Annotated in this window: 46 protein-coding genes (1 of these 46 cut by a window edge); 30 read left to right on the plus strand and 16 right to left on the minus strand. The window is 61.2% G+C overall.

Annotated features, from left to right (window positions below; all coding sequences use genetic code 11):
* The 5 genes from N688_RS14890 to N688_RS14910 form a co-directional block, all read left to right on the plus strand.
* Positions 1–191, plus strand: partial view of a hypothetical protein gene (locus N688_RS14890; RefSeq protein WP_052890017.1) — the final stretch only. The gene continues 2155 nt to the left of window position 1, outside the view; only the last 191 of its 2346 coding nucleotides appear in the window; the start codon falls outside the window, past its left edge; its stop codon occupies positions 189–191.
* A gap of 301 nt (positions 192–492) precedes the next feature.
* Positions 493–1080 (plus strand): hypothetical protein, encoded by a 588-nt coding sequence (locus N688_RS14895; RefSeq protein ID WP_052890018.1) that lies wholly within the window; start codon positions 493–495, stop codon positions 1078–1080.
* A gap of 263 nt (positions 1081–1343) precedes the next feature.
* Positions 1344–1652, plus strand: coding sequence for an ATP-dependent Clp protease adaptor ClpS (locus N688_RS14900; RefSeq protein ID WP_081838886.1), 309 nt, complete (start codon positions 1344–1346; stop codon positions 1650–1652).
* A gap of 352 nt (positions 1653–2004) precedes the next feature.
* On the plus strand, positions 2005–2565 hold the full coding sequence (locus N688_RS14905; RefSeq protein WP_052890019.1) for a universal stress protein: 561 nt from the start codon (positions 2005–2007) through the stop codon (positions 2563–2565).
* Between the two features lie 461 nt (positions 2566–3026).
* On the plus strand, positions 3027–3632 hold the full coding sequence (locus N688_RS14910; protein ID WP_052890020.1) for a GAF domain-containing protein: 606 nt from the start codon (positions 3027–3029) through the stop codon (positions 3630–3632).
* A gap of 117 nt (positions 3633–3749) precedes the next feature.
* Here the strand turns inward: N688_RS14910 and N688_RS14915 are convergent, their stop codons facing one another.
* A complete protein-coding gene (locus N688_RS14915; protein WP_052890021.1) occupies positions 3750–4925 on the minus strand; it encodes a DUF711 family protein in 1176 nt (391 codons plus the stop codon).
* 159 nt (positions 4926–5084) lie between these two features.
* On the opposite strand from N688_RS14915, the gene N688_RS14920 reads away from it, so the two are divergent.
* The 7 genes from N688_RS14920 to serS all read left to right on the plus strand — a co-directional run bounded on the left by N688_RS14920 (position 5085) and on the right by serS (position 16883).
* On the plus strand, positions 5085–8201 hold the full coding sequence (locus tag N688_RS14920) for an AAA domain-containing protein (RefSeq protein WP_052890022.1): 3117 nt from the start codon (positions 5085–5087) through the stop codon (positions 8199–8201).
* Between the two features lie 14 nt (positions 8202–8215).
* Entirely contained in the window at positions 8216–9235 is a 1020-nt protein-coding gene (locus N688_RS14925) for a ribokinase (RefSeq protein ID WP_052890023.1), read from the plus strand.
* Between the two features lie 170 nt (positions 9236–9405).
* Positions 9406–9717: an iron-sulfur cluster assembly protein gene (locus tag N688_RS14930; RefSeq protein WP_069803982.1), complete on the plus strand. Its 312-nt coding sequence runs from the start codon at positions 9406–9408 to the stop codon at positions 9715–9717.
* Between the two features lie 786 nt (positions 9718–10503).
* The gene (locus N688_RS14935; protein WP_156025435.1) at positions 10504–11415 is read left to right on the plus strand and encodes a LamG-like jellyroll fold domain-containing protein; all 912 of its coding nucleotides are present in this window, start codon (positions 10504–10506) and stop codon (positions 11413–11415) included.
* A 233-nt stretch (positions 11416–11648) separates the two neighbouring features.
* Positions 11649–13382: a zinc ribbon domain-containing protein gene (locus N688_RS14940; protein ID WP_052890026.1), complete on the plus strand. Its 1734-nt coding sequence runs from the start codon at positions 11649–11651 to the stop codon at positions 13380–13382.
* 280 nt (positions 13383–13662) lie between these two features.
* A complete protein-coding gene (locus N688_RS14945; RefSeq protein ID WP_156025436.1) occupies positions 13663–14754 on the plus strand; it encodes a hypothetical protein in 1092 nt (363 codons plus the stop codon).
* 848 nt (positions 14755–15602) lie between these two features.
* Positions 15603–16883, plus strand: a complete 1281-nt coding sequence (gene serS, locus N688_RS14950) for a serine--tRNA ligase (protein WP_052890028.1) — start codon at positions 15603–15605, stop codon at positions 16881–16883.
* Positions 16884–16956: 73 nt separating this feature from the next.
* Here serS and N688_RS14955 read toward each other — a convergent pair whose 3' ends face one another.
* On the minus strand, positions 16957–17487 hold the full coding sequence (locus tag N688_RS14955) for a metallophosphoesterase family protein (RefSeq protein WP_052890029.1): 531 nt from the start codon (positions 17485–17487) through the stop codon (positions 16957–16959).
* Positions 17488–17623: 136 nt separating this feature from the next.
* Here N688_RS14955 and N688_RS14960 point away from each other — a divergent pair, with 136 nt between their 5' ends.
* Positions 17624–18334, plus strand: coding sequence for a metallophosphoesterase family protein (locus N688_RS14960; RefSeq protein WP_052890030.1), 711 nt, complete (start codon positions 17624–17626; stop codon positions 18332–18334).
* Positions 18335–18472: 138 nt separating this feature from the next.
* Here the strand turns inward: N688_RS14960 and N688_RS14965 are convergent, their stop codons facing one another.
* From N688_RS14965 to N688_RS14990, 6 genes are all read right to left on the minus strand, one after another.
* The gene (locus N688_RS14965; RefSeq protein ID WP_052890031.1) at positions 18473–18676 is read right to left on the minus strand and encodes a hypothetical protein; all 204 of its coding nucleotides are present in this window, start codon (positions 18674–18676) and stop codon (positions 18473–18475) included.
* Positions 18677–19326: 650 nt separating this feature from the next.
* Positions 19327–20589 (minus strand): ABC transporter substrate-binding protein, encoded by a 1263-nt coding sequence (locus N688_RS14970; protein WP_052890032.1) that lies wholly within the window; start codon positions 20587–20589, stop codon positions 19327–19329.
* Positions 20590–20797: 208 nt separating this feature from the next.
* Positions 20798–22060: a branched-chain amino acid ABC transporter permease gene (locus N688_RS14975; RefSeq protein WP_052890033.1), complete on the minus strand. Its 1263-nt coding sequence runs from the start codon at positions 22058–22060 to the stop codon at positions 20798–20800.
* Entirely contained in the window at positions 22057–22956 is a 900-nt protein-coding gene (locus N688_RS14980; protein ID WP_052890034.1) for a branched-chain amino acid ABC transporter permease, read from the minus strand. Before N688_RS14980 ends, N688_RS14975 begins: the two co-directional genes overlap by 4 nt.
* A 178-nt stretch (positions 22957–23134) precedes the next feature.
* Positions 23135–24007 carry an ABC transporter ATP-binding protein gene (locus N688_RS14985; RefSeq protein WP_052890035.1) on the minus strand — a complete coding sequence of 291 codons (873 nt, stop codon included), beginning with the start codon at positions 24005–24007 and terminating at the stop codon, positions 23135–23137.
* Entirely contained in the window at positions 24004–24807 is an 804-nt protein-coding gene (locus N688_RS14990; protein ID WP_052890036.1) for an ABC transporter ATP-binding protein, read from the minus strand. Before N688_RS14990 ends, N688_RS14985 begins: the two co-directional genes overlap by 4 nt.
* Before the next feature lie 334 nt (positions 24808–25141).
* Here N688_RS14990 and N688_RS14995 point away from each other — a divergent pair, with 334 nt between their 5' ends.
* The 11 genes from N688_RS14995 to N688_RS15050 all read left to right on the plus strand — a co-directional run bounded on the left by N688_RS14995 (position 25142) and on the right by N688_RS15050 (position 42018).
* On the plus strand, positions 25142–27283 hold the full coding sequence (locus N688_RS14995; protein WP_052890037.1) for a PucR family transcriptional regulator: 2142 nt from the start codon (positions 25142–25144) through the stop codon (positions 27281–27283).
* 391 nt (positions 27284–27674) lie between these two features.
* Positions 27675–28841 carry an acyl-CoA dehydrogenase family protein gene (locus N688_RS15000; RefSeq protein WP_156025439.1) on the plus strand — a complete coding sequence of 389 codons (1167 nt, stop codon included), beginning with the start codon at positions 27675–27677 and terminating at the stop codon, positions 28839–28841.
* A 210-nt stretch (positions 28842–29051) separates the two neighbouring features.
* Positions 29052–29300 (plus strand): hypothetical protein, encoded by a 249-nt coding sequence (locus N688_RS15010; RefSeq protein ID WP_052890039.1) that lies wholly within the window; start codon positions 29052–29054, stop codon positions 29298–29300.
* Positions 29301–29679: 379 nt separating this feature from the next.
* Positions 29680–31143: an MFS transporter gene (locus tag N688_RS15015; protein WP_052890040.1), complete on the plus strand. Its 1464-nt coding sequence runs from the start codon at positions 29680–29682 to the stop codon at positions 31141–31143.
* 350 nt (positions 31144–31493) lie between these two features.
* Complete coding sequence (locus N688_RS15020) at positions 31494–32615, plus strand: serine/threonine protein kinase (RefSeq protein ID WP_052890041.1); 1122 nt, start codon at positions 31494–31496, stop codon at positions 32613–32615.
* 222 nt (positions 32616–32837) lie between these two features.
* Entirely contained in the window at positions 32838–34274 is a 1437-nt protein-coding gene (lpdA, locus tag N688_RS15025; RefSeq protein WP_052890042.1) for a dihydrolipoyl dehydrogenase, read from the plus strand.
* A 456-nt stretch (positions 34275–34730) separates the two neighbouring features.
* Entirely contained in the window at positions 34731–36101 is a 1371-nt protein-coding gene (locus N688_RS15030; RefSeq protein ID WP_052890043.1) for a hypothetical protein, read from the plus strand.
* Between the two features lie 70 nt (positions 36102–36171).
* The gene (locus tag N688_RS15035) at positions 36172–37476 is read left to right on the plus strand and encodes a gamma-glutamyl-gamma-aminobutyrate hydrolase family protein (protein WP_052890044.1); all 1305 of its coding nucleotides are present in this window, start codon (positions 36172–36174) and stop codon (positions 37474–37476) included.
* Between the two features lie 79 nt (positions 37477–37555).
* Positions 37556–39094, plus strand: a complete 1539-nt coding sequence (locus tag N688_RS15040) for a hypothetical protein (protein ID WP_052890045.1) — start codon at positions 37556–37558, stop codon at positions 39092–39094.
* The gene (locus tag N688_RS15045; protein WP_052890046.1) at positions 39087–40196 is read left to right on the plus strand and encodes a hypothetical protein; all 1110 of its coding nucleotides are present in this window, start codon (positions 39087–39089) and stop codon (positions 40194–40196) included. The genes N688_RS15040 and N688_RS15045 overlap by 8 nt, the downstream gene beginning before the upstream one ends.
* A gap of 253 nt (positions 40197–40449) precedes the next feature.
* Positions 40450–42018, plus strand: a complete 1569-nt coding sequence (locus tag N688_RS15050; RefSeq protein WP_052890047.1) for an APC family permease — start codon at positions 40450–40452, stop codon at positions 42016–42018.
* A 59-nt stretch (positions 42019–42077) separates the two neighbouring features.
* Here the strand turns inward: N688_RS15050 and N688_RS15055 are convergent, their stop codons facing one another.
* The 5 genes from N688_RS15055 to N688_RS23220 all read right to left on the minus strand — a co-directional run bounded on the left by N688_RS15055 (position 42078) and on the right by N688_RS23220 (position 48660).
* Positions 42078–43205: an ABC transporter permease gene (locus N688_RS15055; protein ID WP_202901934.1), complete on the minus strand. Its 1128-nt coding sequence runs from the start codon at positions 43203–43205 to the stop codon at positions 42078–42080.
* A gap of 24 nt (positions 43206–43229) precedes the next feature.
* A complete protein-coding gene (locus N688_RS15060) occupies positions 43230–44189 on the minus strand; it encodes an ABC transporter permease (RefSeq protein ID WP_052890049.1) in 960 nt (319 codons plus the stop codon).
* Between the two features lie 279 nt (positions 44190–44468).
* Entirely contained in the window at positions 44469–46172 is a 1704-nt protein-coding gene (locus tag N688_RS15065; RefSeq protein WP_081838888.1) for a peptide ABC transporter substrate-binding protein, read from the minus strand.
* A 640-nt stretch (positions 46173–46812) separates the two neighbouring features.
* Positions 46813–47964, minus strand: a complete 1152-nt coding sequence (locus N688_RS15075) for a ScyD/ScyE family protein (protein ID WP_052890052.1) — start codon at positions 47962–47964, stop codon at positions 46813–46815.
* Between the two features lie 171 nt (positions 47965–48135).
* On the minus strand, positions 48136–48660 hold the full coding sequence (locus N688_RS23220; RefSeq protein WP_162179569.1) for an NUDIX domain-containing protein: 525 nt from the start codon (positions 48658–48660) through the stop codon (positions 48136–48138).
* 310 nt (positions 48661–48970) lie between these two features.
* Here N688_RS23220 and N688_RS15085 point away from each other — a divergent pair, with 310 nt between their 5' ends.
* Positions 48971–49984: a dipeptide epimerase gene (locus N688_RS15085; RefSeq protein WP_052890054.1), complete on the plus strand. Its 1014-nt coding sequence runs from the start codon at positions 48971–48973 to the stop codon at positions 49982–49984.
* A 321-nt stretch (positions 49985–50305) separates the two neighbouring features.
* On the opposite strand, the gene rpsU is transcribed toward N688_RS15085, so the two are convergent.
* Positions 50306–50494 carry a 30S ribosomal protein S21 gene (gene rpsU / locus N688_RS15090; RefSeq protein WP_052890055.1) on the minus strand — a complete coding sequence of 63 codons (189 nt, stop codon included), beginning with the start codon at positions 50492–50494 and terminating at the stop codon, positions 50306–50308.
* 294 nt (positions 50495–50788) lie between these two features.
* Complete coding sequence (locus N688_RS15095) at positions 50789–51013, minus strand: hypothetical protein (RefSeq protein WP_156025441.1); 225 nt, start codon at positions 51011–51013, stop codon at positions 50789–50791.
* A gap of 245 nt (positions 51014–51258) precedes the next feature.
* On the opposite strand from N688_RS15095, the gene N688_RS15100 reads away from it, so the two are divergent.
* From N688_RS15100 to N688_RS15120, 5 genes are all read left to right on the plus strand, one after another.
* Entirely contained in the window at positions 51259–51900 is a 642-nt protein-coding gene (locus N688_RS15100; protein WP_081838889.1) for an HD domain-containing protein, read from the plus strand.
* A gap of 60 nt (positions 51901–51960) precedes the next feature.
* Entirely contained in the window at positions 51961–52377 is a 417-nt protein-coding gene (locus N688_RS15105) for a hypothetical protein (RefSeq protein WP_052890057.1), read from the plus strand.
* Between the two features lie 121 nt (positions 52378–52498).
* Positions 52499–53062 carry a CRISPR-associated protein Cas4 gene (cas4, locus tag N688_RS15110; protein WP_052890058.1) on the plus strand — a complete coding sequence of 188 codons (564 nt, stop codon included), beginning with the start codon at positions 52499–52501 and terminating at the stop codon, positions 53060–53062.
* A 214-nt stretch (positions 53063–53276) separates the two neighbouring features.
* Positions 53277–54548, plus strand: coding sequence for an ornithine cyclodeaminase, nickel-pincer nucleotide-dependent (locus N688_RS15115; protein ID WP_052890059.1), 1272 nt, complete (start codon positions 53277–53279; stop codon positions 54546–54548).
* Positions 54549–54833: 285 nt separating this feature from the next.
* Positions 54834–55814 (plus strand): DMT family transporter, encoded by a 981-nt coding sequence (locus N688_RS15120; RefSeq protein WP_052890060.1) that lies wholly within the window; start codon positions 54834–54836, stop codon positions 55812–55814.
* Between the two features lie 72 nt (positions 55815–55886).
* On the opposite strand, the gene N688_RS15125 is transcribed toward N688_RS15120, so the two are convergent.
* Positions 55887–57005, minus strand: a complete 1119-nt coding sequence (locus N688_RS15125) for an RpnC/YadD family protein (RefSeq protein ID WP_052890061.1) — start codon at positions 57003–57005, stop codon at positions 55887–55889.
* Positions 57006–57671 lie beyond the last annotated feature (666 nt).

Here is a 57671-nt window from a genome sequence, read left to right on the forward strand (position 1 = left end):
CCGATCAGCTGCTGGCGGCAAGCCTGGTGAGCTATGGCCTGCTCAATACGGCGCAGATCCGCTCGCTGGGCCGCATCCGCCAGGAGCTGCATTCGATGGGTCTGGAATACGATCTAGAGAATTTGCTCATCCTTTTCCGCATTCTGACACCAGAGCAGCTTCGCGAGGTGCGCGCTAGCTGGTCGTCATGAGTGCCTCCTTGCCCCCGACCGGCTCTCTCCAGCAGGCGTGAGATTGATCCCCAACGACCCACATGGGAAAAATGAGGCCTGGCCCGCCCCCGCGGGCCTTCCTTATTTATCTTCAAGCGCCTGGCCTGGTCCCATCAGAACCAGACCCTCTTTGCCCTGGCTGTACGCTCTCCTGACCGGAGCACGGGCAAGGAGAGCAGAGCAGAGCCGGTCGCTCGCCTTGCTACCTCCCGGCACGCAGATTGGCTATAATGTCTGGTGCTAAGAGAGCGCATTTTCATCCTTAGCAGGAGCCATTCTTATGCCACAACAACAGCAACAACAGCAATCGTTTGCCGACTACGATCTCCTCGCAGTTTTTAGCGATGAGGAGAAAGCTAGCGCGGCTGAGGGGAAGCTGCGCCGGGAGGGTTTCAAGGATGAGGAGATTTATCGCTTGAGCGCCGGGGCAGTCAAAGGAGGTGAGTTCCGCGATCATGGCCCACGCCAGGATCGTAGCGCTTTTTTCTTGCAGACGACGCGCAGCGGTCCCGCGCCGGCACTCCTGCTGGTGCTGGCACTAGTAGCCGGCCTGGTCGTGGGCCTGCTGGGCTTTGCATTGGGCTTCGCCTTTCCCGCCTCTGAACACTGGCTGATCACGGTGATCGGGGTGGCAGTGGGCCTGGTCTGCGGCGTGGTGCTGGCCTTTGTCCGCGGGAGCCGGGTACGGGGCGCGATCGGGCAGGACCTGTCACGCCTCCCCCAAACAGCCGCTCCCACGCGCGAGGCGCGGACAGTGATCGCTCTGCGCTTGCTCGACCCCGAGAATATTAGCCGCAAAACCAGGGCACGGGCGATCTTGCTCAATAACGGAGGCCGCCTTGATCGAAGCGTGGGCCGCCGGGAGTGAGGAGCGGCGAGCCGGGCGCAATGGAGCGCTCTGCTCCCGCTTTTTTTCGCTCGCTAGCCATGACGCAGCGCTCGCTGTAGTCTGCCCACTGAAGAACGTCATAGCAATAATGAGGCAGGTGAGGGTCTTACCACTCTGCTGGGCAAACACTGGTAATATCTTGGTTTCTCGATTAGAATTAGAATAGATTTACAGCAAAGTATCGGCAAGCGCCGGCGGCCCTGAGCAGAAGCCCAGGAGCACCCGGGCGGGAGAAAGAGCGTATGAAGGGGAACACTGTGCCACCAGCGAGACTGCAGGTTGATCTGGAGAAGCTCGCGCGCCTGCGCGACGCGCTCTTTCCACCGTATAAGGTCATTCTCTTCAACGACGATGAGAATACCATGGATTATGTGGTTGCTGCCCTACTGCACGCCGTCAATAGCCTGACGTTGCCGGAGGCAGAGCGCATCATGCTGACAGCCCACGTGACGGGAAGCGCCGTGGTCGTGGTCTGTCCCAAAGAGCTGGCCGAGTATTATCAGGAACGCCTGCTTAGCTACGGCCTGACGGCTACGATCGAGCCGGATTAGCTCCCGGCTGGGTCCTCCTCGGGCAAGCCGCCTACTCCGCAGGAAGCTTCCTGATCCAACTCGCTGGCTCACTCGTAGCTGACCGGGTTGGCCAGACCCGAGGTTTCGGCTGCCGATTGATTGCGCTGATCGCCCAAATAGAGTCAGGACTGGCAGCAGGTCTGTTGGACAGCGCTCACTACCATTGACGCTGCCAGTCTCTTCCACTTAGAATCTGTAGAAGGGTCTGCAGGGATGCAGTAAATAGGCTCTTTCAGGCGTATGCAGAGGCGCAACGCGCAGGGCCTGCAAGAGATCCGAACGAAGATGATGCTGTTTTGTCAGATTCGAGATCGAGAAGAGGGGAGACACTATGGTTCACCTATGGCGCTCAAGAACGAAGGAGGAGGCCGAGACCACCAAGGCGCCCGGGGTCGGAGCCACCGGCGATATCGCGGTGATTGTCGAGGGGAAGAAACTGGATACGGAACTGGTCAGGTTGGCTTGCCTGATGGCCAAGCGCGCCAAACGCAAGGTTCACCTGGTCCACATCATCGAAGTTCCTCGTACCCTCCCCCTCAAGGCTGTCCTCACAGAGAAGTCGAATGCCGCTAATAAGCTACTCTCCGAGGCCATTGCCATTGCCGAAGAGGCCGGCTGTGATGCTGTCGCCGAGATTGTTCAGGCCCGCGATGCCGGCCCGGCGATTGTGGACGAGGCCCGCGATCATGGCTGCGCTCTGATTATGCTAGGGTTGGTACGTAGCCACCGCTCCCAGAATAATCTGGGGAAGACGATCCCGTACGTGCTGCTCAATGCCCCCTGCCGGGTCTGGGTGATCCAGGACCCCAATGGCACAGCTGCCGCCGGTACAGCCAGTATGCCCGCGACTAGCGCCACGAGCAATAGCGATGCCAGTGCCTCAAAAGCATGATCATAGATTGATGCCCATCATACCACACGCATTACTCTGGCCGCCTATGACTGCTTCAGAACACGCTGAATACGGGTGAGGCGCACGCCGCAACGCCGCATACGAGACGTCTACGCCAGAACGCTACCGACATAGCTAGACGCCAGACCAGGCTCAGTCTGGCCAGGCCGTGAGAGGCTCTCGTCCCGGCGCGTGAGACTTGCGCCGCCGCCGGGAGCTTTGCTTCTCTCGCACTGCGTCGCGCCGCCCAGCCCTGCGGGTGCCTCCTGTCTCTCTCGCATGGTCAGCGCTTGCGGTCGGTGAGGGTGCCTTTTTCTCTTCTCTTTCGCTCGCTTGCTTCGCTGGCTAACCTTTTCTCATCACTGCCAGCATGCTGATATGCTATAATTAGAGCGAGCGGAATTCTTCTTTTTGTTGACTCAACCGGCTATCACTAGCTCAATCCTGGAAGGAGTCTCGCCATGACGACCAACCCACAGAATGCAGGGCCACCGCCACGCTCCCATAAGGATTACTATACTGCCCTTCATCAGGCTGCGCTGACCTTCTCTTCCAGCCTTGAGCTGGACGAGGTGCTCCACAGTGTAGCCAAAAGCATCGCCGAGGCGATGCAGGTGAAAGCCTGTGTGCTACGCCTGTTCAATAAGCGCACAGGCCAGCTTGAGATCAGTGCCTCCTCCGGGCTGAGCAGCGGCTACCTCGGCAAGGGGCCGGTCGATGTCTCTCACAGCCCTATCGATCATGAAGTGATTCAAAGCGGCAAGCCGGTCTTTATCCCTGATGTGCGCGTCGACTCCCGTTTTCAGTATCAGGAAGCTGCACGGCGCGAGGGTCTGGTCTCGCTGCTCTGCGTTCCGCTGGAGGTGCGTGGCGAGGTCATCGGCGTCTTGCGTGTCTATACTGCCGAGCCGACGACCTTCCACGAGGATGATGTGCAGTTTCTGACTGTTCTCGCCAGTCTGGCCGCGCTCGCCATTGAGAACGCCAGGCTGTACGAGAATCTGAAGAGTTCGTATGATGGTGTGATGGATGCTCTTTGGGGGAGCAGCCTCAGTCATCAGGCGTAAGCTGGTGCGGTGGCCGCCCAGCTCTGCCCCGCCCTCGACCTTGCCCTGCGCCTGCTCATTTCTTGCTCCTTACTTACCTCTGCCTGATCTGGTTTCTGTCGTCTCGATCTTCTCGCTTCAGCGGATGCGCGTGTTGGTGAGATAGGGCGAGGTGAAGGTCGTGCGTTCTCCTGGCCGCTTGCCAGGTACAGGGAAGAGCCGCGCCGCCAGCGGCTTGCGCAGGCGGGTGGCCAGGGTGGCGACGTCGAGGAGGAGGCCGGCAATGCTCTGCTCGGGGCTGTCGCCCGGCAACGGAATGGTGTCCAGTCCTGTGCCGCAGACGGCGGAGTAGAGCAGCAATTGATGAACGTGCAGACGTCCCTCCTCCCAGCGTCGCCCTAACAGGGCGTCCTCCAGTACAGGCAGCATGAGACCACAGTAGCCACAGGTGGGCAGGGCAGTGCTTTGGAGGCCGCGAGTGATGGCCGCGGCGACGGCCAGAGTACCAGCATCACCGATGAGACCATAGCCGCAGGCTTCCAGCGCGGGTACGATGCTCTCTTCTCCAAGTGGGGCAGGAGAGAGGTCGAGGCCATTGTAGTGCAGCTGGTGCTCGTCGCTGAGCGCGCGCGCCAGGTCGGCCAGCGGCCCCAGTTGCTCTTCAAGGGTGCGGCGAACAATGGCGCTGATCGTCTCCAGGGCCAGGGGTTGGCGCGCTTCTGCCGCTGCGGCGCCAAGGGCCTGGCCGAGGAGAGATGCGCTCTGGAGACCAAGGCCAAGGCTGGCCGGACCGCGATGGTAGGCGGCAGGGAAGAAGGGACACCCCGGCTCCACACAGGCCAGCATGGCAAAGCGGAAGTTGCCATCGCCTTCGGGAGTCTCCTGGGCTAGACGGAGCATGAGGCGGGCTACGATTGGAGCTGCGTCGTGACGCAGACCTTGCTCGCTGCTGGCCAGCAGGACGCTGGCGCTGAAGGCCGGACCGGCAATGAGTAGCTCAGGCAGCAGAGCCAGACGCTCCAGTGGCACGATCGGGTCGACGGCGAGTGCAGGACCAAGCGAACAAAAGGCGATCTCAGCCTCTGCGAGCATCTCTTGTAACTCACGCCCGTAGCGCTCGATGTCTTTGGCCGGCCAGGTGGCCAGGTCGCTCAGCAGCGGACGGGTGGCAAGGCGCTGCGTCTGTACCTCATAGCCCGCCTCGTGCAGGCGGGCCGCAATGGCTCGCAGTTGCTGGGCCAGGCGCCGCACAATCGCAGGCGTCAGCGGATGCGGCTCGGCTACGCCCAGAGTGATGGTGCGAATGGGGACCATTGTTGCTGACTCCTTTCCTCCCTCGTTGCTATCCGTATACAATATCTCCAGGATACGCTATTTGGAGGCGGGCCGCCAGCACACCAGCCCGTGCTAGCGCTGCCACGCTCGCTGCCTTCGATGGCAAGCTTGCAGGGAGAGAGGTGACGGCCAGGCGCTATGTCTACGACGTTAGAGACCGCGCAGCAGGCTGGTACCTGCTTTTTGTGCGCGCTTGCCGCCTCGACTCGCCCCTGCGCTGTTCCCCGCCTTGAGGGCTTTCTCCTCGCCGCCTGGGAACAACCGGCCAGATCGGGTGAGCGCCTGCCCTACCTGCTGCTGAAATGCGCCGAGGGGCTGGTCTCTCTCCAGTTGACGCGCGCTGATCGGCGCCTGGTGCAGGAGCTGCGGGCCCGCGGGCGCCGTGTGCGCGGGCTGCGGCTACGCGCCTACCACCTGCCCACTCCGGCCCAGCATACTGAGCAGCATGGGCGCCCTGTGCTGGCCTATCGCGCCGACCCCTGGACGCTGGTCGTGATCGAGCCGGATACGCTGCTCAATATCACGGACCTGCTTTACGCCGAATATTGCCCCCGCCAGTATCTGCTTCAGCGCCTGCTTCCCAGTGAGGCAACGCTGGAAACGCTGCGTGGAACGCTCGTCCATGCCTGCTTTAAGGAGCTGCTGAAGGCCCATGATCGCGGCTCGCTGACTGGGGAAAGTGGCCAGGCTCTGACACTGCTGCAGCAGCAATTGCGTCAGGTTCTGGAACGCAGTCGTTTTGAGTTGGCGCTCTTGAAGCTCGCACCAGAGCAACTGGAAGCGGAGGTGACACCCCACTTGGAGAGCCTGGCGAACTGGTTCGAGCAGCAGCGCAGCACGCTCTGGGATGTCCCTTTGCCGGCAGAGGGTCCTGCAGATTCTGCGGGTCACTCGGGGAAGCACGGCGATCATTTGGTGCGCGCAGAAACGTTTCTGCTGGCGCCCGAGATTGGTCTGAAGGGGCGCCTGGATGTGCTTTGGCAGCAGGGAGCGCGGCGGCGTTTGCTGGAGCTGAAGACGGGCGGCGCCTCGGGACCGCTGCCACGACGCAATCATCGCTGGCAGGTGCACGGCTATCACGCGCTCTTGACTGTTCGCCGCCAGGCTCGTACGCAGAAGGCCCTGGCGACCCTGCTCTATAGCGGTACACCCGGCGAGGCCCAGGCTTTTGGGATTCCTTTCTCGATCCGCGAGCTGCAGCAGGTGAATGAGCAGCGCAATCTGCTGGTGATCAGCCACGTCACTGGCGAGCCTTGCGCTCCACCAGGGCCAGGGCGTTGCTCGAAATGCGCGCTGCGGGAGGAGTGCCGCCTCGTCTCCTGGCTGCTGGATTGGGAGCCGCCTGCGCTGGCAGCAATCTCGGACGCAACGACTGCCCCCGACGCCCCCACGCTGCCACCAGGGGCCGCCGGGCTTACGGAGAGCGATCGCGCTTTCTTCGCCCGCTACTATCGCCTGCTTCAGGCCGAGGGCCGGGCCAGTGAGCAAGAGCAGGCTCTGCTCTGGCAGGCACCGGTCGCTGAACACGTGGCCCGCGGGATGGCAATTGCTGGACTGACTCCGCTGGAGCCACCTCAGCCCACCGCGCAAGGCGAGTGGGTGCAGCGCTTCCGCTGTGAGAACCGGTCGGAGCTGCGCAGTGGCGATGAGATCCTGCTCTGCGATGACCACCCCCTGGATGGCGAGGTGGTCACGGGAACTATCCTGGAAATCGGCGCCCGCGAGGTAACAGTCTGGACCCCCGAGCTGATCGCTCATCCAACCTTGATCGAGCGCCACGCCACGGATGTGGTTCATCTGCGCACGCTACAGAATCTCTGGCGCTGGCTACATGTGGAGCCGCGCCTCCGCGAGCTGGTCTATGGCCTGCGCCGCCCGCGCTTCAGCAATGAGCCGGTGGCGCCGCGAGCGGACTTCAATCGCGAGCAGAATCTGGCGGTGGAGCGCGCGCTGCAGATGCAGGATTATCTGCTGATCCACGGTCCGCCGGGCACGGGAAAGACCGCAGTCATTGCCGAGATTGTCAAACGCCTTTGTCAGCGCGGCGAACGGGTCCTGCTGGCAGCCTTTACAAACCAGGCGGTCGATAACATGCTGCTGCGTCTGGAGAGCGAGGGCTTCCATGACTATCTGCGCCTGGGACATGAGCGCAGCGTGGCTGAGGGCGTTCAAGAACATCTCTTGAAGCACCTGGCCCCGCTCTCGCCGGAGCCAGGAGAGGCAGCCATCGAGGAAGGGCGGCCCGACCTGGCCACCGCCGGGCTACGGGCGACTCTGCGCACGCTGCCCGTGATGGCCTCAACAACAGCTACCTGGTCTTCTGAGCGTTATGCCCCCGCTGAGGCGCAGGGGAATGAGGCTGACTCGCTGCTACGCTTCGATGTAGCTCTGATCGATGAGGCCGGCCAGCTGACGGTTCCCGCGCTGCTCGGGGCCTTGCGCTTTGCGCGACGCTTCATCCTGGTGGGCGACGAAAAACAGTTGCCGCCGCTGGTGCTGAGCCGTGAGGCGGCGGAGGGCGGCCTGCGGGAGTCGCTGTTTAGCCTGCTGAAGCGCCGCGATGAGGAGTATCTGGCCACGCACCCGGGAGCAGAGAGCGCCTGCGTGGCTCTGACAACTCAGTACCGGATGCATGAGCAGATCGCCGCTTTCCCTTCGCGCTGCTTCTATGGGGGAGAGCTGCGCGCCCATCCGTCGGTGGCACGGCGTCAGCTTAGCTTCGGTGGGCCGGCAACGCCGCGTCTGGGCGAGCGCGCGGCGATCCTGCGTGCGTTGCCTCCCAGCCAGCCAGTAGTCTTTCTTGACGTGACCACTCCTGAGAGCGAGGCCCGCGTGAGCCAGGCTGAGGCTCGCCTGGTGCGCGAGCTGGTCACGGCTCTGCTGGCGCGCGGGGTTGGCCCATCGCAGATCGGGATTATCGCGCCCTACCGCGCTCAGGTGGCGAACCTGCGCCGCCATCTGGTCTGGAAACAGTACGGCGCCCCTCATCCAGCTTTGACGATCGATACGGTCGATCGCTTTCAGGGCGGCGAACGCGCGGTGATCATCATTTCGTTCGCCACCACGCAGCCACCGCCGCCGGATAGCCTGCTCTACGAGTTTCTGACCGACGCCCACCGCCTCAATGTGGCCCTGACCCGCTCCCAGCGTAAACTGATCCTTGTCGGGCATGCCACCGCGCTGGAGGGGCTGCCGATCCTGGGCGATCTTCTGAACTACTGCCGCGAGCTGGGGGCCTTTATCTCAACGGAATAGGAGCAAGCCAAACAATGAAGGAGCAGAAGCGCATTTTAGTGGTTGGCAGTCTGAATATGGATCAGGTGGTGCAGGTGCCGCGCCTGCCAGCGCTCGGCGAGACGCTGCTGGGTGCCGGCTCATTGAAGCTGGTGCCCGGAGGGAAAGGCGCCAACCAGGCGGTGGCGATGGCCCGTTTAGGGGGAGCCGTGATGATGGCTGGTCGAGTGGGCCGCGATCCTTTTGGGCAGCAGCTACTGACTGCCCTGCAGGCGGCAGGTGTCTCTACGGAGCTGGTGGCTGTCGATGAGGAGGAGGCTAGCGGCACGGCCTTTATTTTCCTGGTAGAGCAAGACAATGCCATTATCGTAGCGGCAGGTGCCAATGGCCGCCTCGGGCACGACCCCGCGCACATGGCCCGCATCGAAGAGGCTCTGTCACAGGCCTCGGCCCTGGTCCTGCAGCTTGAGATCCCTCTGGCCACGGTTGAGCACTTGATCAAGGCGGCCCACGCTGCGGCTGTCCCGGTCGTACTGAACGCCGCCCCAGCCCAGCCCTTGAGCCCCGAGCTGCTGCGCCAGATCGATCTGCTGATCGTGAACGAGCACGAGGCTCAGGCTCTGGTCACAGCCCTGGGGACAGCCCCAGGTTCCAGCGAGACTACGGCTGCGCCAGAAGAGCCAGAGACGAGGGATGGGCAGGCCCAGGCGCGCACGCTGGCTCTGCGTCTGCATGAGCAGGGAGTAGCCAAGGTGGTGGTTACCCTGGGGGCAGCGGGGGCGCTGCTGGTCACCAGGGAGACCCAGGCAGGCCCTGGTCCGCTCGCTCTCTATGAGCCGGCCCCCCGCGTCCAGGTGACCGATACGACGGCAGCAGGCGATTGCTTCGTGGGTGCCTTGACGGTCGCGCTGCTGGAGGGCCAGCCCCCCGCTCGGGCTTTGCGCTTTGCGGTCTACGCCAGCGCCTTGAAGGTGACGCGCTTCGGCGCGCAGTCTGGCCTGCCGAGCCGGAGCGAGGTGCTGGCTTTCCTGACCGAAGGCTCGTCTCCGGCTTAGTCTCCCGACTGGCTCGGCCTGCCCACCCTTGCCCACTGGTGGCGGAAGGCAGACAAGGCCTCTGCCGGCTTCTTTTGACAAGGTCGAGGCCTTGCGCTATATTTATGTGAAGTAATCCCTACTATGTTACTTGGAATATTGGGCTATCAGCAGAGAAGGAGCAGCAGACTATGCCCCAGATCAATGAGGCCGAGGTGATCGAGGCCCTGCGGGAGTGTTACGATCCAGAGATTCCCGTCAATATCTACGATCTCGGCCTGGTCTATGGGATCGACATTAATCAGGAAACAGGCCACGTGCATATTAAGATGACGCTGACGTCAATGGGGTGCCCATTGGTGGGCGACGTGATGTCTGAGGTCGAGATGCGCGTCAGCCAGGTCGAGCATGTCAAGTCATGCGATGTGGAGATGACCTTTGATCCTCCCTGGACTCCCGACCGCATGAGCGAAGATGCGAAGTGGGAACTGGGCTTGATCTAGCGAGCGCGGGGTCGCTTCCGGCGGCTGCGGGCCGAGCCTTGCCACGATGCCCGCTGGCCGCACAGGGAAGACACCTCGCTCCCCCTTCCCCCACCACAGGGCTTGCCCTGACACGTGACCTTCCCCCGGCGGCACCTTACCGCCTCTGTCCGCTTTCTGTCGCGACACTGGCTCTCTGCCTGCCGGCAGCGGTCTGTCACGTGTTATTTTTTTCTCTTTTTACTCTTCCCTTCGACAAAGCAGTGTGTTATACTGAGTGTCGTCAATCAATACATTTATCTTCATAATATGAAAGGATGAGAAGCACCTTCTTCCGCCCTGGAAGGGACACCTCAAACGTCTTCTCTTCTTCCACTCTCTGTGCTGCATCGCCAGCCCTGGCCTGGAAGGAGGGCACTTGCTTGCAGCGAAAGAATCCCTAGAGGAAATGGAGCGCGTCAAGATCGTGCGAGCAGAGAAACTGGAGTCTTGGGAGCCGGGGCACGGGTGCAAGGAAATGATCAGGGTAAGGATAGCAAGAAAACTGAGAGACCAGGAGGTTTGAGAGGTCTCATGGTCAGGCACTGTGAGTTTTGCTACGCAGCGGTGCCCGCGGATTACACCACGTGTCCTGTCTGCGGAGGGGCGCTAAGGACGAGCGAGGAGCAGGCTGGGACAGGTGGGCAGCAAGCTGGAGCTGGTGGCCCGCCTCCTTTCGCCGCGGAGGCTACGCCAGCCGCGTTTCAGGGCAGCAGAGCGAGCCGCAGCGAGCCAGGTCCTCCCACCCCGCCCGGCGGGCAGTCAGCGATGCCGATGTCAGCAGGGCCACGGCACCCATCCCATCTTCAGCACCGCGAGTTCTCGCAGAAGAGCAGTTTTTCGCTGTCGCGCTCGCTGCGGCTCGGCTTTGCCTTGATGCTCTTCCTGTTCCTGACAGGGCTGAGCCTGCTCATCTATGGCGGCATTTACCACCCGGCCCAGCTGCGGGCGGGGGCCACGGCCACGGTCAGCGCTGCTTTGACAGCTCTTACGCAGAGCACTGCCCAGGCGCATGCCCACGCCACAGCAACAGCCATTGCCCAGGCCCACGCTACGGCTACCGCTGCCACCCAGGCCACTAGCGTTGCTGCTGCTACGGTCACCGCCCAGCAGGCCACCTACACAGCGGCCACCCAAGGAGCACCAACCCTGGTCGATCCTTTGACCGGGCAGAATGGCAACCTGTGGACCCTGGATAGCAACCAGGGTCAGGGCTGCCTCTTCTCCGGCTCTAGCTTGCATTCGGTCGTCTCCAGCGACCATGTCTTCATCCCTTGCCTGGCTCTGGCTACGAGGTTTGCCAACTTCACGCTGCAGGTTCACATGCGCCTGGTGCGAGGCGATGGCGGCGGCCTGGTCTTTCGCGCGAATGGGGCCAGCGGCACTGGCTATCTCTTTTTCGTTGGCAGCGATGGAAACTATAGCCTCATGCTCTCCGATGGTACTCAGGCGAATGCCCTGGTTGGCGGCCCAACGCCAGCAATCCACACGGCGCCTGGCCAGGATAACCTGTTGACGGTGATCGTCCGCGGATCATCGATCATTCTCTATGTCAATAAGCAATACGTGGGCAGCGCCCAGGATACGAGCTTTAGCACGGGGCAGATCGGCGTCTTCGCCATCGATCTGGGTCATGTGACCGATGCAGCTTTTTCTCAGCTCCAGGTCTGGTCGCGCTAACCACTCATGCCCGTTTCTCTGCCTATCGTTTTTCTCTCTGTTTGTGCTCCTTGGCACCTGAACCAAAGCCAGAAATCACGTAGGGCCGGGGCCGGTTTTCGTCCATGCTCCCGCTCTCGGCTCGCTTCTCACAAGCCATGATGAGATCACTTGGCATAGATTGAAAAGCATGTTATGCTGATGATGCCTTCGGGAATCACTACGCCCAGCCCTTGAGGAGGATCTTCTTACCTATGCAATGCCAAATCTGCAAGGCCGAGCTGCCCGCTGAGGCCCGGGTCTGCCCCGCCTGCGGCGCTCCTACTCCTTACAATGTGCTGGAGCCAGAGAAGGAGCAGACCCCGTCGCCTACGTTCGGCAGCCCAGATGATACGCTGATTAAGCATCGCCCCGCGAGCAGCGAACAGTCGATCGGCGTTGAGGATAGCGAGCGCACGTTGCGCGCTCCCTACAGCGAGCCTACGGTGCGGGCGCCTTCGCGCTGGCAGCAACTGCCGCCAGTACCGTCCAGTGCCCAGGGGGAAGCGGCTGCTCAGCAGAGCGAGGCTCAAGCTTCGGGCTCGGGAGGTGAGCACTCTCAAGCCGGTACGGCAACGGAAGCGACCCCAACGGCCTCACCTGCCAGCGGGCCAGCTGCGGCCCCCGCTTCCTCCTCCCAGCCCGGCAGTGTAACGCCGGTCCTACCGCCACGGGATGTGGCCACAAGCTACGGGTGGGTGCCGCCTTCTGCCGGCTCCGGCAGCCCCTCTTACCCTGGCCAGAGCGGCCCCTTTCCGCCCTCGCCCGCTCAATTTCAGGCAGCGGGGGCAGCGCCTCCGACTCCAGCCCCTGGCTCCCCGCCTCAGCCGGCCAGCCAGGTTAGCCAGAGCGGCATCTTTCCGCCCGCCGGCCCCGGCTATCCGCCGGCGGCAGCTTCGTCGCCAGGGTCCCTCGGTTCTGCTGGTCCCTCCTACCCTGGCTATCCACCTTCCTTCTTCCCGCCCGGCCCAATGAGCGCGGCAGGCCCTCACAGGGAGGCGGGCGCCGCTCTCCCTCAACAAAGTCAGCCTGGCTGGCCGTGGTATCCACAACAGCCAACTCCTGGAGCAGCCGCACCAGGTTCAGGCCCAGGCTTTCCCCCCTCTCCTCCCGCGCCGGGCCAGGCCAAAGGAGGCAGGTCTACGCTGCTGCTCATTCTGGCCATCGTGTTGATCTGCGTCATGATCCTGCTGGGGAGCGTCGTCTACCTCGGTGTCATCCGTCCAGGCCAGGAACACGCCGCCGCCACGGCCACGGCTGAAAGTGCTACAGCTCTCGCTCGCAGCCACCAGACGGCGACCGCCGTCGCTCAGGCGAATGCCACGGCAACGGTGACTGCCCTGCAGAACAATCCCCAGGCGTTCTATAGCTATGTCACTGCGCAGACCCCCCAGGTGAATGACTCGCTGGCCAGTCAGAGTGCCAGCAATTGGGATGATATGCGCAATAACGATGGCAGCGGCTGCCAGTTCAACAATGGCGCCCTGCATATCTTGACCACCGCCAACACCCCAGCCTGGGCCTGCGCTGCCAATGCTGCGACGTACCACAACCTGGCCTTCCAGGTCGATATGACAATGGTCAAGGGCGATAAGAGCGGCCTCCAGACGATGGCGGGCCTGGTTTTCCGCCTTGACGAGAATACACGCAGCTTCTATAGCTTCACCATCAGCCCCAGCAGCGCCTACCTGTTGAGTAAAGTCGATAACGGGAATGTCACCTATCTCTCCGAGGGCGTCAGCTCCGCCATTAACGCCAATCTCGGCGAGAGTAATACTTTGACGGTCATCGCCCAGGAGAATACGCTCATTCTGTTCGTGAATCAGCACTACCTTGCTACGGTTCACGACAGCGCTTTGACGAGCGGCATGGTCGGCCTGGTCGCGCTGACCACCGGCAAGATCTCCGCCGACGCCGCCTTTCAGAATGCCAAAATCTGGCAGCTGTAGGCAGGCTTTCGAATGGGAGGGAGAAGATCAGCGGTGATCATGTGACTAGAGGCGAGCCGCTGGCTCAAGCGTAGCGTTGGAACACTGGTCACCACGGGGATGGGGCAGGCCCTACCCGCCCCGAGACTGCCAGCACTCGCGCTCTCTTCTCCCCCGCCGAAGGGTCCTCTGTACCTTCGCCAGGTCCAGGCAGGGCTGGTCTTGTATACAGCGTTCATGCTATAGTAGCAGAGAGGAGCAGAAGGAGAGGAGCCTACTGTCAAGCGAGGGAGCGCCATCTATGCCAGGAAAGCAGCACTCAAGCCGCCCGCCGGTGAGCACGAGCGGCCCCGAGCCGGAGCTACCACCACCTCACAAGTGGACGCCAAGGGCAGCGGAGAGCAGCGAGGTCTCCGCCGCAAGGCCAACAGAAGGAGACGGGTCAGAAGAGCAGGCGGAGACAATGACGCTCGTGAAGGCATCTGCTGCTGAGCCGGCCCCTTTCCGGCTGCGACCTGCCGGACTCTCGCGCCGTCAGTGGTGGCTCTATGGATCGCTTGCCGCCCTGCTGCTGCTGACGAGCACAGCTCTACTCGTCATGCTGACCACGGGCCAGGCTACGGCTATACTCCAGGCCCAGGCCACCGCCCGCGCCCAGGCCACGCGCCATGTTCTGGCTAGCGCCAGCGCCCAGGCCGCAGGCACCGCCCAGGCCCTGGCAACCCAGCAGGCAGCTATTTACGCCACCGCCACGGCCCAGAGCCTGGCAACCGCTCAGAATAGCCAGCTCACAGCAACCGCTACCGCTTACGACGAGCGCCTGAGCCAGATTACACAGGGCCAGCCAGCTTTCAGCGATGATCTGAGCAGCCCCGATGAGAGCCACGGCTGGGACCAGGGCTTCAGCGACGCCGGTACCGGCTGCTTCTTCAACAACGGCGCCTATGAGGCGCGAGCCGGTCACCCCGGACTGCTACAGCCCTGTCTCGCCCACCAGACAAACTTCAGCCAGTTTGTCTACGAGGTCCAGCTGACGATTACCCACGGTCAGGAGGCCGGTCTGCTCTTTCGCGCCAGCAGTGATGGCCAGAGCTACTATCTTTTCCGCGTGAGCATCAACGGCTCGTTCGCTCTCGATCTCTACCAGGGTCAGAGGGGCCAAACCCTGCTGACTGGCTTTAGCCCGGCGATCAGCAGCGGCCTGACGCAGACAAACATTCTGGGCGTGCTGGTCAGTCAGGACACCATCGTGCTCTATGTCAACGAGCAGGCTGTGGGCAGCGTGCAGGACCATACCCTCTCAACGGGGATAATTGGCGTCGCCGCCATCGACGATCAGCTGCCTTGTGTGGCTCAGTTCAGCAATGCCCAGGTCTGGACCCTTCGCCAGTGAGCCGCCAGCGCCGAGGTCTGGGATCAGACAGACTGTGGCCACCAGGCCGGAGCGCTTTGTCCATAAAGGCAGGCCGCCGGGGACTCCTGGATTCATCCAGGGGAGGAAGGCGGCTTCCTGCTCACTCACCCTCACCCTGGGGTTGACTCAGCCGGCTCTCCTATGGTATCCTCCTCACGAGGCTGAAGGCACTGGCCAGCAACGGCTGTGCCTCATCATGCAGAGGGGGCGGGGAGCAGACGGGTCAATTCCGCTAGACTGTCCTGGGGGGCAGTGAGCTGCTGTTAACCAGCCCTGAAGCCTGGGCCAATACGGCTGCGAGTAAGTCCCTGGCTTGAGCCAGGGGCCATTGACTGAGTAAAGGCGAAGAACAGGACAAGTACCTCATGCCTGCGAGGACTAGAGAGCTGCGGGTTGGTGCAACGCAGCGCCGAGGATGAGGGAATCCACCTGGGAGCCCACGCGATGAGCGTTTGCGGTGGCCTCCGTTAACAGGCCAAATGAGGGATGGCTCTATGCAGCCAGCCTCTGGGGTCTCTTGCCCTCTGGCTAGCCGGCAACAGAGCATCCGAACAAAGGTGGCACCACGATCGACGCAGCAACCAGCGTTGTCGTCCTTGCACAGTGGACGATAACGCTTTTTTTATTGCTGTAGGACCGTTATAGGCGGTCAGTTGTCAGGCTCGCAGCCCCCCTGGCCGATGCAGGTCGCTCCTCACGCCTTGCAGCGAGGACGGATCACAACGACCTGACTCCGCCCGGCCAGCGAGCTGGCGCGCGACCGGCTACAGACCAAGGCCCAGGACCCACGTTTGAGGAAGAAAAGAGCAGAAGGAGGAAGGTTTTTCGTGCTGGATCTCGGCTTCATTCGCAATCATCCAGAGCTTGTCAAAGAGGCTGTACGCCTCAAGCAGAGCGATTTTGACGTCGACCAGTTTCTGGCCCTTGACCGCCAGGTCCTCGAACTGCAGCATCAGGTTGAGATGCTGCGAGCGGAGCAGAACCAGCTTTCGAAGCGCGTCGGGCAGGCCGGTAAAGACAAGGAGCTGCGCGAGGCCCTTATTGCCCAGGGCAAGGAGCTGGCGGCGCGCCTCAAGGAACTGGAGCCGCAGCTAGCGGATCTCATCGAGCAGCGCCAGCAGCTCCTCTACCTGGTGCCGCAGATTCCTGATCCCTCGGCCCCCGTCGGCACGAGCGAAGAGGACAACGTCCCGGTGCGCTATTGGGGAGAGACGCCGCAATTCGACTTTCCGCTGTTAGATCACTATACGCTGATGCAGAAGCTGGACCTGGTCGACATAGAGCGTGCAGCCAAAATCGCCGGCTCGCGCAGCTATGTGCTCAAGGGCGATGCCGCTCGCCTTGAGCTGGCCCTCCTGCACTTCGCGTTCGATCGCATCGCCACCAAGGGCTTCACGCCCCTGATCGTGCCGGCGATGGCGCGCGAGTTCTGTTTCATCGGCAATGGTCAGTTCCCGCGCGGGCGGGACCAGGTCTATGCCCTGGAAGGAGAGGATACTTTCCTTGTAGGAACCGCCGAGGTCTCGATTACGGGCATGTTCAAGGACGAGATCCTCAGCTACGAGGAGCTGCCCTTGACCTTCGTCGGCTTCTGCCCCTGTTTCCGCAAAGAGGCCGGCACCTATGGCAAGGACACGCGCGGCGTCTTCCGCGTCCACCAGTTCAACAAGGTCGAGCAGTATGTGATCTGCGAAGCCTCGCACGAGGAGTCGGTACGCTGGCACGAGCAGCTGATCCGCAACGCCGAGGAGCTGGTTCAGGCCCTGGAGATCCCCTATCGCGTGGTCAATGTCTGCACCGGTGACATGGGCGATGGCAAGGTTGGCATGTACGATCTGGAATGCTGGGTACCCAGCGAGGGCCGCTATCGCGAGACGCACTCTTGCTCGTACTTCCACGACTGGCAGGCGCGGCGCGTCAATATCCGCTACCGCGATCGCGATGGCAAGCTGAAGTTCGTACACACGCTCAATAACACGGCTATTGCTTCGCCGCGCATCCTGATCCCGCTGCTGGAGAACCATCAGCAGCCCGATGGCTCGGTGCGTATTCCCGAGGCCCTGCGCCCCTATCTGGGCGGCCAGGAGGTGCTGCGGGCACGCCGCTGATCACCCCCTTCTGGCTTCCTTCCCTTGCGCTGCCGACCAGCAAGCGACGGGCTGGCTCCGCCTCGGAGCCAGCTCAGCGGACAGAGGAAGCCAGGGGGATGATTTCCCCGCGCAGGCTGCCGCTGGCGTCTTCAATGTAGAGACGGCCAATCGTGCAGGTTGGCTGAGTGCGCCGATCGGTAGCGCTGCCGGGATTGAAGAGCAGCAGCCCGTCCCGTTGACGCAGATAGGGAACGTGGGTATGACCGAAGATCACACAGCTCGCCTGCGGGAACTCGCGGCGGGCCGCCTCCAGACGCGCCTCATCCTCGCTGCGCCGCCGCGCGCTGTCCGGGCTGAGGATATGAACGACGCCGATGCGGCAGCCGCCGATCACCAGCTCGCGCTTGAGGGGCAGCGCGCGCCGCACTTCGTCGCTCTCGATGTTGCCCTGCACAGCGACGACCGGGGCGATGGTCTCTAGCTCACTGACGACGGAGAGCACCGAGAGATCTCCAGCATGAATGATCAGCTCGACATCGGCAAAATAACGCCAGAGGGCCTCGGGTAAAGCCTTGAAGCGCGGAATATGGGTATCCGACACGACGCCGATAACGTGTTCCATCGGCTCTCACCTCCGTTGCAGCAGACAGGTCCGCCCCAGGCCAGACGGCAAGCCGCTAGCTGCCTCGCCCGGCAGCGGATTACCTCTTGCCTTCCTTGTCGCTCGCTCGCTCTAAGGAGAGGATAGCAAATTGACTATGCGCATTGCCATTATCTCTGATATTCATGGGAATCAGGTGGCCCTGGAGGCCGTGCTGGAAGATCTGCACCGCCAGCCAGCGATCGATCAGCTAGTCATCGCTGGCGACCTCTGTTTGAATGGTCCGCGCCCTCGCGAGGTGCTCACAATTGTCCAGCAGCTCGGCTGCCCGGTCATCAAGGGCAACGTCGATGAGGAGGTGGTAAGCGCCGCCCCCGAGAAAGGGCGCAAAAAACAGAGCACCGTGGCCTGGACGCGCGAGCAGATCGGACCGGAAGGCATCGCTTATCTGCGCGACCTGCCTTTCTCGTACCGCGTGGCTAATCCCAATGGCAGCGATGCCCTGGTCGTGCACGCCAACCCGCGCAATTTGGAGGACGCCATTCCTCCTCACGCCTCCGATCAGGAGCTGGAGCGCTTGCTTGGTAGCTTGGATGAACAGATCGGCACCCTGGCCTTCGGCCACCTGCATATCGCTTACCTGCGGCGCTGGCGGCACCTGTTGCTGTTCGATGTGGCCAGCTGCGGCCTGCCACGCGATGGGGATCAGCGCGCCGCCTACGGCATTCTTAGCTGGCAAGGCAACGGCTGGGAGGGCGAGATCCGTCGCGTGCCCTACGACCTGGAGGCCGTCGTCGCTCAGATCCGCACCAGCGGCATGCCCCATCCCGAGCGGCGCATCAAGATCCTGCTGGAGGCCCACTACTGAGGTCCCGCAGCGTGCAAACCACAGCCTAGAACAGAGGGAGCAGAAGAGAGAGCGACGGGGGCAGGCAGTGGTGGGGAGTCGCCATCGCCTGCGCCCCGTCGCTCAGGTGAAGCGCTGAAGCGGAGCAGCTATTTTGCTCTATAAGACATGCAATAATTGACAGAAGATGCAGGTACAGGTCGCTGGATGACCAGGAGCATGCTCCAGCAGCGACAGCGGCTGCTCGTTACGGGGCAGCTCCTGCACTGGCATCGCCTCCTCACCGAGATAGCTGGCAGCATCGCCAATATCGACCAGCTCAAGCTCACGGATAATTTCCTTCAGTTCACTCGTAGTTGCCATGCTCAATGATCCCTCTCCTCTTGCAGGACACTCAGCCCCGGGACGCAGAGAGCCCGCACGAGTGGCACACTCCTGCTGCAACAGAGAACCTATCTCACATTGCACCAGGAAATGTTCGATAGAATACTCCGATTCGATAAATTTCAATAATTAAGCGATAAAACCAGGCACTGCCAGACCTTGCGCTGATCACTGGGCGCGTCGAGGTCGCAGCCAGGACCTTTATTTGCTCGGTGCGCCAGCGAGTCGGGCCAGTTTGCCGAGCAGCAAGCTGAATAGCTTTCACTTAATATATACGTGTCCAGGTTGACATTCATCGCCGCAAGTGCAAGCGAATAGACCAGTTGGGTCAGGCAAGCGAGCAAGAAGGAGACGAAGAGAGCATGGAGCTGCTGGCCGGGGCGCAATTGAGGGCAGCGTTGTACGGTCCAAGCGGTAGGTAGAATGGACGAAGGAGAGGAGTGGAGGCGGCACGAGGAGAGGGCAATGATATGGCATCCAGGGCCGGGCGGGGGCGAGAGCCTGGCCCTGCCGAGCTGCTCACCGGCTGTCCCCATCCCGCGGGGTCGCAGGTAGGGGACAGCCGGTCGTCATGAGCAACCAAACACCAGGGCAGACAGGGAAGAAAAGGAGCGAGCTAGCGAACCTGCTTAGAAATGAGACTGGCTGGCGGCCACCCCGGTGAAATCTGACGAGAGCGGCTTCACGCCGGCAGGCTGGGTAGCATCAACCTGGTAGATCACCGAATCGCGCGTTGGCACGCGCTGATCGGGCGTCGAGCCATAGTGCGCCGGCGGCAGCAAGCCACCCATATCCACCGACTGCAGCGACTCGAAGGCGCGGAAGAGGCCATCGCGTGTCAGATCACCGTTCTCCATCGCCTTCTTCAGAATGGCGTAAGTCACGTAGGACTCGGCATAGCCAAACTCGAAGTAGCCATCGGGCTGCTGCTTCGGGAAATACTTGGCCTGGTCCTCTAACATCTGCTTCATCCCCGGCACGCTCGTATCGCCCCAGGCCGCTCCCTGCGAGACCACCCAGGCCCGGCTGATCAAGGGCTTGAGTGCCGGCACCGCCAGTAGCTGAATCGAGAAGGCCGGGCTTTGCAGAATCCACTGCGGATTGTAACCCAGCTTGTAGGCTGTAGCGATAATGGTCGCCGTGGCCGTTGGCAGCGTCGTCATAAAGACATACTTCGCGCCGGACGCCTTCAGCTGCGCCACCTGAGCGGTGAAATCTGTATCATTGACCGCAAAGGAGACCTGGGCAACGTCGTGCAGGTGGTAGACACTGACGGCTTCGCGATAGCCCGTCAGCCCATCCTGGCCGTAGTCATCATTCTGGTAGATGATGGCCGTGGCCGGATTCTTGACGCCCAACTTGTTAACAACGTAGTCAAAAGCATTCTCCACCTGGAGACGGTAAGGTGTGCCCACCAGGATCAGATATTTCTCACGCGCCAGCGCCGATGAGAGGGTCGCCGCCGAGACCAGCATGTGGTCGGCTGCCGCCAGATCCTTGATAGCAAAAGTCGGCTGCGTCCCGAGGCTATCGGCAATCATCAGCACCTGGTTGCGGATCTGGTTGTACTTCTGCACCTCCAGCTGTGGGCTATACTGCGTATCCTGTTCAACGAACTGGACCTTAAAGCCGTTAATGCCGCCGTGGTCATTGACATGATAGAAGAAGGCTTTCACACCATTGGCGATCGGGATGCCGACCGGTCCGGCCACCGGTCCCGAGTAGGGCGAGAGAATGCCTAACGTGATCGTCTTCTTATTGAGATCGACGCCTGGCCCCGCCTTGAGTCCACCCGAGCTACTGCCCGTGCTGCTGCCTGCGCAGCCCGCAAGGATCGGTAGACCGGCCAGGAGGATGAGTATACAGGCAAACAAGAAACGTTTGGTGACCATAAACAATTACCCCCTTATCGAGCCAAAGGCACAAGATACCGCCAAAAACCCGGCTGGTTCGCCTTTACTTTACTGGCTTCCCGACTGCAGACCTGCCGCCCACCAGATCAGGCCCTGGCCCAGACCCCCACAGGCTGGCGCATTGGCAACACGGCAGGCAAGAGGGAAGCAGAGGCGACGACGCCCGTCAAGGTGCTCTCAGGCGCGCTCACGAGGCGCCAGTTCTCCTGCGCCCCTGTTCCTCATCAGGACCAGAGGCGCGCTGCTGAAGATCAACCACCTCGATGCTCTCACCTCCTTCTTTGAGCGTCGCGGCGTCCGCTCCCGCGCCCGCAGCGCTGGCCCCTGCTGCCTGCAAGCGAGGCCTCCCAGGGCGTAGGCGGCGCACCAGACCAATGACTCCGCCTGGCTCAAACAGCAGGAAGACAATGATCAGCAGGCCATAGAGCAGCGCATTCAGATCGCCGCTGCTGAGGCCCCCACCGCCAGTGCTGGGCGGCAGCAGCGAGAAGTAGTCGATGACCTGGGGCAGGGCGAAGACAAAGGCCGCTCCCAAAATCGACCCCCAGACATCGGCAATGCCGCCGATGATGATGGCCGCCACAAACTGGATCGAGAGGCTCAGACTCCAGTAGTCGGGGATCACATAGCGCGCATAGGAGACATAGAGCGCGCCGGCCACGCCCGCCAGGAACGAGGAGAGCACGAAGGCCCCCATCTTGACCTCAAAAAGGTTCACCCCCATGATGGCAGCGCCCACTTCGTGGTCCCGTACGGCCCGCATAGCGCGACCGACGCGCGAACGGCTGAGATTGTAGACGAAGAGTGCCGAGAGTAGGAGGATGACCAGGATGAGCAGGAAATATTGCTGCCCCGAAGTCAGGGCAATGCCCAGGATGCTATTCTGCTGGTCGAGCGAGAAGCCTCCAAAGGCCGGCACTGGGAAATTGCGCCCCTGCGGCCCCCCCGTGATGAAACTCAGGTTGCGGAACAGATAATTGCCGATGAAGACCAGGGCCAGGGTTACTATGCCCAGATAGAAGCCGCGCAGGCGCAAGGCACTCGGCCCAATCAGCGCCCCAACCAGGGCCGCGACCAGGCCCGCCGCCGGCAGCCAGATGAAGACCGGCAGGCCCAACCCCCAGGGATCAAGCGCTCCCTGCGGCGGATTGCCTCCCAAAAAGGCCGCCGTATAGCCTCCCAGCCCCATGAAGAACGCCAGGCCCAGCGAAATCTGACCAGTATAGCCTGAGAGGAGATTGAGCGCCAAGGTGGCGATCGCCGCAATCAGGCAGTAGTTGATAATGGTAAACCAGTCGTCGCCGGCCAGCGAGAAGAAGAGCAACAGGGCCAACACTCCAACCCCTAGCCAAAGCCAGCGCGCCAGGCTCCCTAGCAGGCGCGGCGGCTCGGCCTCCCGCGGCAGCTCCTGACGAAGACGGCTACGGCCACGCTCCCGTGTAGCGATCATACACGCTCTACCTTTCTTGAGCCAAAGAGACCATAGGGACGAATCAGGAGGATAAGAATCATGATCAGATAGGGCGTCACTTCGTGCAGGCCCGTGCCAACAACTGCCGGCAGGCGACTCTCGTAGCCAGCCGTCAGGACACTGGTCAGGCCGATGATGACGCCACCGACGACCGCGCCGCTGACCGAGTCCAGGCCCCCCAGAATGATCGCCGGGAAGGCCACCAGGGCCGCATTGCCAAAGTTGGGATCAATGGCCAGACTGTCGATCGCCAGCAGCACGCCACCAAGCGTTGTAATGGCCGCCGCCAACCCCCAGGCCAGCGCATAGACAGTGCGCACGTCGATCCCCATAGCAAGGGCCGCCTCCTGATCCAGAGCCGTGGCCCGCATGGCCAGCCCATAGCGCGTGCGACGAAAGAAATAGTAGAGGGCCGCACAGAGCACAATCGTCACACCAATGGTCCAGAGGTCGCTGCTGCCCAGATGCACACCGGCCACGTTGAAGCCACTGGTGACAGTGAAAGGCGTGGCCGCCGGAATGGTACGCGAACCCCAGCCCACAACAACGAGCGTACGCAGAATGATGTCCAGACCAATGGTAATCATGAGAACAGTGAAAGGCGGACGACCAATCATCCTGCGCAGGACGAGCCGCTCAAAGAGGAGGCCGATGAGAATCGTGACCAGCAGCCCCAGCGGTAGCGCCAGCAAAAAAGGCAGGTGCCAGTTTAGAACAGCGCTGGCTACCACATAGGTACCGACAAGCAGCAGCTCGCCCTGGGCGAAATTGATGACCTGGCTCGCCTTGAAGATAATGCTAAAGCCCAGCCCAATGAGGGCATAGATGCAGCCCTGGGCCACGCCCGCAAAGACCAGCTGAAGGAAATAGGCCATAACTCATCGCTCCTCCTGACACAAGCAAGCCGCAAATAGCGCGAGCGAGCGACACGCAACAAGAGAGCGCCCTGGTACGCTCAGGGCCAGAGAAGAAGCCTTCCGGCCTCTCCATACAAACAAGCGAGCAGACTGTTTGGCCAGTTGACGGGCCGGGCCTGCCAGCTCGCGGCGGTCTCTAGTTCTCGGAGACGGCGGGCAGGTCGTCGGCGGGTGCCGGTAGCTGCTCCGACTCCTCACCCAGATAGGCTTTGATGACCGCCGGATTGGCCTGAACCTCTGCAGGCCGCCCTTCGGCAATGACCCGACCAAAGTCCAGCACCAGCACACGGTCGGCCAGACCCATGACCAGCGCCATATCATGCTCAACGAGGATCTGGGTAATGCCCAGCTGCTCTTTGATCTCCAGAATGATGGCGGCAATCTCCTCGGTCTCTTCCAGGCTCATGCCCGCCACCGGCTCATCCAGGAGCAGCAGGCGTGGCTCCATCGCCAGGGCGCGCGCCAGGTCAGCCCGCTTCTGCAGGCCATAGGGCAGGCTACCTAGAGGACGATCACGCACCTCTTTCATATTGAGCAAATCAAGAATATGGAGGCAATAAGTGCGGTTTTCCCATTCTTCTCGACGAGTTGGGCCGATAAACAGTCCAGCGCGCAGGATGCCGCTATGCATGCGTGTATGGCGTCCCAGCAGCAGATAGTCCAGCACGGTCATCGTCGGGAACTGGCCCATGTTCTGGAAGGTGCGTGCGATACCGGCCCTGGCCACCTGATGGGGCTTGAGCCGCAGCAGCTCCTGACCTGCAAAGGTGACGCGGCCCGCCTCGGGCTGATAGACGCGCGAGAGCACATTAAACAAGGAGGTTTTGCCGGCGCCGTTGGGACCAATGACGGCAAAGAGTTCGCCTGGCCAGACGGTGAAAGAGACCTCGCTGAGGGCGCGTACGCCCGCAAAGCGCACCGAGAGCTGTTCGACGCGCAGCAGCGGCTCGTTAGCCTTCAGCTGGTGGTTGTGGCCGGGCAGGGTACTATAGTTGGGCCTCTCGCTCATGACTGCCATCTCCTCTCTGCCGCTCCCGCTCGCCGTCGCTGGCGCAGGTGCCCAAGCGAGAGCTGGCGCTCCCCCTCGCGCAGGCCCAGGTAGAACTGACGGATGTTCTCCTCTTGCAAGAGGCGCGCAGCTGGGGCCGCCAGAACGACCCGTCCAGTCTCCAGTACATAGCCGTAATGGGCGACCGAGAGGGCCATCTGCGCATTCTGCTCGACAAGCAGAACAGCGGTGCCTTCGGCGTTGATCTCGGCGATGATGCTGCGGATGCGCTGCACCATGAAGGGGGCCAAACCAAGGGAAGGCTCGTCGAGGAGTAGCAGGCGCGGCGAGGCCATCAGGGCCCGCCCAATGGCCAGCATCTGCTGTTCGCCACCAGAGAGATAGCCTGCGCGACTGCTGCGCCGCTCGGCCAGAACCGGGAAGAGGCTCATGACACGATCGTAGGCCCGACGGATAGCGGTGGGATTGCGCACAGTGATGGCGCCGGCATAGAGGTTTTCATCAACGGTCAGGTCTTCAAAGAGGCGGCGCCCCTCCAGGACCTGGGCGATGCCCAGCTGGACGATGCGCGTGGGAGAGAGGCGGTCAATGCGCTCGCCCGCCAGGAGAATGTGACCACCAACAAGGGTGCCACGATGCAATGGGAGCAGGCCAGAGATGGCCCGCAGGAGGGTGGTCTTGCCGGCTCCATTGGTGCCCAGCAGGGCGACGACCACCTTGTCAGGGATCTCAAGCGAGACGCCCCGCAACGCGGGGATGACGTTCTGATAGGTGACAGCAACGTCCTGCAGCACTAGCATAGGCGCTTCCTCCGTCGGCAGCGATGCTGACTCTCTCCCTGGCCCGACTCGCTTCCCTGCTCCGGCCCGCCTGCGGATACTCCATCGGCACTGCCGCCCAACTCAGCCAGGCTTCTCTCTCTGCAACTAGCCCAAATGGGCTAGTTCCTCACCCGCTCTCTCCATCTGCCTGCGCCGCCGCAGGCTCGTCTCCTTGCCGCTGGCACCGACCCTGGCGGCCACTGGCGTTTCATGCAAGCCTATTGTAAACAGGCAGCGCGATGGTATACAATGTCTCTGTCTACAAATTGGCGGATGGCTATTTGTTGGCTTCCACAATGGCGAGGGCGCCACTATGCTAGAGCATTGTCCAGATCCCTGGACCCCTGTGACGCACGCCCTGAAGAGCGCGGCCCTCTATCCGGGGCAGCGCGAGGACGCGATTGCGCGCGCTCTCCAGGAGCTGCTGACGCGCGTGCCTGCCGTGGCCACGGCCTTGATCTGGCCTTGCCCGCAGCGCAAGGGGCCGTGGAAGGTCTACTATGCCGGCATCCGGCGTAACGCTATGCACCGCTGGCTCTCGGCACGCCTTGACCCTTCTCCTGAGATGGTGGTCAGCATCCTCGAACGCGATCTGCGCACCGGCCTCAGCGAGATGCCCCCGGCCCTCCTCTTGAAGCTCGCTTCCCCCGAGAGCGCTCGGCGCGCCTTCTGGATTCTCTGGCCCACTCCTGGCGAGGGCGGCGCCTTCTCCCTCCCGCCAAACGAGGGGCTGCTGCGCGTCCGCCAGACCCTGGAGGCTCTGCTGGAGGTAGAGGAGAAGGAGGAACAGTATTTTTCACCCAGCTCGCCCGTGCATGATCGCTCTCTGATCGAGGCTCTGACTCACGGCGATGCCCAGGCCCTGGCCGCTATTTTGAGCCTGGCCCGCATCGTGACTCGCGCCGATTTCACCTTCTGGGGCCGCGCCTATAGCGATGTGGTGGAGATCGCCGGCCATCTGGGCGCCCGCCAGAGCAATTTCGGCTTCGCCCTCGGCCTGGGACGCGGGATCGGCGGGCGCGTCGCCGCCTATGGCACCCCTATGGGACGCGGCGACTACCGCAATTCCCCTTATCGCGATCCCAGCGTCTGCGACATTGTCGACCGCGAACAGGTGCGCTCAGGCATGGCCCTGCCGGTGCGCTCGCAGACGGCCCCCGACGGCAGCGCTCATGTGGCCGCTGTCCTCTATACCACCAGGCGCACGGTTGCCCCCTTCTCGCTGGCGGAATTTCTCCTTGGCCAGCGCCTCACCCGTCTGCTGGAGCCACTGCCGCCCGCCGAGCGCCCCACCGTGATCCACTGGCCCGGTCTGGCGCGCACCCCCGATGCCAAGACAGCCTGGTATGAGCTGCTGCTGCACGCCAATCGGGTGGAGGCCGTCGAGAACTGGGCCGGCCAACTGATCAAAGGCCCGGTGATCGTGACCGATGGCAGCGGAAAGCCCTATGTCCTGGCGCGCAGCGAGGAGCTGGAGCAGTTGCGCGCCGAGCGCGCTCGCCAGCCCGAGAAGGTGCAGGTGGTTCCGCTGGCGCTCGCCGGCCTCGAACGCGCTGGCTCGGTCTATCTCTCTCCCGCTGTGCCGTTGCCACCTCCCCACTGGCCGGACTTCCTCTACGATCTGGTGGTGGCCTGCAACCTGGTGATTACACGCCTGGAACAGGTACAGGACCAGCTCGATCGCCGCCGTGAGCAGTGGCTCCGCTCACTTCTCAAAGGGCATTCCCTGCAATACGTGGAGCAAGATGGCTATCGGCTCGGCCTACCGGTGGAGCGCGGTCAGTTCTGGGTGCTGGCCTGGCCGCAGGAGAGCCTGCAGGCCATGAAGTCGGCTCGCAAGCGCATGATCGCCGAGAGCGTGGTGCTGGAGTGCCTGAAAAGTCCCTTGATCTTTGTTGACGACGACACTGCCATCGTCTTGCTCGAAGGCCAGGCACCTCAGCCACCCTCAAAGGTGCGCGACGCCCTGCTACAACACTGCGGCGTGCAGCCGCTGTGGATCGTCTACGGCGGACGCTATCACTCTCTTGAAGACCTGAAGATGGGCCTGACCCACACCATCGCTCTGGCCCATAAGGCCCGCCGCGAGGGCTACGGCGAGTATTTGCTCGATGTCTATACCTTCGGCCTCGATAGCCTGCTGGAGAACCCGCGCCTGATGAAGGATCTGGAGGCCTTCGCCGCTAAGCTGCTCAAGCCCTTGCTCGACTACGACCGCGCCACCGGCTCCCACCTGACCGAGACCTTCGTGCTGGCTCAGACACTCGGCTCAGCCCAGGCCGTGGCCGAACGCCTGGGAGTCCACGTCAACACGATCCGCTATCGCCTGCACCGCGCCCAGGATCTGCTGGGCAGCGATGAGCACACCCCCAAGGAACAAACGGCGATGGCCCTGGCAGCTTTCATCTGGCAACGCAGCCACGCAGGAGAGGGCACCAGCGCCGCGAGCCTCTAGCTCTCAGGTGCCCCCCTGCCTGCTGCGGCACGCTCCGCATCAGCTCCTCCCCCTCACCCACAGGCACAAGCCTTCCCCGGCGGGCCTGGCCTCCTGTTCCCTGCCACAAAGAAGCGGCCTTGAATTTGTCAGTCAAAACATTGCCTTCCCCTGTTGCTCTCCTCATACAATAGCTCTGTACCCGGACCAGGCGTCCTGATCAGCTCTGCCTGCCAGTGCTGGATCACTCACCGAACGGTTGTCCCTCTGTCACCTGGAGGCAGCCCGCTCTATTCTTTACAGGCAAGGCCAGCGCTGCCCGTCTTCAGCACGAGTACGGGAGCGTGTCGGTCTGGCCCTGCCAGCAGGCAGGGAGAGAAGAAGCAGCCAGCAACCAACGAGGAGGAGAACTTTGGATTTCCGCCTGACAGAAGAACAGAAGATGATCCAGGAGACGGTGCGCGCCTTCGTCAAGAGGGAGCTGATGCCACTGGAAGGCGAGGTCTTGCGCAACGAACGAGAGGGACGCCCCGGCTTAGACCGCGCCAGGCTCCGCGAGCTTCAGCTGAAGGCCCGAGAACTAGGCTTCTGGGGCATCAACACGCCCGAGGAGTATGGCGGGGCCAACCTTGGCCCAATCATGACGGCAGTCATCACCATCGAACTCTATCGCACCTTTGTGCCCTTCACCTTCGGCGGCTCCGCCGATAATATTCTCTATAGCTGCAACGAGGAGCAGAAGAAGCGTTACCTGATCCCCACCATTAACGGCGAACGGCGCTCCTGCTTCGCCCTGACCGAGCCGGAAGCCGGCTCTGACGTCTCCAACCTCAAGATGCGAGCCGTCAAGGACGGCCATGACTGGGTCCTCAACGGCGAAAAGATCTTCATTACCAACGGCAACGAGGCCGACTTTGTCATGGTCTTCGCCCTCACTGACCCCGAGAAAGGAGTATACGAGGGCCTGACTTGCTTCCTGGTAGACCGGGAAATGGGCTGGCGCTCCAGCTATATTCCGACAATGGGTTCTTGGGGACCAGCAGCCCTCTATTTCGAGAACGTGCGCGTTCCCGAGGAGAATATTCTGGGCGAGTTGAACAAAGGCTATCAGCTCGCCATGAAGTGGATCGGTGCCGGTCGCTGGCACATCGCCGCCCGCGCCGTTGGGGCCGCCGAGCGCCTGCTAGAGATGGCCATCGAGTACGCCCGCACGCGCGTGACCTTTGGCAAGCCCATTGCCGACCGCCAGGCCATCCAGTGGATGATCGCCGACTCCTACGTGGAGATCGAAGCCGCCCGCTGGCTGACCCTCTTCGCCGCCTGGCAGGCAGAGCAGCAGATGGATAATCGCCAGGCCGCCTCGGTGGCCAAGCTCTACGGGGCCAATATGGCCAATCGTGTCGTGGACCGCGTCCTGCAGATTCATGGAGGCATGGGCTACACCAAGGAGCTACCGATTGAACGCTGGTACCGCGAGATGCGAGTCTGGCGCATCTTCGAGGGTACCGACGAGATCCAGCGCTTTATCATCGCCCGCAATCTGCTCCGCGGCCATGTCAAGGTTGGCGAGACGTTCTAAGAAGCTCCCTCAGCCACAGCTGGGCCATCATCCTCTGCTCCCAGCAGAATGAGAAGGAGAAAAGAAGAAAGGAAGAAAGAAAGGAAGGAAGGAAGGGCTTTCGCAGGCAGGTAGACCGGCAAGGCAAGGATCGCCAGTTCTCGCCTAGGGATGGGTTGGAGAGAGGTCGTCAGTTGCCACAAACTGCAGGAAGGGAAGGAGCTGGCTCTTATGGCTGCATCCGAAGAGCAACCCAGTCGAGACGGGTCCGAGGTAGCTCGCCTGCTAGCCCAGATCCAGGCCGAATACGAGGCGGCAGAGCGCGGCCTGCAGGGCCTGGCTGCAGGAGTAAGCCGCCATTGCTTTATCACGCGACGCATGGAGCGCATGGGAGAGATCCATGCCCAGTTGCGGGCCCTGGTCGGCGAGCAGGCGATGACGCTGATCGCTCGCCAGCTTGATGGCCCTCAGCAGAGATAAGCTCAATTCCCTCTCCACCCACATGCTCAGCCCGCACGAGCCAGCAGTTGGCCCCGCCAACTTGCAGCTCCCCTGTCGGGAGCGTAAGACGACGGGGCCAGCTGGCCCGCCTCCTTATTGTTGCTGAGTACAATTTCTTCCCGCCAATTTGTCCTGCTAAACATTGTCTGCCTGCCACTTTTTCTCTACAATGGCTCTGCATACGTCATCTTCTCGCTATGTTGTCCCAGTGGATAACATGAGCACAGAGATGAGTACTCTTCTTCCTTTTTTCGTACAAGGGAGGCTGCCAGGCGATCAGAGAAGAGAAAAGAAGGGATTTTCTCTTTCTAATGGAATATAGCTGATTTCCCAGACGTAGAAGTAATAGGAGTGCAGCATGTCAGCTCATACGAGCAGGGTTGTCTTTCCTGGCCAGAAGAAATCGCGCATCGCAGCGGCGATCATTGCCCGGCAGGACCGCATTCCGGTCTGGGCTTTACCTCGAACGGTGCTGTTGGTGATTGGTCTGGGGCTGCTCTTCACGTTCTACGACATTGGTGACATCAACGTCTCCTTTATTCAGACTTGCACACAAATTGTGGTTGGCTGCCTTCCGCTGACGGCCAGCCAGTACCTGGGCTTTCCCGTTCTGATGAACCTCCTGGGCTATGTGCTGGGGGCCCTGGTCTTTAGTCCTCTGGCGGATCGCTATGGGCGCCGCGATATGATGGTGGTGACGATGGCGATCACCGGCCTCGGCTCGCTCTACACGGCCTTTGTGGCAGACTACACGCACTTTGTGCTGGCGCGAACCCTGACCGGCGTCGGAATCGGGGCCGACCTGGCGCTGGTGAATACCTATATCAATGAGCTGGCGCCACGGGGAGAGCGCGCGCGCTACACTGCCCTCATCTTTATTATGTCCTCGATCGGGGGATCGCTTGGCGTCTGGCTTGGTTTCTATCTAACGACGCCCCCGGAGCCTTTCCCCTATGGGCTGCCTATTGCCCTGGCCGGCCCACAGTTTACCTTCGGTTGGCGTGTCGTCTACGCCATCGGCGCTTCTCTGGCCTTTATCGGCCTGCTCCTACGCTTCCAGCTCCCCGAATCGCCGCGCTGGCTCATTACGAAGGGTCGCATCTACGAGGCCGAGCGCGTGGTCGAGCGCATGGAAGATCATGCACGCCAGCGCCTGGCGGGCGAGCTGCCCCCGCCAGAGCCGGAATTGCAGGCACCGATCTACGACCGGCGCACTGGCTACAAGGAAATCTTCAGTAACACGCTCTATTTCAAGCGCACCATTCTGCTCCTGGTTATTTGGCTGCTGGCCTACATTACGGTCTATTCGAATATCTCGGGAATGACCACCTTGTTGGTGGCCCTGCACTATCCAGTTGCCGAGGCCGGCCTGATCACTTCATGCGGCATCATCGGCAGTACGATTTGTGCTCTTTCGGCCTACCTGCTTGGCGAATATGTGGAGCGCAAGATCTGGCTGCTGGTCGCTGCTTTGCTGACCATGCTCGGAGAGGTCACCGTCGCTCTCAGTGGCAATAGCTTTGGGCTGGCGGCGCTCGGCACCATCGTGCTGGGCATGGGCTGCTATATCTGGCTGCCGATGGTCTATTCCTGGTCGACCGAGAATTACCCAACGCGGGCCCGCGCCAGCGGCTTCGCCCTGGTCGACGGCATCGGCCATGTGGGTGGCGGGATTGGCGTCAGCTACGTCACTTCGCTGGTGACCCGCCTGGGGCCAGGTGGCACCTTTGTGCTGATCGGGAGCTTTCTCTTGCTGGCAGCCCTGCTGGCCCAATTTGGTCCGTCCACCCGGCAGAAACGCCTGGATGAGGTGTCTCCCTAGTCAATGCTCGGGCGGACGCGTTCGCAGAGCCAATCGATTGTCTGCTACCGCCGGCTTTCACCCTGCTTCGTCGGGTCTTACTCATCTTCTATCTGTCTGTCTATCGCCATCTGGTCCGATCGCTCAAGGACGAGCCGTTTTGCTCTCTACCTGACTGAGCATATCGACGCTGAGACGCGCTTGCGAGACACTCTACTCATTGCGCAGCTCATCTTACTTGCTCGTTTGTTTGTCAGACACCACGCACCATCGTTTCTCACTCAGTGTACTGGGGTATATGAGACGAGAAGAGAAAAACGAAGTTGTTCGCTGTTCTTCTGGCTCGGAGGCCAGAAAAGGAGAGGTAGCGTATGCGGTGTCCACGTTGCGCGTACGAGGGAATGTTTTTTGATGGTCGTTGTCCGCGCTGTGGCTACCAGGCGGCAATGGCGCCGCCCAGCACGGGTGCGCTTCTGGGATTACCTCAGCCGCAGCAGTATTTGCTCATGCGGGGCGACAGCCTGGCCAAGGGTCGATACCGCATCCTGGGTCCTGTTCCGCTGCCCGAGACGCAACGTCGCCAGGGGCGGGCCTGGTCGGCTATCGATCAGGAGCAGGGGCGCCGCCAGGTTCTGATTCGCGAGGTGCTTATGCCGCCGGAGCTGCTCCAGCGCATCAGTGCCAATCAGGTGATCGCGGAGGTAATGGAGCGCCAGCAGCGTCTGGGCCAGCATCAGGGCTTCCCACAGGTTGTGGAGGGCTTCAGCGAGCGCGGCAGCTATTTCCTGGTTCTGACCCAACCGGAAGGGGAGAGCCTGGGCACGATTCTCAAGCGCCAGGGGGGCGCTCTGCCCGAGGTTCAGGTGGTGCACTATGGCTATCAACTTTGTGGTCTGCTGGCAATCCTGGCCGAGCAGCAGCCGCCGATCGTGCATGGCTCGATCAACCCGGAGACCGTCGTGATCAACACGGCCCAGCAGGCTGTCTGGCTCATCCACATTCCCCTCTTCCCACCAGATCCCCCTGTCGAGAAAGGAGATACGGTCGCGGCTGGCTACTACGCTCCCGAGGAGGTCCGTGGCGAGCTTGATCCTTCCGTCGATCTCTACAGTCTGGCGGCCACCCTGCATCACGCTGTCACCGGCTACGATCCCAACGAGCGCCTGGTCTTCTTCCATCCGCCAGCGCGCCGTCTCAATCCCGCCGTCAGCTCGCAGATGGAGATGATTCTCGTGCGTCAGCTCAGTCTGTCGCGCGCCCAGCGCTATCCGCATCCCAGTGCCATGCAACAGGATCTAGAAGCCCTGCTGGAGCGTTACCTTGAGCGCCAGGACGACGAGCTGGCCGCCAGGGCCGCAGCCGATCCGTTGCGCCTGCCCTCGGAGCAGTTCCGTGAGCAGACGCGCAGCAATATGCTGCTCAACGCTGGCGTCTTTGCCGCCATTGGCGTGCTTTTACTCCTGGGCGTGCTGCTCGTTCTTCTGCGTCCTTAGTCCCTGGAGACAGCTCCGCCAGGGAGAGAGGGAGGGCCTCGCCGGGGACTCTGCCCTTTGGCGCTGGCTCCCTACCCGTCTCTGCCAGGGGGGAAGGAGGGAGGGAGGGAGGGAGGGAGAGAGCGCAAAAAGGAAGGGAGCGGGCTGCTGGTCGTGCTCTCTGGAACGTGCTATACTGACTGAGGTACCCACAACGCAAATGGGTTGCAGGAGAGAAGTTCCATGACCAGTAGCCACTATGATGTAGCAGTGATTGGCGCCGGCCCGGGCGGGTATGTGGCAGCCATTCGAGCGGCTCAGCTCGGGGCTCGCGTGGCCATTGTCGAGAAGCAGTATCTTGGCGGGACCTGCCTGAATGTCGGCTGCATTCCCTCCAAGGCCATGCTGCATGTTGCCGAGAGCCTGCACCGTCTCGATTCGCTGGCGGAGCTGGGGATCACGTTGCCGCAGCCACCGACCTTCGATATGCGCCGCGCTATGGCGTTTAAGGATAAGGTAGTCAAACGCATGACGAACGGCGTGGGCACGCTGCTGAAGGGCAACAGCGTGACAATCTACGAGGGACTGGGCAGCGTCGAGGCCAATCGCACGGTAACGGTAACGAAGAGCGATGGCAGCCGCGAGCAGTTCAGCGCCGAGAAAGTCATTCTGGCCAATGGCTCGCTGCCGCTCATGCCTCCCTTCCCCGGTATTGATGGGCGCAATGTTATCAATAGCGATACATGCTGGAACCTGACAGAGGTGCCCGAGAGCGTGGTCTGTGTGGGTGGAGGAGTGATCGGCGTCGAGCTGGCTTGCATGTTCCAGGCCCTCGGCTCGCGCGTGACTATCGTCGAGATGCTGCCCGATATTTTGGCTCCCGTCGATGAGGAGGTGCGCCGCCTGCTCGTGCGCATTCTGAGCCGTCGCGGCATTACCATTGCTACCGGGGCCAGGGTTGAGGCCATCGAGGATGACGGCGAGCAGAAGAAGGTCATCGCTCGCAGCGAGCAGGGGGAACAGGTCTTTCACGGCGCCTATGTGCTGGTGGCGGTCAGCCGCCGCCCCAATACAAGCGGCCTGGAGCAGTTGTTTGAGCAGGGCCTGGACCACGACCGCGGCAGGGTGCGCGTCAATGAGCAGATGGAGACGAACCTGCCGGGCATCTACGCCATTGGCGATCTGGTGCACGGGGCCGGATTGGCTCACGTGGCCTCGATGGAGGGCGAGGTGGCCGCCGAAAATGCGCTCGGCCATGCCTCCAGAATGGACTATAGCGTGGTGCCTAACCCGATCTACACCTTCCCAGAGGTGGCTTTCGTTGGCCTGACCGAGGCCCAGGCCCGCGAGCAGTACGGCCAGGAGGTGCGCGTGGAGCGCTTTCCCTGGAGCGCCATCGGCAAGGCGGTGGCGATCAGCGAGACCGATGGCTTCATCAAGGTCATCCTGGGTAAGTATAACGAAATCCTCGGCGCCCATATCATCGGCCCCGATGCCACAAATCTGATCAGCGAGTATTCGGTAGCGATGCGCGGCGAGCTGACCGGCGATGAAATCATTGAGACCATCCATCCGCATCCGACCTTGAGTGAGGGGATACGCGAGGCTATCCTGGCAGCCGAGGGGCGCCCGCTGCATATCCCTCCCAAGACGCCCAAGGCCGCAGCCCGCAGTCGCTAGGTTGCTCGCCTTGCTCTCCTCACCTTACTTCCTCCAATCACCGGCCTGTCGGCTTTGGTCCGGCAGGCTCTCTTTTTCTTGCCAGGTCAGCCCCCTTCCCCTCACCGCGGCCCCTGGTTTCTGGTGGCTTCCGGCGCTCCGTACCGTGCCTTGGGTCGGCCCTGAGTCGAGCGACGGCAAGGCCCCTGCCGCTCGCAACAGCGATTGAGGGATACTGCGATTGCTGCGACACGCCAGTGAGGCACTTTGTCCAAAATTTTCGGGGAACCTGTCCTGTAAAGCCTTCTCAAAAATCCTCTCTCTTGCTTCGCTGGCGCATACACTTGCAGCAGAGGCCAGCGAGCCAGATGTACTTACGGTAGCACACTCTGTAGAGAAGCGAAAGCGGATAGATTGCGCTCGCTGCCTGCCTGTTTCTGTTCATTGAATGCGGCCAGAGAGACAGGAGGGTCTGCCTTGAAGCCATTTCGTTTCGAGCAACCAACGCGCTCCGGTCCAGTGACCGGCAGCAGCAACAGCAGTCACAGCAGCGGCGGCCCCAGCAGCGGTGGTCTGCAGCCGCTCGGTTCTCTTCCGACGACCCGCCCGCTTGGCCAGTTCGGCGGCAGCGCACCGCGGCGCCGGCCCTGGCTTCCGACCATCATTGTGGGCCTGGCCCTGGTGGTCTCGCTGGCGGTTCTGCTGGTCAGTGGTGGCCTGAACTTGCTGCCTTTCGCCCATAGCAGCGGAACACAGTCCCAGCCAGCAGGAGCCGGCCCCACCAGCGCTATCATTGGTCATGTCTTCTTCTTGAGCAGTGGTCAAGTCAACGTGAGTACCAGTCAAGGCATTGCCGATGAGGTGCAGGTCGACCTGAGCAAGATTCCGCCGCCCGCGCCAGGCAAAGCCTACTACGCCTGGCTCCAGAGCGACGACAGCGTCGAGGGTCAGTCGATTCTTCTGGGCAAGCTGGCCCTCAGTCAGGGCACCGCCCATCTCCTGTACAAGGGAGACCGGCAGCATACCAATCTGCTGGCCATCGCCAGTCGTTTTCTGGTCACTGAGGAGGACGCAGCGACCACGCCGACGGTGCCCTCGCTCGATCGCAGCGCCTGGCGCTACCAGGCAGTTATTCCGAATACGCCTGATCCCCACGACAGCGAGCACCACTATAGCCTGTTGGATCACCTGCGCCACCTGCTGGCGCTCGATCCGACCCTACAGAAGCTGGGCCTGCCCGGCGGTCTGGATATCTGGCTCTTTCGCAATAGCCAGAAGATTCTTGAATGGGCCGGAGCGGCACGCGACGACTGGAGCCACGGCAGTACCGACCTGATGCACCGCCAGTTTATCCGCATCCTGGACTATCTCGACGGCATCGAGTTTCTGGGCAACGATGTCCCCGCCGGCTCGCCGGTGCTGGTGGACCCGCATATCGGGCGCGTTGGCCTGCTGCAGTTCGACGCGAACCAGCAGCCACCTGGCTACCTCCATCACATTGGCATCCATCTGGAGGGCGTGGTGCAGTCACCCGGCTCGACCCGCGAGCAGGTGGAGCTGGCCCAGCAGATCACCCAAGCCCTCAACAAGGTCCAGAGCCTCTATCAGCAGATCCGTCAGGTTGCTATTCAGCTTGTCCACATGAGTGGCAGCCAGCTACGCCAGTCGGCAGCCCTGACTCTGCTGGACACACTGGTCAAACAGGCGCAGGATGCCTTTGTGGGCCAGTTCGATCCGCAGACGGGCGAGCTGCAGGACGGCGTGACCCAGATCCACTATGCCATTGAGCGCCTGGCCACATTGGACGTGACCCCGCTCAACAATTCGTCATCGGCCACCCATTCATGAGGTCCCAGCACTGAGACCAGGCTACGGGAAAGCAGCAGAAAAAAGTTGAAGAGAGGAGTAAAGAGCAGCTATGGCGCGCGACCCCGACTATTATGTGCATATGATCACTAGAGGCGTGCGCGAGGCGCGCACTGCCTCCCTGGGACAGAGCCAGAGCCAGGAAGCAAGCCAGGACAGCGCGCTGAGCCGGCACCGCACCGACGAGCTGAGTGGCCCGCTAAGTGCTGGGACGACGCTGGCTGAGCGCATTGCTCGTTTTGTCAGCAGCCAGCAGCGGGCGCCGCTTCCTTCCTACTATCGGCCCCGCATCGGGGTGCTTTCTTCCAGCGGCTGCCTGCGTGATGGGGGCTGGCCCGTCTACGCTGGTGATGCCGCCACAATCAACGCCATCTTCGAGAGCGGCGGGGAGCCGCTGGTCTTGCCGACGCTCCCCATGCTGCAGAGCAGCGACCCTTTCGACATTCTGGGCCATGAGGATCTTTTCGAGGAAGTCTTTCGCATTATCTGGCCAGTAGTGCGCAACGTCGATGGGCTGGTCTTTGCCGGCGGGGGCGATTTCTATTCCTGCCTCTATGGCGATGTGATGCACCCCCAGACCCAGACGCCCGAGCTGTGGCGCGATATCTGGGAGCGCTACTGTGCCCTGTTAGCCTGGCTGCTCTGCATCCCGACGCTGGGTATTTGTCGCGGCATGCAGGTCATGAACGTGGTGCGCGGCGGTGGTCTCTATCAAGATATCCGCTCGCAGTGGCCGCGGAGTATGCCGCCGCTGGTACCCCATCGCGCCCGGGGACGCATTACCGCCGACAACTGGGTCGAGCATCCGATCGCCGTCAATCCGCGCAGCCGCCTGGCTCGTATCCTGCGCGGACCGGAGGCGCGCGGCCCGCAGCGCAACTACATCGATGCCGTCCTCTCTATGCACCATCAGATTGTGGGCTACGTGACCCCCGAAGGCGAGCTGGTCGGGTATCTGGCCCCGGGCCAGATCGTGGCGGCGACCGCTCCCGACGGGGTGATCGAGGCTATCGAGGATAGCGATCCACGCCGCTTCTGGCTGGCTGTGCAGTTCCATCCCGAGTGGGTGGTCTACCTGGGTTGGGCCCATAGCCTCTTTTCCGCTCACGTGGACGCCTCCTACCGCTACGCCTCGCAGCCCCTGGAGGAGCTGGACCAGTTCCTGCCGGAGATCCGCGCCTGGCTACGGGAATGCGACCAGGCCCTGCTCTATCGCCAGGAGCCGCCGCTGCTGGTCACAACGGTCACCAGCAACGAGCCGGAGATGGCCCTGCCCGACAGTCTGAATCGGCGCCTGCGCACGCGCCTGCAGCCAGTTCAGGAGACAGAGGCATTTTCGTCCTCACCAGCTCTGTGAGACTCAGACCAACCTCCACTGACCGAACGCCTTAGAACCATAGGTCTACAGCAGTAAAGCTACAGGCACTTGGTGAACCATGCTAACTGGTCAGAGAAAAGCAATACAAGCTGTTCTGTTAGCTGAGCAACGCCTGGATGCCGTCATCGGCGGGCGCCTCGTCAATGCCAGTTGGCTCAGCGGCAGCCTGGGGGTGAGCGTGCTGCAGATGCGCCTTCTGGCCCAGAGCTGGTCACAGGGCCGGGAGGCCCTGGCAACAGCCCTGGTGGCGACAGTCTGGCTGGCTGGCTCGCTCGTTGCCGCCACGCTGCTCACCGGGCGCCGGCGCGGTGCGGCCCGCTACTGGGGTAGCGGTCTGTTGCTCTGCCTGCTGCCGCAATTAGCTCTTCCCGTGCTGCAACCTCTGCCCGTCCCGTTCTGGCCAGCGACGCTCGAACTGGGGCTGCTCAGCGGCTTTTCTTCTCTCCTCGGCAATGCCTGGCTCCTCCAGCGCCGCCCCTGGCCGGCGGTCGACGAGCGCATCGCCCTGATGCGCGCCGCCCTGGGCACAATGTTCGGGCTGAGCCTGGTCTGGCTCTTACCCACCTGGTCGGGCCTGCTCGCCATTCTCTGTCTGCTTCCGCTCATCGTCCTTGACTATTGGCCCGAGGCCCGTGCCCCTCTGCCGACCCCTGGACGCATGGTCGATAACTGGTTTGATTTGACGGAGGGAGCACGCCGCTGGCGTCTGCAATTGACCATCGACTGGCTGCTGCGGGGAGGCTGGTGGCGCTACCTGCAGCGCCGCCGCCAGCGTGGGCTGGTCTTGCTAGCCAGTGGCTTGGCGATCGTGCTCGGTAGCGTCTGGAACGCCGTGCCAACCCCCTTCGCCTCTATCTTGCAGGAACAAGGAACATTGCCTACCCTGCTCTGGCTGCTCCTGGCACAGGCATTGGCGCTGGGACTGGCCTTCGTCCTGCAGGTCCCCCTCCGCGGCCTGCTCGGTCCGTCCGATCGCTTGATCCCTGAGCGCTGGCGATCCTGGTGCCAGGCGGTGGCGCTCTGCCAGCCCTTTGTGATGGCAATCAGTCTGCTGGCTCTCGGCCTGCCCAACTTGCAAGCCCCAGTCTGGCTGGCCATCAGCCTGGGCCTCTATACCCTGGCCGCTACGGCCTGGGGCATCTTGCTTCCACGGCTGAGGCCCAGCCTGAGCACAGTCATCTTCTCTCAGCGCCATCTGTTGCCACCCGGCCTCTCCCTCGACCAGGGACAGCTGGCCTACGAGCGCGCTCAGGAGGAGCACGTCAATCGCTTTCTCTTCGTCGCTGAGGGACTGCTCACGCTGCTCTTGACTCCGCTGGCCGGTTGGCTTACTGCACGCTGGACCGTCGACGGGCTGCTGATTTTCACCGGGCGCTCGCTCTTGATCGGGCTGGTACTCCTGGTTGGTCTGGTTGGATTGTGGCAAATGATTGGGTATAGAGCAGAAGAGAGCCAGCCCGCACTCTTCCGGCCTATACCCTGGGAACAGCTAGGAGAACAAACGGGCCAGGCTCCACCAGCGGTCACCACCGCGCAGGAGCAGGCTTCTCTCATCGAAGAAATAGAGCATTTCTTACAAAAGAGGTATTATGAATAGCGGCGAACGCAAGCAGTGGTTTGCTCCAGGCTCTGTCTTCGGCGAGGACCGTCAGGGGGTTACCACCATCAGCGAGGCGGCCACCGAGCCGCAGCCGCTCCGTTTGGGCCGCCAGCGGCAGCCAGTAGAAGGGAGAGAAGCCACAGCAGCGGCCTTCAGGGAGCGCGGCGGGCCGCGGCCTGCTCCTGCGAGGCAGGAGAGCGGCAGCCCAGCCGGAGAAGCAGAGACGGCGACGAAGTCCAGCTTACTGAGCGAGCGCGCCAGTCTGCTCTTTGCGGGGCTGCTCCTGATTACAGTGCTCTATTCCTGGATCTTGCTGCCTCCGATTGAAGCGGCGCTCCAGCTATCGCCGTCGAACTCCAACGCGCAGATGGAGCAGTCGATCAACCAGGCTCAGCCAGCGAGGAAAACGGCAACGCCGTCCGCAGCCTCAAGCGGGCCACAGGGAACGGCCTCCCCCACGGCCCTGCCTGCAGGTCTGAGCCTCCTGGCGGCAGACACCTTTCACCGCCCTGATCAAAGAGGCTGGGGAACAGCGAGCGACGGCCACTCCTGGCAAGGTGACGCCCGTCTAGGCAGCATCTTTGCAGTCAGCCATCAACAGGGTCAGCTCAGCAACGGCCAGGGAGCCTACAACGCCATTTTAGGCCCAACCTTCAGCGATGGCGAAGTCATCTTTACGGGAGCCATCAACCGCTTCCAGCAGGCCAACCTCGGCGCGGTCCTACGCTGGATGGACACCAATAACTGGTACAAAGCCTACATCGACGGCAGTCAGCTCGTGCTGCTCAAAAGCAGCGGCGGTATGCAGACGCGCCTGGCCGCGGTGCCCTTTAGCGCTCAGGCCAATCGCTTCTATAGCCTGCGCTTCCGCATCCAGGGTGACAGGCTGCAGGCGCGGGCCTGGCTGGCCGGAACACCCGAGCCGAGCCAGTGGCAGGTAAGCGCGCGCGACAGCACCTTCCAGAGCGGCTTTGGTGGCCTGCGCCTGGTGCTGGCTCAGGGAAGCGTGATCAGCATCAGCACCTTCCAGGAACTGGCCCTGAGCACTTCATCCCCCGCCTCCAGTTCCGCTCAGCGGTCTGTAGTCCGGGTCACATAGCAAGTACTTTTTAGCTATGCGCCTCGCGCCTGCTCCTGGCGCACCATACTGCACAAGCCCACTCAGCCGGATCGTCGCTAGCCAGCTTTTCCGACGCACTGAGTAATATCATGGGCAGAAGGAGCCAGTGCCGAAGCAATCGATGCTCACGGCGCGTCCCGAGATTGCCGAACATCCCTTCTCTTGCGGCCAGGAAGCACAAGCATCTCCGCAGGCGACAATGAAAGAGAAGGGAAGAAGGAGGAGAAGGGATATGCACATGCAACAGGAGCGAGGCGGCTTGGAAGCCAGCAAGGTCGGGGTCAACCGCCAGAGTGCTGGTCTTCTGGCAGAGGGCGAGGCGGGGCAGGCGGAGGGAGAGCGAGAGATCTGGAAAGCGGTCCTGCCATCGGAGAGCTACGTCCCGCGGGTCATGCCTCGTCTGCTCAGCACAGGAGACATGATCGCCACCTTTCTGATGATCGTCTTTTTCATCACCAACGCCACCACTGCCGTTGCTGGCGGAGCTGCCGCCTTCACCTACTGGGCGCTTGGCGCTCTGGCCTTCTTCATTCCGGGTGTCATCGCCACTGCCCAGCTCGGCGTAATCTTTCCGCACGAAGGCTCGCTCTACAACTGGACCCACAAAGCTTTCGGTGGCTACTGGAGCTTCTTCGCGGCTTTCTGTGCCTGGTTCCCTGGCGTCCTTGTGATCATCAGCGCAGGCGACGTCATCGTCTCGTATTTACAGGGGCTGAATCCTGGCTGGCTCACCGAGCCGTGGCAGCAGGGACTCTTCATCATTGCCCTCATCGGCCTGACCAGTGCCCTGGCCATCCAGCGCTACAGTGCTGTCCAGAAGCTCGTCAACCTTGTAGCTGGACTGACCATGCTGGCGGTGGTTCTCCTTGGTCTGGCCGGGCTGATCTGGCTCCTGGGCGGTCATCCTTCGGCCACCAGCTTCAGCCATCTCTCCGACTGGAGCATTCGCTTTGACAAGAACAGCGGCAACCTGTATCTTTTTGGCCTGATCACCCTGGCGTATTTAGGAACAGAGGTACCGCTCAACATGGGGGGCGAGGTTGCGCGGCTACGGGTGATCACCCGGCATCTCTTCTGGGGTGCCCTGCTGGTGATTGTTGGCTACGGTGTCGCGACCTTTGCCTTACTCGTGATCGCCGGTCCACAGGACGGGGCCGCGCCCTTCGCCCTGGTGCACGTGGTCGATTTGGCCCTGGGCAAATTCATGGGCAACGTTGCGGCCTTCTGCCTGATGAGCTTCTTCGTCATGGCGATGGTCGTCTACAATTACGCCTACGCCCGCCTGCTGATGGTTGCCGGCATCGATCAGCGCCTGCCCGCGAAAGTAGCCAGGCTCAATCGCCAGCGCGTGCCGGCCAACGCTATCTTCTTCCAGGCACTGGTAGCCATTATGGTGACAGCCTTCGTCTTTCTGCTGGCGCCCTACACGGTCCAGATCACAACGCCGGCGAATCTCTCGACCGAGGTCTACAATGTGATGCTGGCCTCCTCAACACTCGTCTGGGCTTTCTCGGCGGGCTTCCTCTTCTTCAACCTGATCCGGCTTCACGGCATGCGCCATCCGCTGCTGAGGGAGCGGCGCATCGTGCCGGCTCCGATCCTCTGGGGTTGTGTCTTCTGTGGCTCGGTGGCTTGCTTTCTGGCCATCATCGGAACCCTCTTCTACTCGTGGACCAGCCTGATCAGCAATACACAGTGGTTCATCATCATCAGCGTGCTGACCTTCGCCTATCTGGTGATCGCCGCCATTGGCAGCATGTTCGCCAACAGCGAAGCGAACTGGGAGAGCGCTCGTCTCTAGGCCGACCAGAGAAGAGAGCAGGCCTCAGGCGATTGAGGGGCCACGAGCAAACGTGGCCCTCAATCTTTGGAGCGTGGGTCAAAAGCATCGCGCAGGCCATCGCCGAGGAAGGAAAAGGCCAGCACAATCAGGGCGAGGACGGTCGTCGGTACCAGGATTTCCCAGGGGTGGGTATTGATGTAGGGCGTGGCATCGGAGATCATCAGGCCCAGGCTGGAGCCGGGCGCCTGGACACCCAGACCAAGCAGACTGATGCCGGCCTCGCCAATGATGGTGTTCGAGATGTTGAGCGTTGAGGCCACCACGACGATACTCATCAGATTGGGGATGATGTGGCGGAAGATGATGCGCAGGTTGCTGCTGCCAGAGGTACGCGCCGCCTCGATAAATTGCTGCTCTTTGAGCTGCAACGTTTGCCCGCGCACGTAGCGCGCCATGAGCGGCCAGACGGTGATGGCCAGAGCCAGCGAGACGAGGAGCAGGCGCCCGTTGCCGTTGGGGCCGATGACCGGTAGCTTGGCCAGGGCATCGGAAGCCCCTGGGCCAATAATGCCGGTCAGCATGATGGCAAAGAGCAGGCCCGGAAAGGCAAACATCAAATCAGTGAAGCGCGCCAGCAACTGATCGATCCAGCCCCCGAAGTAGCCAGCCAGCACGCCCACAATCAGGCCCAACAAAATGTCTACAACCTCAACGAGGGCAGCCACAATGATAGAGACCAGCATCCCTTGCATGAGCCGCGCCAGAATGTCGCGCCCCAGGTCATCGGTTCCCAGCCAGTATTGAGCCGAAGGCCCCTCATCCTGGCGAATCAGCTCCTCATGATAGTAGCTGTGATAGACACTGGCAGGCACCGGTCCGTTTTGGGGACTCTCATAGACGCCGCCGATGTGCTGGTAGATGGGGGGACCAAAGAAGGCAACCAGCATGAAGAAGATGATCAGTCCCAGACTGACCATCGCCCGCTTGTCACGGCGCAGTCGACGCAGCGACTCCTGCAGAGGCGAAGGCCCACGCCGTTCCAGCTGCGTCTCCTCTTCGCCGGGAGGAATGGCAGACGGCGGGGCTTCGCTTACCCCAGCAGCTAATTCCAGAAGCTCAGCCGGCGGAGGCTGCAGGCCCGCATTAGGCACCACGAAGCTCTCACCGCCGGCCTCAGACGGCCTGTGCTGTGCATCCATAGACATGCTGCTTTCTCTCCTTCCTCTCCCCTATTCAAGCCGGATGCGTGGATCAACAATCGTGTAGAGAATATCGGAGATCAGGTTACCAACGACAACGCCGACCGCCAGCAGGACGACGGTGGCCTGGATGACGGGATAGTCAAGGTCGATCACGGACTGCAGGGAGATGCGCCCGATGCCCGGGATGTTGAAAATCTGCTCGATGAAGAAGGTACCGGCGACCAGCAGGCCAATCGCTACCCCAAGAACGGTCACTAGCGGAATGAGTGCGTTGCGCAGAGCATGCCAGTAGATGACAACGCGCTCGTGCAACCCTTTGGCTCGGGCCGTGCGCACGTAGTCCTGACGCAGCACCTCCAGCATGGTTGTCCGCGCTAAGCGGGCAAAATAGGCGTAGCCGGCAGCTCCATAGACGAGGATGGGAACGATCTTCGGCTGCAGGTCAGTCCAGTCATATTGCCAGGGGGCACCCCAGGACGAAGAGGGCCAGCTGGCTCCGGTCTTGCCGTCGATCCAGACAATGATCACCTGGGCAAGAATGGCGATGACGAAAGGTGGCAGAGCATAAATCACCAGAGCCACACCCATATTGAGAGTATCGATCCAGCTGTTGGCGCGGATCGCCGAGAGAATGCCGATAGGGATGCCCAGCAGCAGCTCGACAATAAGGCCCCAGAAAGCCAGCTCCAGCGAGACCGGCACGCCGTCCTTGAGGATGTCCCAGACCGCTCGATTCTGGTACTTGAAAGACATGCCGAAGTCAAGATGGGCGAGATGCACTAAGTAGTTGTAGTACTGCTGATACCACGGCAGGTCTAGCCCATAGGCATGGCGCAGCATCAGCCAGGTATGATAGTCAAAATGATCGCCCATTTGGGCCCGAATGGGATCACCTGGGGCCAGATACCCCATGATAAAGGTGATGAAGGTGATGCCCACAATCACAAAAATAAGCCCGATCAGGCGCTTTATCAGGAATTGGAGCATCGCAGGACTCCCACTCTCCGTTGCTTACTCGCCCTGGGCCTCACCCCGCCAGTCACCGGCGGCTGCAGTGCAGGAACTCCAGGGCGCTTGCTGCCACAACCATAGATATGCAGGTATGTACGACTAGAGTATGCCTGACCAGGCAGGAAACAGGCAAGCCTGGTAACAGGTAAAACCTGGCATTCTGACCTCCTGGCCCGCGCCTACCCAGTGGACCTGCAGGGCGGGCCAGGAGTGAGTGCAGAATGCCAGGCTTAACTCAGCAGCGAGGACGCCGCCTCAGACGGTGAAGTAGATGTTGGCCCAGTCGTCGGGCGGAATGACCGACAGGCCATTGTAGACAATGCCGTGCAGCTTCGTGCTCTGCATGAGCTGGATCTTGTTCTGATAGATGGGAATCCAACCCACGTCATCGACGATCTGCTGCTCGGCCTGGTTGTACTGCTGCATGCGCTCCGTCTGATTCAGGTTGACATCGGCTGTTTCGAGAAGCTTCTGAACTTGCTGCTGCTTTGCAGCATCGGTCGAGTTGTTCTGACCGTAGTTCATCTGGTTGTAGCCAGAGCCTTTGTCGAAGAAGACCGACAGGAAGTCCTGCGGATCAGGATAGTCGGCCAACCAGCCGGAGATCCAGACTTGCAGGCCGTTGGGGTTATTGACGGAGGCGTTCTCCAGGGTGATGAGCTTCTCGTAGGTAGTGCCGACCAGCTTGACGTTGGCTCCAAGGACGTTCTGCCACATCTGGGCGATGGCCTGGGAGGCGTCAACGATGGCCTTGACGTCGGTGTAGTAATTGAAGGTGATGGTCGGCAGCGAGGTCATGTGCTCTTCCTGCAGACCCTGCTGCAAGAGTTGCTTGGCCTTGGCCTTGTCGCCAGAGAGGCTACTCACGCCCGCCGGGCCGACCAGCGCGGGATTGTAGCCTGGCATACCTTCAGGCACAATGTGATTGGTGGCTTCGACAGTGTTCCTGAAGACGGTCTGCTGTAGCAGCTTTTTGTCGATAGCCAGGGCGAAAGCCTGGCGAATGTGGATGTTGTCAAAGGGCTTCACCAGGTAGTTCATGGTGATGTACCTGATGCGGAAGTTCACGTATTCGTGAAACTCCGGTGAGCTGCGTACAGCGTCGATCTGGGCCGGCGGGATACCAACAACACCAGTGTAGTCAAACTGATGCGACTGGTAGGCGCGGAAGGTGGTGTCCTGGTCACCAGAGATCAGGTACTCCAACTTCTGGATCTTGGGCTGGGGACCGTAATAGTTGGGATTGGGTACCAGAACGATGCCCTTGGTGTGATCGTAGCTCTGGACCTTAAACGGCCCGTTGCCACCTCCCTCGGTCAGGTGGTCGGTCCACTTGCTGCCGTACTTGTCGATCAGCTTCTTCTCGACCACGTACGAACAGGGGTAGGTCAGGGCCTGCAGGAAATAGGCCGCGGGCTTGCTGATCTTGATGACAACCGTGTTAGGGTCGGGCGCCAGCAGGCTATCACCGATCAACGTCGGGATCTTGCCGCTGGTGATCTTGTCGTAGTCCTTGATCAGGTTGAGATAGTAGGCAACCTGCGACTTGGTGGCCGGCTGCAGGGTGCGGTTGATGCTGTAAATAACGTCCTGCGAGGTGAGCGGCGTACCGTCGCTGAATTTGAGGTTGGGTCGCAGGTGGAAGGTATAGGTGAGGCCATCAGATGAGACCTCATGAGACTGGGCTAGCTGGTCGCGAAGCTGGACGTTGTGGTCCCATTCGACCAGGCCAGTCCAGATCGCCTGAATGGTGTTGGCGTCGACAGCCAGCTGAACCAGGGCCGGGTCCAGCGTGCCAAAATCGGTCGCGCCGATGGGAATGCGCAACACCTGCTTGTCAGGCGGCGCGATCTGCGTGCTGCTCGTGCTGCTCTGACCACCACCACAGGCCACGAGCAGCGCGATGAGGCAGAGCAAGGCCGGAATGAAGGCCAAAGGGAATGGTCTGCTCTTACGCACGGGTAACCTCTCTTCTGGCTTCTGTCCTGTCGGGACGGAGAAGATGGTAATGAGTGGCTTTTTACCAGCCGGCACCGACTGGTAAGAGAAAGAAGATGCTTCCTGCTACGCGCACCCACGAGGTTGGCGACGTTTCTCCTTAAGCATCGTTGCCTCCTTTCGATCGCTGAAACGTCCGCTTGGCTGCCTTCCTTGTAGCAGGCTGAGCTGTATAGATATTACGTCCATTCTGAGAGAAATCTCTCAACAATTCAGGCCCCCTCCGTTCCCGGCATGCCTCTCCATCAGCGCCTCCACCAGGTTGGCCGTGCTCAGATCAAAGAGCTTCCTCCCTCTTTCCCTGCTCTGAGCATCCGCTGCCGACGAGCCTGGGTCTTCTTTCCACGCTATTCCTCTTCACCTCGCTTGTCGCTCGCTTCTCTCGCCTCCACAGGTCATCTCCCTCTCTTCTCTCGCCAACTATGACTATACGATAGATAAGGTTGGGCCTTCAAAACGGCAGCGAGCGCGAGCCTGCTTGTCTGATGGACAGTTCACAGCGCGTCAGCAGGCTTGCGCCCACGCCTTACCTCGCGGAGAGGGCTGATCCCGCACTCCAGATCAAGCTAGAGCTTAGTACCGGCCAGCGGGAGGTAGTGGCTCAGTGCTCAGAGAGATGGATACGCAGAATCTCCCCCTGGCCAGGGCCGTAGCCGTAGCCCTTGTTTGACACATAGAGGTTGCCATCCGGCCCAAAGGTCATGGCAGTCGGGAAGCTGAGGCCGGAGGCCACCAGTACCTGTCGTCCGCGCTCGCTGACGCGCACGATCACCCCGGTGCCCGGCACCGGGCCAGCATTATTAGCCGTGGTTGTTTCCAGGACATAGAGACGCCCGCGCCGATCAAAAGCCAGGCCAACCACCGCCGTCAACCCCCTCATCAGGACGCGCACATGGCCACGCGGTGTGATCGTTAGCAGTTTCTCTGTGCCGACATGAACCGGAAAGGTGCCCAGGTTGGCTACATAGAAGAGGCCGCGATGAAAGGTCACCGCCGTCGGCACAATGTGGCCCTGGCTGGCCGAGATATCGGCCACGCGCTGGATCTCACTCCCTGCATGCCGGCCATGCTGCCAGCGCGGCGTAATCCGATCCAGCTCTCCGTGATTCGGCTCCAGCGCATAGAGGCTCCCATCGACCGCCACCATGCTATACCAGGCCCCATCAGGCTCAAAGTCTTCCGGGTCAGGATGCTGGACCGGATGCGTCTGCAGGAAGTGGCTGAGATCGGCAATGTAGATGACGCGATGGCGCTCCGGCTCAAAGCGGAAAATAGCGTTGGGTACCTGGGGCACGCCGTGCGAACAGCCAGCACCGGCAAGCAGGCCGTAGAGCGTGTGGCCAATAAAGCTGAGATCAGAGACGCCGCTGATCTCGCCTCCAGTGGCCGGACTGGTCTGGCTGGAAGGCAGATGATCGATCAAGGTAACACGCTTGCCATGATGGTCAATGCGCGAGATGCGCGCGCTAAAGCCGCCCGTGTACGGTCCGATCGGCGGCGGCACCTGCTGACAACGCCCTACTGTAGATTGCTTGCCGCCCAGGCCACCTTCAGCGACATAGAGCTGCCCATCAGGGCCAAAGTGCAGGCCACGCGGGTTGTTGAGGCCAGTCGCAAAGACGCTGATCTTGCCAATCGGCTCGGCCTGGACCAGGGCACGCGCCCGCGGCGGACCCACTACCAGTGAGGCCGGTACGGTCAGACCGATGGCGACGACTAACACGAGGAGTCTTCTGAGGCGCTGAATGTTCATATTTCTCCTCTCTATTATCATTACGATGTTATTCTAAAAAGGATATATACTTTTCAATTAGCATATATCCGTATGTTCTGCTACTACTATAGAGAGGAGCCGAAACACAAGCAGACGCCTGTGAGAGAGGTAGTCAGCAGTGACTGCCTCTTCCCACAGCCAGCGAGGATCTCAGTGCATCAGGGGCACCAGCGTTTTGACGCGGCTCAGCTCTGCGCGTCGGCGCTGGCGATAGCTGAGGTAATCATCGAGGATACGCAGCGAATGACAATCCATGCGTTGTCGCAGCTCCTCCTCTGTAAGCCAGCACGGGCGGCCCTCCATTCCCGGACGCAGCAGCCCACCGCGCACGCTCGCGTGATAGACAAAGCTGACCGTACTCATAGACCGCCAGTCAGTTGTTGCCAGCGAATAAAAATTGATTAGATCATCGGCTTCCAGTACTAACCCTGTTTCTTCGCGTCCTTCGCGCTCTGCGGCCTCACGAGGATGCTCGCGCCAGGTCATAAAGCCACCGGGGAAGACCGCGCGCTCGCTGGGGAGAAGCAAGACCAGATAGCGCCCCTGCTCCTCGACGACCACCGCTGCGCTCCCGAAGGGCGGTAGCTTTCCACCAAGCAGGCGATTCAGTAGATTAAAACAGAAACTGACACAACGCTTTAAACACGTATAAAGTGCTGTCTTCATCGCATTCATATGGATGCTCTGTCTCCTCTTTTCTAGCTTCTGGCAAGAGAACCCGGCCCCCGAGAGAGTCGCCAGGCAGTTGGTCTGACTGCCTACAAGAGCGAGGGTCTCGGTACAGGAGAGAGTATAGTCAGTCGCTATTGCAATAAAGGCAGAGATCTGTCTCAAGCCTGTCGTAACATCATCATCGACCTCCCTCCAGACCAAATCAGGAGCAGACAGCCATTGGCTTCCTATGCTATGCTCTGAAGCAATACGGCCCTCCAGCAGTTCTGGAAGCAACCAGTCAGATCGGAGGAGAGAAAGGAGCAGCCCAATCATGCAGTTAGAGACTCATCCATTACGGCTCAGGCTCAGTACGCCCTTCCGCATCTCGCGCGGCGTCGAAGAGGTTGCCGATAACCTGCTTGTCACTATTACCCACGATGGCTTGAGCGGCTATGGAGAAGCCGCCCCCTCTGCCTACTATGGCGACACCCTGGCCACTACGCGCGCCTGCCTGGAGCAATTCGCAGAGGAACTTGGAGATGATCCCTTCCTGATCGAAGACATCCTTGAGCGTCTCGACCGCCTCATCGGGCACAACCCTGCCGCCAAAGCGGCCATCGACATGGCCCTTTACGACCTCGTTGGCAAGCGGCTCAACCAACCACTCTACCGTCTGCTCGGTCTCAATCCCGAGCGGAGCGCCCTCACCTCCTTTAGCATCGGCCTTGATAGCCCCGAGCGCATGGCCGAGAAGGCGGCCCAGGCTGGCGATTATCCCATTCTCAAGATCAAAGTTGGGACCAGGCACGACGTTGAGAACGTGCGGGCCATTCGTGCCGTCTCGCAGGCCACTCTGCGCATTGACGCCAATGCCGGCTGGACCGTCAAGGAAGCCATCCGCACCATCAACGCCCTGGCTGAGTACGGCATCGAGTTTGTCGAGCAGCCCATCGCGCCCGGTGACCTGGAGGGCCTGCGCCTCCTGCGTCAGCAGATCCCAGTCCCGATCATTGTCGATGAGAGCTGTGTCTCTCTGGAAGACATTCCGCGCCTCGCTGGCTGCGTCGACGGCATCAACATTAAGCTGATGAAATGTGGCGGTATCAACCGGGTCCTCAAACTGATTCATGCCGCCCGCGCCCATCACCTCCAGGTCATGCTCGGCTGTATGATCGAAAGTTCAGTGGCGATCACCGCCGCCGCTCACCTGACGCCGCTGGTCGACTATGCCGACCTCGACGGTAATCTGCTCGTTGACAACGATCCCTTCAGCGGCGTACGGGTCGTCCAGGGCAAGCTGATTCTGCCCGAGGCTCCTGGTCTGGGAGTGACGCCGCGCGCCTAGCCCAAAGGCGAGTCGGACAACCTTTTGCCAGAAGGTGCCGCCGCGACTTCGGGTGTCCGGCATCGACTTCAGGGAGAGGGAGAAAGAGCGCGAGAGACATTTTAGACAGAAAGGAGAAAGGGAGGTGTTTGCGGGAAAGGAGAGATAGGAAGGAAGGCGCCACGGAAGGGAAGGAGACGCCCCAATCCAGCGGCAGGAGAGCGTCAGGCGGGCCCCTCCCTCCCTAGCAAACTCCTCCCTTCTCCCAGAGAGGAGCAGCTTGAACGGCAATCATCGGCAGACGGTGACGGCCAACACACCCGTGCGGGCCTACCGCCATCCCTAACCACGGCGCGAACGACGAAGTTTACGGCGCAGATTAGCCGCCTTGCGTTTGCGGCGGTCTTGCGGACTCTCGTAGCGCGCGCGACGGCGGGCCTCAGAGAGAATGCCATCCTGCTGCACGCGGCGGTTAAACTTCTTGAGGGCGACATCAAACGGCTCGCCCGGATTGACCTTAATCTCGCTCATCGAGAAAACCAGCCCCTATCTAGATCTGCCGCTACCCGCAGCGGCCCGCATGCAGCCCGCCGTCGGTAACAGGCATAGAATAGAAAGGTGAGAAATGCTGCAATGATTCTTAACTCCCGAGGAGCGCGTGGCCAGCACTGCTCTGCGACGAGCTGAGCGCGCCGCGCCCATCTCGATTGCTCCCAGTATAGCATACTTTGCGCGTGGGACGCTATCCTTTCCCTGCTTTTCCCACAGAAACCCTGCCGACCAGGCCGCCCATGCCCGCCAGCTTCTGACCTCGGGAGGCTTGCCTCAGCGGCCTTCTTTGAACAGGTGCACGACCTCTTTGACGAGGTCGCGATCGGTCAGCTCACAGACCTTGTACATTCCCTTGTGATCGAAGGTCTTGACAAAGTAGTCGTAAGCCTCGTAGTACCCGGCGACGAAGTCGGGATCACGGACCTCGCTGTAGGGGACATGGACCAGCTCCGGGGGCTCCCCCTCCTCCCATAACTCCGAGCTCGCATAAGTGTCCAATACTGGCAACGAAGCCGCTTCAGAGCTGGGCTGATACGCACCCAGGCCAATTGTCGTGAAGATCCAACCTGCTGGCCAGCGCAGGGCACCCAGACAAACACCCCCGGCAGCCAGCACAGCTCAACGTCAGGAGAGCCACCTTCCTCCCCCGGATGAATCATCCAGGGGTCCCGGCGGCATGCTATAATGGAAACTCCCAGGACACTCACCTGAGAGAAATGAGAGTAACTGGAGAAGACGCCTCTATGCCAACTCGCGATGATGCCTATCGTCTGATGACTGAGCACGTGAAAAACCTGAATCTACAACGTCACATGTTAGCTGTCGAGGCCGCCATGCGCTTCTATGCCCGTACATACGGCGAGGACGAAGAGCTGTGGGGCATCACCGGCCTGCTGCACGACTGCGACTACGAGGAATATCCTGACCTGCAAGAGCATACCCGCGTGCTGGCCGGCTGGCTGCGCGAGGCCGGCTACGACGAGCGCATTATCTACGCCATCCTGGCCCATAACGACCTCAACGCCGAGACTCACCCCCGCAGCGATCTGCTTTCCAAAGCGCTCTATGCCTGCGACGAGATCACCGGCCTCGTCACCGCCACCGCTCTGGTGCGTCCTAACAAGAGTATCCTTGGACTGGAGGTCTCGTCGGTGCGCAAGAAGATGAAAACAAAGGGCTTCGCCGCCGGCGTTAACCGCGAGGATATCGTACGCGGAGCCGCTGATCTGGGTGTCGACCTTGACGAGCATATTGCTAATGTCATCACGGCCATGTCAGGCATCGCCGATGAGCTTGGGCTGGCCGGTACCACTCCCAGCAATGGCGCTACGGCCAGCTCCAGCCCCGAGACGAGCGAGGCACACCAGGCCGCTCGCAGCGAATAAGCCCCGTGCCGATGAAGGCGCAAGGGAGTGCCGTTACGCCACCGCGGTGGAGGAGCCTCCATGCAGCCAGAGCAACGTCAGTCGCGAGGAAGACAGAAATCCAAGCGCTACTTTACCGCCAGCGAGGTGGCAGCCTTTGAATACTGCCCTCTCGCCTGGTGGCACGAGCAATATGAGCCAGCCGCCCAGGCAGATACGGAAGAGCTATTTGCTCGCATGGTCGAGCTGGAGCACGAGCATGGCCCCCAGGCCACAGCGCTCCCCGAGTACCAGCTTCACGAGCGTCTCTTGCTACGACGGGGTGCCTTCGACAACGGGCAAGAGCAGCATCGAGAGCATGCGGAAGCGGTGGAAGATGCTTACGATGAAGCACGTGCTCTGCCCTTCTCCGGCTGCAGTCGCCGGCTGACCCTGGTCGCCATTGTGCTCTTGATCGGCGCCATCGCGCTGATTGCCGCCGCCGTCTTGCTGCGCTGACTGGTTGGCTGAGGGCGCGCGCTCGCTCCGCTCGCCCAGGGCAACTAGTGCCCTGCCGAGCATGAGTGAGCGACGCGGCTCATCATGAGCAATAGAGGGCGAATGAACGAAGAAACGAACCATGCTCAATAGCATCTTGCTTTCGCTTGGCCTTGCTCTTCTGCTCATTGCCATCGCGCTCTTGCTCCTGCTGCGCAACGAGCGTGCTGCCCAACGTGCCCGCTTGCTGGCAGAGCGCCAGCGCGCTCTGGGTCTGCCCGAGGGCACCCTTGTCTATGAGGACGCTGACGGCCAGGGGGAGCCGCTGATATCGAGCACTTACCCGCTGGTTGGCAAGCCGGACTACGTGGTCGAGTTACCAGACGGGCGGCCTGTGCCGATCGAGCTGAAGCCACAGGTCCAGAATGCCACTGCTCCCTATAGCAACCACGTGGTGCAGATCGGCGCTTACTGCCTGATTCTGGAGGACTACTTCGCTGTTCCCCCAACGCACGGTATTCTGCGCTATGCCGACAACGAGTTTACGATTGAATATACGCCGGCGCTGCGGCGCAAAGTGATCCGCCTGCTAGAAGAAATGCAGGGCTGCAGCGCCGAGCAGCCGCCGGCCCTTGCTCGCCAGAAGGCGGCCAAATGCCGTGCCTGCCCCTTCCAGACTATCTGTCCTATTGGGCGACGCTGGTAGCCAGCACCGCGGCAGCTCTGGGTTGCGCCGGGAGTTGACAGCTATGCCTGGGCGCACTAAACTGGACCCAAGAACAGCGCGCGGGGTCACAGGTAGCAGCGGAGTCGCCTCTCTTCCTCACTGTTCTGTCCTTGCCCTGTTAATTACAAATAAAACAGCACAAGCAGCAGTGCTTGCCTGTTCCATCTTATCTGGTCTGGGAGAAGCTTTTCTCATGGCGAGCGAAATTATTGAACTCAGTGGACATATCATTGACTCCTGGACGTTGCCGCGCGCCTGGGACATCATTATGGATCGCGGCGGTGACTTCCTCATTCAGGAGATTCAGGTCGGGAAGCATAAGAGTGAGCCAAGCTATGTGCGAATGGAGATCAAGGCCAACGACGAGCAGACGCTCGATCTGATTCTCTCGGAGCTTCAGCAACTTGGGGCGATGCTGGTCAATGGCCACGACGTGCGCACAGCGCGCGTGGAACAGCGGGGAGTGCTTCCCGAGGGTTTTTATTCGACGACGAATCTGCCGACCCAGGTCCGGCTCGGGGGTCAGTGGATCGACGTTGAACATATCGAGATGGATGTGGCCATCGTTATCGATCGTAAGCACCGCCGTGCCTACTGCAAGCCAATGCATGAGGTCGAGATTGGCGATGAGGTGGTGGTCGGTCACGAGGGTATCCGCGTGCAGTCCTTTGAACGCGCCCGCGAGCGCGAGATCTTTGCCTTTATGCAGAGCGATGTTTCGTCCGAGAAGGCGAAGATCCTGATGATCCAGCACATCGCACGCCAGATGAAGGAGACGCGGGACCGCGGGGGGAAGATTCTCTTTGTGCTTGGACCGGCAGTGATCCACACAGGGGCGGGCCGCTATGTGGCGGAGCTGATCCGTCGCGGCTATGTGCAGGTCATCTTCGGCGGGAACGCCATTGTGACCCACGATGTGGAGGCGGCCCTCTTCGGGACCTCGCTGGGGGTGGATCTGCGCACGGGTGAACAGGTCGAGGGCGGCCATCGCAATCACTTGCGTGCGATCAACGCCATTCGGGCAGTCGGTTCGCTGGGGAAGGCCGTCGAGGTCGGCCTGCTTCGCGAAGGGCTGATCTACGAGGCAATCAAGCATCAGGTGCCACTAGTGCTGGCCGGCTCGATCCGCGACGATGGGCCGATGCCAGGCGTGATTACCGATATGCAGGAGGCACAGCGCCAAATGCGCCAGGCTCTGCAAGGGGTGGAGATGGCCATTATGGTGGCTTCGATGCTGCACGCCATTGCTACTGGCAATCTGCTGCCGGCCACCGTGCGCACGGTGGTGGTAGACATCAACCCAGCGGTGGTCACGAAGCTGGCCGACCGTGGCAGCTTTCAGGCCGCCGGCCTGGTCACTGATGCCGAGCTCTTCCTGCGCGAGCTGGTCGAGGCTCTGCGGCACGAGGCCGATCTTCCCGACGTGACAGGCTCGCAGGCCGGCATCAGCCGCACCCACAGCTAGCGGAGCTGCCTCTGCCCCCCGCCTCTCCGCCCGTTGTGGGCTGACGAGGCGGGGCTTTTTGTGTTAGACTGATGACTGGCTGGTTGGCGGCCTGCCACTCGGCACCAATAGAGAGATGGGCCGAGCTCGCTTAGATAGCCTTGCCTCTCTGCCTGCCCTTCGACCTCCGCGCTGCCTCGACAGCCGGAGACTGGAGAGAGGTGCAATAGCAACAGCAACTTTGCTCGATAGACAATTGGGAACCATAGGCTCGCGGTCCCCTGGAAAGGTACCTGTCTCATCGCTATGACCCCACACGAGAAGCTCTCTGCTCAGCGGGAACAGCCCGAGCTGGCCTCTTCTGCCTCTGCTCCTGAAGAGCCATTTCCAGCAAGAGGACTCTGGTGGCGCTTGCGCATCGATGGGTTGCTTCTGGTAGTGACGATGATTTGGGGCAGTACGTTCCTGGTGACGAAGTACACCATCCATTTTGTCGGTCTCTTTACCTACTTGGGGTATAACTTCGGCATCGGAGCGCTGACGTTGGCACTGCTTTTTCGCCGCCACTTACGCCACCTGACGGGCGCAGAGCTGCGCAGTGGCCTGATTCTCGGCCTGCTGCTCTTTAGCGGCTACGCCCTGCAGACGTTGGGCCTACAGTACACGATCACGAGCAAGGCGGGCTTTATTACGGGCCTGTATATTCCTCTGGTGCCACTCTTTGCCGTCTTGCTCCTTCGCCAGCGCCCTTCGTTAGAGGCAGGCCTTGGCTTTCTCTTCTCGTTACTGGGCCTGACGCTGCTGTCGGTAAACAAGGATTTCAATCTGAGCTTTGGCCTGGGCGAAGCTTTGATTCTGGGCTGTGCGATTGCTTTCGCGCTGCATATCGTTTGCATCAGCAAGTTTGTGGTGGGGGCTGATGCGCTCAATCTGGCGATTGTCCAGCTGGCTACGACTTCAGCATTGAGTTTGACAACGGCCCTGCTGACTCATGAGGGATTGCTGTTGCCAGCGAGCGCGCCAATCTGGGGAGCAGTGCTTTTTATGGGCGTAGTGGATATCGGCTTCTGCATGGGGACGATGAACTGGGCGCAGCAGTATATCAGTAGTACACATGCAGCGCTGATCTATGCTTGCGAGCCGGTATGGGCGGGAATCTTTGGGACACTGGCAGGCCAGACTTTGAGCGGCTTGGCCTGGGTGGGCGGCGCCTGCATCTGCCTGGGAATGATCATGAGCGAGATACGCCTGGCAACGCTGCTGAAGGGTCGGCGGCGCTCGGGTTAGGGGGTGAGCAGTCTCGCCTTCATCTTCAGCAGCGCAGAGCAGGAGCAGTCAGTCAGTAGAGCGGATGACTGCCTACGGCTCTTGATGGTCGATTTTACCGTTGGACGGGCGACGACGCTCGTTCGTCTGCTCCACCAACTGCTGGCGAAGCTGCTCGCCTTCCTGGATCAGGCCAACGCTCACGACCAGCTCGGTCAAGACCGCTGGCTCGTTGATACCAGCAGCAACCTCCCGGACCAGCTCAGTAAGCTCGGGAAAGCGGGCAGATACCATGACTACCAGCATGCGCCGCAATTCGTTCAGGCGCTCGGCCCGTTCTTGCTGACGTCCTTCTTTCAGTCCCTCTTTCAGTCCCTCCTTGAGTCCTTTCTCACGCCCCTCCTTGAGTCCTTTCTCACGTCCCTCCTTCAATCCCTCCTCCAGAATCATCTGATAGATATCTGTCTGTTTCAGCTCCTGAATGAAATCAGCCAGCATAGTAAACTGCTCCTTTAGCCACTGACGCTCACTGGCCGGGGCCGCAGCCCAGGCCAGGGCAGCGATCAAGAAACCGATGGCCAACAGGTCATAGCGTCCGGCCTGCTCCAGGCGCCTCTGCATCTCCACAATCAGCTCACGACGTTGTCCCTCACGCGTCAAGGGCAGCAGCGGCAGTGTACCCCAACGTCCCGATTGCAGCAGTTCCGCCGCTGGCATATCCCAGAGCTTCAGCACCAGGAAATGAAATTCATGCACTTTCTTTTTATTAGGCAACTCACGCTGATAAGGCGTGGGCGGCGCGGCACAACGGCGGAGATAGACCACACACGACCAGACTGGGCATCGATAGCGTTGGTCCGCAAGAACATTATACAACAGCAGACGCTCGGCCATGCGAGCATCAGGGCCACTTTGAAACTCTAAATGCACCATCACTGGCTTGCCCGCCAGCTCACAGGCGCTCACCACATCAGCCCGCAGCACTCCTAGCTCTCTCAAGAGCGGACTATCTGCAAGCACAAACTCGGCGGAGGCATCGCGCTGATAACGCGCCTCAGGCAAAACAAACTCGACAAAATCCTGAGCTGCTAGCTCGAAGAGGCGTTTCAGCGCCAGATCCCAGGATGTTCCCATTGCCTCGTTGGCCTGTTCCTCCTCCCACACTAGATTGATGAATTGATTATAACAGATGTCATTTCTGATTTCAATCATTTTCCTTTGATTTTTCTATTACACAAGAATATTCTTATAAACAAGCAAGCTATATTATAAAGAAAGATCGACGCCCTACCGAGAGCGAGCCTGTGACAGTCATCTCGTGCCCTTTTCCCTAGCTCTCCTTTACACTTGACGGTGAGTGTGCTATACTTGGAGGGACTGAGAGTATGATCCTGTCGTCTCGTCACGAGATGACAGCGCCATCGTAAGCATCTCCAAGGACAAGAGAAGAAGATCAGCAATAGCGGCGATCACGCGAGACATGTCCCCTCCGCAGGGCATCCAGAGAGGTAACGCCAGCGGCTGCAAGCGTGCCTGCCCGAGGGAGATCCGCTTCCGAGCCAGCCTGGTTGTTCTGCTGGCTCTCCAGCACTCGTGAGCACCAGCCTGCCTGCTCGGAAAAATAGCACGGAATGGGATACCCCTCGCCAGCCTGTACCGAGCCAGTAAGGTACACGCCTCGACCCCGTTAGCGGTCGCACGAGCGCAGGTCTTCGCTCTCCTGCCAGGGCCATAGTAGTGGCTCTGGTTGGGCAGCTTGTGCCTCTCCTTTGGCATGTGGACCCTGCTCAGGGTGAGTGAGCACCTGCGAAAGATGGGTGGAACCACGGAAGCATCTTTAGCCTTTCGTCCCTGTTGGGATGAAAGGTTTTTTTATTG

Origin of the sequence: Thermogemmatispora carboxidivorans (assembly GCF_000702505.1) — a bacterium.
Lineage (GTDB): Bacteria > Chloroflexota > Ktedonobacteria > Ktedonobacterales > Ktedonobacteraceae > Thermogemmatispora > Thermogemmatispora carboxidivorans.

What these genes read in the sequence shown, in the direction of transcription:
- N688_RS14895 (WP_052890018.1), top strand. Translation starts at nt 493, where the DNA reads ATGCCACAACAACAGCAACAACAGCAATCGTTTGCCGACTACGATCTC.
- N688_RS14900 (WP_081838886.1), top strand. Translation starts at nt 1,344, where the DNA reads ATGAAGGGGAACACTGTGCCACCAGCGAGACTGCAGGTTGATCTGGAG.
- N688_RS14905 (WP_052890019.1), top strand. Translation starts at nt 2,005, where the DNA reads ATGGTTCACCTATGGCGCTCAAGAACGAAGGAGGAGGCCGAGACCACC.
- N688_RS14910 (WP_052890020.1), top strand. Translation starts at nt 3,027, where the DNA reads ATGACGACCAACCCACAGAATGCAGGGCCACCGCCACGCTCCCATAAG.
- N688_RS14915 (WP_052890021.1), bottom strand. Translation starts at nt 4,925, where the DNA reads ATGGTCCCCATTCGCACCATCACTCTGGGCGTAGCCGAGCCGCATCCG.
- N688_RS14920 (WP_052890022.1), top strand. Translation starts at nt 5,085, where the DNA reads ATGTCTACGACGTTAGAGACCGCGCAGCAGGCTGGTACCTGCTTTTTG.
- N688_RS14925 (WP_052890023.1), top strand. Translation starts at nt 8,216, where the DNA reads ATGAAGGAGCAGAAGCGCATTTTAGTGGTTGGCAGTCTGAATATGGAT.
- N688_RS14930 (WP_069803982.1), top strand. Translation starts at nt 9,406, where the DNA reads ATGCCCCAGATCAATGAGGCCGAGGTGATCGAGGCCCTGCGGGAGTGT.
- N688_RS14935 (WP_156025435.1), top strand. Translation starts at nt 10,504, where the DNA reads ATGCCGATGTCAGCAGGGCCACGGCACCCATCCCATCTTCAGCACCGC.
- N688_RS14940 (WP_052890026.1), top strand. Translation starts at nt 11,649, where the DNA reads ATGCAATGCCAAATCTGCAAGGCCGAGCTGCCCGCTGAGGCCCGGGTC.
- N688_RS14945 (WP_156025436.1), top strand. Translation starts at nt 13,663, where the DNA reads ATGCCAGGAAAGCAGCACTCAAGCCGCCCGCCGGTGAGCACGAGCGGC.
- N688_RS14955 (WP_052890029.1), bottom strand. Translation starts at nt 17,487, where the DNA reads ATGGAACACGTTATCGGCGTCGTGTCGGATACCCATATTCCGCGCTTC.
- N688_RS14960 (WP_052890030.1), top strand. Translation starts at nt 17,624, where the DNA reads ATGCGCATTGCCATTATCTCTGATATTCATGGGAATCAGGTGGCCCTG.
- N688_RS14965 (WP_052890031.1), bottom strand. Translation starts at nt 18,676, where the DNA reads ATGGCAACTACGAGTGAACTGAAGGAAATTATCCGTGAGCTTGAGCTG.
- N688_RS14970 (WP_052890032.1), bottom strand. Translation starts at nt 20,589, where the DNA reads ATGGTCACCAAACGTTTCTTGTTTGCCTGTATACTCATCCTCCTGGCC.
- N688_RS14975 (WP_052890033.1), bottom strand. Translation starts at nt 22,060, where the DNA reads ATGATCGCTACACGGGAGCGTGGCCGTAGCCGTCTTCGTCAGGAGCTG.
- N688_RS14980 (WP_052890034.1), bottom strand. Translation starts at nt 22,956, where the DNA reads ATGGCCTATTTCCTTCAGCTGGTCTTTGCGGGCGTGGCCCAGGGCTGC.
- N688_RS14985 (WP_052890035.1), bottom strand. Translation starts at nt 24,007, where the DNA reads ATGAGCGAGAGGCCCAACTATAGTACCCTGCCCGGCCACAACCACCAG.
- N688_RS14990 (WP_052890036.1), bottom strand. Translation starts at nt 24,807, where the DNA reads ATGCTAGTGCTGCAGGACGTTGCTGTCACCTATCAGAACGTCATCCCC.
- N688_RS14995 (WP_052890037.1), top strand. Translation starts at nt 25,142, where the DNA reads ATGCTAGAGCATTGTCCAGATCCCTGGACCCCTGTGACGCACGCCCTG.
- N688_RS15010 (WP_052890039.1), top strand. Translation starts at nt 29,052, where the DNA reads ATGGCTGCATCCGAAGAGCAACCCAGTCGAGACGGGTCCGAGGTAGCT.
- N688_RS15015 (WP_052890040.1), top strand. Translation starts at nt 29,680, where the DNA reads ATGTCAGCTCATACGAGCAGGGTTGTCTTTCCTGGCCAGAAGAAATCG.
- N688_RS15020 (WP_052890041.1), top strand. Translation starts at nt 31,494, where the DNA reads ATGCGGTGTCCACGTTGCGCGTACGAGGGAATGTTTTTTGATGGTCGT.
- lpdA (WP_052890042.1), top strand. Translation starts at nt 32,838, where the DNA reads ATGACCAGTAGCCACTATGATGTAGCAGTGATTGGCGCCGGCCCGGGC.
- N688_RS15035 (WP_052890044.1), top strand. Translation starts at nt 36,172, where the DNA reads ATGGCGCGCGACCCCGACTATTATGTGCATATGATCACTAGAGGCGTG.
- N688_RS15040 (WP_052890045.1), top strand. Translation starts at nt 37,556, where the DNA reads ATGCTAACTGGTCAGAGAAAAGCAATACAAGCTGTTCTGTTAGCTGAG.
- N688_RS15045 (WP_052890046.1), top strand. Translation starts at nt 39,087, where the DNA reads ATGAATAGCGGCGAACGCAAGCAGTGGTTTGCTCCAGGCTCTGTCTTC.
- N688_RS15050 (WP_052890047.1), top strand. Translation starts at nt 40,450, where the DNA reads ATGCACATGCAACAGGAGCGAGGCGGCTTGGAAGCCAGCAAGGTCGGG.
- N688_RS15055 (WP_202901934.1), bottom strand. Translation starts at nt 43,205, where the DNA reads ATGTCTATGGATGCACAGCACAGGCCGTCTGAGGCCGGCGGTGAGAGC.
- N688_RS15060 (WP_052890049.1), bottom strand. Translation starts at nt 44,189, where the DNA reads ATGCTCCAATTCCTGATAAAGCGCCTGATCGGGCTTATTTTTGTGATT.
- N688_RS15075 (WP_052890052.1), bottom strand. Translation starts at nt 47,964, where the DNA reads ATGAACATTCAGCGCCTCAGAAGACTCCTCGTGTTAGTCGTCGCCATC.
- N688_RS23220 (WP_162179569.1), bottom strand. Translation starts at nt 48,660, where the DNA reads ATGAATGCGATGAAGACAGCACTTTATACGTGTTTAAAGCGTTGTGTC.
- N688_RS15085 (WP_052890054.1), top strand. Translation starts at nt 48,971, where the DNA reads ATGCAGTTAGAGACTCATCCATTACGGCTCAGGCTCAGTACGCCCTTC.
- rpsU (WP_052890055.1), bottom strand. Translation starts at nt 50,494, where the DNA reads ATGAGCGAGATTAAGGTCAATCCGGGCGAGCCGTTTGATGTCGCCCTC.
- N688_RS15100 (WP_081838889.1), top strand. Translation starts at nt 51,259, where the DNA reads ATGCCAACTCGCGATGATGCCTATCGTCTGATGACTGAGCACGTGAAA.
- N688_RS15105 (WP_052890057.1), top strand. Translation starts at nt 51,961, where the DNA reads ATGCAGCCAGAGCAACGTCAGTCGCGAGGAAGACAGAAATCCAAGCGC.
- cas4 (WP_052890058.1), top strand. Translation starts at nt 52,499, where the DNA reads ATGCTCAATAGCATCTTGCTTTCGCTTGGCCTTGCTCTTCTGCTCATT.
- N688_RS15115 (WP_052890059.1), top strand. Translation starts at nt 53,277, where the DNA reads ATGGCGAGCGAAATTATTGAACTCAGTGGACATATCATTGACTCCTGG.
- N688_RS15120 (WP_052890060.1), top strand. Translation starts at nt 54,834, where the DNA reads ATGACCCCACACGAGAAGCTCTCTGCTCAGCGGGAACAGCCCGAGCTG.
- N688_RS15125 (WP_052890061.1), bottom strand. Translation starts at nt 57,005, where the DNA reads ATGATTGAAATCAGAAATGACATCTGTTATAATCAATTCATCAATCTA.